The 57671-nt window shown below is 51.0% G+C and carries 41 protein-coding genes, 1 tRNA gene and 1 rRNA gene (1 of these 43 running past the window's edge); 34 read left to right on the top strand and 9 right to left on the bottom strand.

What is annotated here, in order from left to right:
* The 4 genes from HW115_RS17145 to HW115_RS17130 all read left to right on the top strand — a co-directional run.
* A protein-coding gene (locus HW115_RS17145; RefSeq protein WP_178934257.1) for a hypothetical protein crosses the window boundary here: on the top strand, nucleotides 1–1005 show its 3' portion. The gene continues 3 nt to the left of window position 1, outside the view; the window shows 1005 of its 1008 coding nt (coding positions 4–1008); the start codon falls outside the window, past its left edge; its stop codon occupies nucleotides 1003–1005.
* A gap of 29 nt (nucleotides 1006–1034) precedes the next feature.
* Nucleotides 1035–1694: a PEP-CTERM sorting domain-containing protein gene (locus HW115_RS17140; protein WP_178934255.1), complete on the top strand. Its 660-nt coding sequence runs from the start codon at nucleotides 1035–1037 to the stop codon at nucleotides 1692–1694.
* Between the two features lie 136 nt (nucleotides 1695–1830).
* Nucleotides 1831–1922: transfer RNA gene (locus tag HW115_RS17135), tRNA-Ser, on the top strand.
* Nucleotides 1923–2134: 212 nt separating this feature from the next.
* Nucleotides 2135–3088 carry an aldo/keto reductase gene (locus HW115_RS17130; RefSeq protein ID WP_178934252.1) on the top strand — a complete coding sequence of 318 codons (954 nt, stop codon included), beginning with the start codon at nucleotides 2135–2137 and terminating at the stop codon, nucleotides 3086–3088.
* Between the two features lie 389 nt (nucleotides 3089–3477).
* Here the strand turns inward: HW115_RS17130 and HW115_RS17125 are convergent, their stop codons facing one another.
* From HW115_RS17125 to HW115_RS17115, 3 genes are all read right to left on the bottom strand, one after another.
* Nucleotides 3478–5352 carry an esterase/lipase family protein gene (locus HW115_RS17125; RefSeq protein WP_178934247.1) on the bottom strand — a complete coding sequence of 625 codons (1875 nt, stop codon included), beginning with the start codon at nucleotides 5350–5352 and terminating at the stop codon, nucleotides 3478–3480.
* Nucleotides 5353–5946: 594 nt separating this feature from the next.
* On the bottom strand, nucleotides 5947–8016 hold the full coding sequence (locus HW115_RS17120) for a right-handed parallel beta-helix repeat-containing protein (protein WP_178934241.1): 2070 nt from the start codon (nucleotides 8014–8016) through the stop codon (nucleotides 5947–5949).
* A 41-nt stretch (nucleotides 8017–8057) separates the two neighbouring features.
* Nucleotides 8058–11063 (bottom strand): right-handed parallel beta-helix repeat-containing protein, encoded by a 3006-nt coding sequence (locus tag HW115_RS17115; protein ID WP_178934237.1) that lies wholly within the window; start codon nucleotides 11061–11063, stop codon nucleotides 8058–8060.
* A gap of 368 nt (nucleotides 11064–11431) precedes the next feature.
* On the opposite strand from HW115_RS17115, the gene HW115_RS17110 reads away from it, so the two are divergent.
* From HW115_RS17110 to HW115_RS17095, 4 genes are all read left to right on the top strand, one after another.
* On the top strand, nucleotides 11432–13699 hold the full coding sequence (locus HW115_RS17110; protein WP_178934227.1) for a discoidin domain-containing protein: 2268 nt from the start codon (nucleotides 11432–11434) through the stop codon (nucleotides 13697–13699).
* A 41-nt stretch (nucleotides 13700–13740) separates the two neighbouring features.
* On the top strand, nucleotides 13741–15615 hold the full coding sequence (locus HW115_RS17105) for a hypothetical protein (RefSeq protein ID WP_178934221.1): 1875 nt from the start codon (nucleotides 13741–13743) through the stop codon (nucleotides 15613–15615).
* Nucleotides 15616–15739: 124 nt separating this feature from the next.
* A complete protein-coding gene (locus HW115_RS17100) occupies nucleotides 15740–16279 on the top strand; it encodes a sigma-70 family RNA polymerase sigma factor (protein ID WP_343219713.1) in 540 nt (179 codons plus the stop codon).
* Between the two features lie 29 nt (nucleotides 16280–16308).
* The gene (locus HW115_RS17095) at nucleotides 16309–17754 is read left to right on the top strand and encodes a FecR domain-containing protein (protein WP_178934210.1); all 1446 of its coding nucleotides are present in this window, start codon (nucleotides 16309–16311) and stop codon (nucleotides 17752–17754) included.
* A gap of 17 nt (nucleotides 17755–17771) precedes the next feature.
* Here HW115_RS17095 and HW115_RS17090 read toward each other — a convergent pair whose 3' ends face one another.
* From HW115_RS17090 to HW115_RS17080, 3 genes are all read right to left on the bottom strand, one after another.
* The gene (locus tag HW115_RS17090) at nucleotides 17772–20891 is read right to left on the bottom strand and encodes a carbohydrate-binding protein (RefSeq protein ID WP_227021620.1); all 3120 of its coding nucleotides are present in this window, start codon (nucleotides 20889–20891) and stop codon (nucleotides 17772–17774) included.
* Between the two features lie 526 nt (nucleotides 20892–21417).
* Entirely contained in the window at nucleotides 21418–22095 is a 678-nt protein-coding gene (locus HW115_RS17085) for a PEP-CTERM sorting domain-containing protein (RefSeq protein WP_227021619.1), read from the bottom strand.
* Nucleotides 22096–22175: 80 nt separating this feature from the next.
* A complete protein-coding gene (locus HW115_RS17080; RefSeq protein WP_178934180.1) occupies nucleotides 22176–22877 on the bottom strand; it encodes a PEP-CTERM sorting domain-containing protein in 702 nt (233 codons plus the stop codon).
* A 251-nt stretch (nucleotides 22878–23128) separates the two neighbouring features.
* Between HW115_RS17080 and HW115_RS17075 the strand changes: the two genes are divergently transcribed.
* The 12 genes from HW115_RS17075 (at nucleotide 23129) to HW115_RS17020 (ending at nucleotide 37549) form a co-directional block, all read left to right on the top strand.
* The gene (locus tag HW115_RS17075) at nucleotides 23129–24613 is read left to right on the top strand and encodes an NAD(P)H-hydrate dehydratase (protein ID WP_178934171.1); all 1485 of its coding nucleotides are present in this window, start codon (nucleotides 23129–23131) and stop codon (nucleotides 24611–24613) included.
* A 135-nt stretch (nucleotides 24614–24748) separates the two neighbouring features.
* A complete protein-coding gene (locus tag HW115_RS17070) occupies nucleotides 24749–25270 on the top strand; it encodes a sigma-70 family RNA polymerase sigma factor (RefSeq protein WP_227021618.1) in 522 nt (173 codons plus the stop codon).
* A complete protein-coding gene (locus tag HW115_RS17065) occupies nucleotides 25267–26823 on the top strand; it encodes a LamG-like jellyroll fold domain-containing protein (RefSeq protein WP_178934168.1) in 1557 nt (518 codons plus the stop codon). Before HW115_RS17070 ends, HW115_RS17065 begins: the two co-directional genes overlap by 4 nt.
* A gap of 2 nt (nucleotides 26824–26825) precedes the next feature.
* On the top strand, nucleotides 26826–27632 hold the full coding sequence (locus HW115_RS17060) for a PEP-CTERM sorting domain-containing protein (protein WP_178934167.1): 807 nt from the start codon (nucleotides 26826–26828) through the stop codon (nucleotides 27630–27632).
* 131 nt (nucleotides 27633–27763) lie between these two features.
* On the top strand, nucleotides 27764–30202 hold the full coding sequence (locus HW115_RS17055) for a glycoside hydrolase family 95 protein (RefSeq protein WP_178934166.1): 2439 nt from the start codon (nucleotides 27764–27766) through the stop codon (nucleotides 30200–30202).
* 21 nt (nucleotides 30203–30223) lie between these two features.
* Nucleotides 30224–31648, top strand: a complete 1425-nt coding sequence (locus HW115_RS17050) for a sulfatase family protein (RefSeq protein ID WP_178934165.1) — start codon at nucleotides 30224–30226, stop codon at nucleotides 31646–31648.
* An 8-nt stretch (nucleotides 31649–31656) separates the two neighbouring features.
* Nucleotides 31657–33216 carry a sialate O-acetylesterase gene (locus tag HW115_RS17045; RefSeq protein ID WP_227021617.1) on the top strand — a complete coding sequence of 520 codons (1560 nt, stop codon included), beginning with the start codon at nucleotides 31657–31659 and terminating at the stop codon, nucleotides 33214–33216.
* 380 nt (nucleotides 33217–33596) lie between these two features.
* A complete protein-coding gene (locus HW115_RS17040; protein ID WP_178934164.1) occupies nucleotides 33597–35087 on the top strand; it encodes a sulfatase family protein in 1491 nt (496 codons plus the stop codon).
* A gap of 39 nt (nucleotides 35088–35126) precedes the next feature.
* A complete protein-coding gene (locus tag HW115_RS17035) occupies nucleotides 35127–36104 on the top strand; it encodes an alpha/beta hydrolase (RefSeq protein ID WP_178934163.1) in 978 nt (325 codons plus the stop codon).
* 112 nt (nucleotides 36105–36216) lie between these two features.
* A complete protein-coding gene (gene clpS, locus HW115_RS17030; protein ID WP_178934162.1) occupies nucleotides 36217–36498 on the top strand; it encodes an ATP-dependent Clp protease adapter ClpS in 282 nt (93 codons plus the stop codon).
* Entirely contained in the window at nucleotides 36495–36974 is a 480-nt protein-coding gene (locus tag HW115_RS17025; RefSeq protein WP_178934161.1) for a DUF2017 family protein, read from the top strand. Before clpS ends, HW115_RS17025 begins: the two co-directional genes overlap by 4 nt.
* 65 nt (nucleotides 36975–37039) lie before the next feature.
* A complete protein-coding gene (locus HW115_RS17020; RefSeq protein ID WP_178934160.1) occupies nucleotides 37040–37549 on the top strand; it encodes a YbjN domain-containing protein in 510 nt (169 codons plus the stop codon).
* Nucleotides 37550–37587: 38 nt separating this feature from the next.
* On the opposite strand, the gene HW115_RS17015 is transcribed toward HW115_RS17020, so the two are convergent.
* A complete protein-coding gene (locus HW115_RS17015) occupies nucleotides 37588–38826 on the bottom strand; it encodes a tetratricopeptide repeat protein (RefSeq protein ID WP_178934159.1) in 1239 nt (412 codons plus the stop codon).
* A 21-nt stretch (nucleotides 38827–38847) separates the two neighbouring features.
* Nucleotides 38848–41109 carry a ribonuclease R gene (gene rnr, locus HW115_RS17010; RefSeq protein ID WP_178934158.1) on the bottom strand — a complete coding sequence of 754 codons (2262 nt, stop codon included), beginning with the start codon at nucleotides 41107–41109 and terminating at the stop codon, nucleotides 38848–38850.
* 237 nt (nucleotides 41110–41346) lie between these two features.
* Between rnr and HW115_RS17005 the strand changes: the two genes are divergently transcribed.
* Nucleotides 41347–41979 (top strand): prepilin-type N-terminal cleavage/methylation domain-containing protein, encoded by a 633-nt coding sequence (locus HW115_RS17005; RefSeq protein WP_178934157.1) that lies wholly within the window; start codon nucleotides 41347–41349, stop codon nucleotides 41977–41979.
* A 128-nt stretch (nucleotides 41980–42107) separates the two neighbouring features.
* Here the strand turns inward: HW115_RS17005 and trmB are convergent, their stop codons facing one another.
* Nucleotides 42108–42767, bottom strand: coding sequence for a tRNA (guanosine(46)-N7)-methyltransferase TrmB (gene trmB, locus HW115_RS17000; protein WP_227021616.1), 660 nt, complete (start codon nucleotides 42765–42767; stop codon nucleotides 42108–42110).
* A 36-nt stretch (nucleotides 42768–42803) separates the two neighbouring features.
* Here trmB and HW115_RS16995 point away from each other — a divergent pair, with 36 nt between their 5' ends.
* The 13 genes from HW115_RS16995 (at nucleotide 42804) to HW115_RS16935 (ending at nucleotide 57502) form a co-directional block, all read left to right on the top strand.
* Nucleotides 42804–43934, top strand: coding sequence for a serine hydrolase domain-containing protein (locus HW115_RS16995; RefSeq protein WP_178934156.1), 1131 nt, complete (start codon nucleotides 42804–42806; stop codon nucleotides 43932–43934).
* 80 nt (nucleotides 43935–44014) lie between these two features.
* Complete coding sequence (lysA, locus tag HW115_RS16990) at nucleotides 44015–45310, top strand: diaminopimelate decarboxylase (RefSeq protein ID WP_178934155.1); 1296 nt, start codon at nucleotides 44015–44017, stop codon at nucleotides 45308–45310.
* A gap of 249 nt (nucleotides 45311–45559) precedes the next feature.
* Nucleotides 45560–45928, top strand: a complete 369-nt coding sequence (gene rpsM, locus HW115_RS16985; RefSeq protein ID WP_178934154.1) for a 30S ribosomal protein S13 — start codon at nucleotides 45560–45562, stop codon at nucleotides 45926–45928.
* A 41-nt stretch (nucleotides 45929–45969) separates the two neighbouring features.
* Nucleotides 45970–46542 carry a 30S ribosomal protein S11 gene (gene rpsK / locus HW115_RS16980; RefSeq protein ID WP_343219712.1) on the top strand — a complete coding sequence of 191 codons (573 nt, stop codon included), beginning with the start codon at nucleotides 45970–45972 and terminating at the stop codon, nucleotides 46540–46542.
* Nucleotides 46543–46583: 41 nt separating this feature from the next.
* A complete protein-coding gene (rpsD, locus tag HW115_RS16975; protein WP_178934153.1) occupies nucleotides 46584–47195 on the top strand; it encodes a 30S ribosomal protein S4 in 612 nt (203 codons plus the stop codon).
* Nucleotides 47196–47459: 264 nt separating this feature from the next.
* On the top strand, nucleotides 47460–47987 hold the full coding sequence (locus HW115_RS16970) for an STAS domain-containing protein (protein ID WP_343219711.1): 528 nt from the start codon (nucleotides 47460–47462) through the stop codon (nucleotides 47985–47987).
* 40 nt (nucleotides 47988–48027) lie between these two features.
* The gene (locus tag HW115_RS16965) at nucleotides 48028–49512 is read left to right on the top strand and encodes a GAF domain-containing SpoIIE family protein phosphatase (RefSeq protein WP_227021615.1); all 1485 of its coding nucleotides are present in this window, start codon (nucleotides 48028–48030) and stop codon (nucleotides 49510–49512) included.
* 547 nt (nucleotides 49513–50059) lie between these two features.
* Nucleotides 50060–50215, top strand: a complete 156-nt coding sequence (locus tag HW115_RS16960; RefSeq protein ID WP_178934150.1) for a hypothetical protein — start codon at nucleotides 50060–50062, stop codon at nucleotides 50213–50215.
* A 261-nt stretch (nucleotides 50216–50476) separates the two neighbouring features.
* Nucleotides 50477–50692, top strand: coding sequence for a hypothetical protein (locus tag HW115_RS16955; protein WP_178934149.1), 216 nt, complete (start codon nucleotides 50477–50479; stop codon nucleotides 50690–50692).
* Between the two features lie 306 nt (nucleotides 50693–50998).
* Nucleotides 50999–52933 carry a molecular chaperone DnaK gene (gene dnaK / locus HW115_RS16950; protein ID WP_178934148.1) on the top strand — a complete coding sequence of 645 codons (1935 nt, stop codon included), beginning with the start codon at nucleotides 50999–51001 and terminating at the stop codon, nucleotides 52931–52933.
* A gap of 132 nt (nucleotides 52934–53065) precedes the next feature.
* Nucleotides 53066–53356, top strand: a complete 291-nt coding sequence (locus tag HW115_RS16945; RefSeq protein ID WP_178934147.1) for a co-chaperone GroES — start codon at nucleotides 53066–53068, stop codon at nucleotides 53354–53356.
* Between the two features lie 70 nt (nucleotides 53357–53426).
* A complete protein-coding gene (groL, locus tag HW115_RS16940) occupies nucleotides 53427–55073 on the top strand; it encodes a chaperonin GroEL (protein ID WP_178934263.1) in 1647 nt (548 codons plus the stop codon).
* Nucleotides 55074–55962: 889 nt separating this feature from the next.
* Nucleotides 55963–57502 (top strand): 16S ribosomal RNA (locus HW115_RS16935).
* Nucleotides 57503–57671 lie beyond the last annotated feature (169 nt).

Below are 57671 nucleotides of genomic sequence, written 5' to 3'. Positions count from 1 at the left end.
AAAAACACCACGATTATTACCATGGCAGCGATGCTGCTTGGAACATCCGGGCTTTTCGCCCAAACCACGGCTTACACCAAGCCTTCCGGTTTCGTCACCCACACCCTGAAAGCGGGCCAGTTTAACCTGATCGGATTGACTCTGCATGAGTCGATTTCAGTCGCAGGAAGCTTTACAGGAGTATCGGGAGCTACGCTGACTGATACCAATGTAGATTTTGGAACAGCATTGACCGCAGGAAAAACCTATATTCTGGAAATTACAGATGCTGCAGATGCTGAGCTCAATGGAGCCATTGAAGAAGTAACAGTTTGGAGCGGAAATGCTCTCACTACGTCCGGAAATTTAGCAGCAGACGGTCTCGCTGTTGGGGACAAATATCAAATGAGAGCTGCAATGACTCTCTCAGATGTTTTCGGAGCAGATAATTCTGCTGGCTTGCATGGAGCGTCTTCATTTGCTAATGCGGATAAGATATATTTGAGAAAACCGGGCGGTTTTGACACCTACTACTACTGCACAGGTGGACTTTTTGGATTAGGTTGGCGTAAGGTTGGGGCTGGAAACGAAGATTTTGCGAATGAACCTCTTATTTTAACGGATAGTTTTTACATTTACCGAGAGGGGGATGTAGATCTGAGTTTGGTTTTAACAGGGACAGTAAGGACGGTTCAGACGTCTGCTGCGATCACGGAAAAGTTCAACTTCATCAGTGGAGTATACCCTGTTGGGAGCACTTTTGAATCTAGTGGAATGAGTCAAGTTTTGACTGGGGCCACATCGTTTGCTAAGGCTGATCAGGTCATGTTGCGTAAGCCCGACGGTGGATTTGAAACTTATTTTTATTCAACGGGAGGCATTTTTGGTGTCGGTTGGAGAAAAGTTGGAGCCGGCAATACAGACCAGTCATCGGTGGAGCTTCCTAGTGCATTTATCATTAACCGTTATGGAACAAGAGAGTTTAACCTCAAGCTTTTGCCTCCATCAGGCTACGAAAATCTCTAATTCTGTTTATGTTAAAAACACAGATCAATATGAAAAGTATTAATTATACGCTGGCTCTGTCCTCGTTTCTAGTAGCTTCGACAGTAGTTGGAAATGCTGCGATTTCGATTAATGGAACGAATTATGTAGATTATGATGCTACTACAAGCGCTATTGTCGATAATGCAGGCAATGTTATTGCAGATGGCTCTGGTTTTGTTGCTATCGGTTCGTTTGGTTCTATGTCAATAGCTGATATTCAAGCTTTGACTGATGGCACTGCTATGGCTTCGGCATTTGATGAGTTATCATCAGGAACTATGGGGGCTGCAGGATTTGATGGTGTATGGTCGGCTTCATTCGAAGATGCTGGTGATACATCTTCTTTGGCAGGCCAACCTATATATACAGTTATTGGTAATGGTAGTGATTTAAGTCTATCAGACCAATTTTTTGTCTACTACCATGGAGATGTTAACGGAACAGGTCTATTTCTTGAAGATCCGGGTAATAACACAGATGCTGTTGTTGCCGAGGGGGCTGCTTCTACTGGGTCTGTAGTAATTGGTGAGCATGGTAATTTTAATTATGATTTTGGAGCGGGTAATAATGCTGCATATAACTTGGTTACTATTCCAGTTCCAGAACCGACATCCACAGCCTTGCTTGGTTTAGGTGCGTTTGCCTTTGTGCTGCGTCGCCGTCGCTAAGGGGCTCGTTTATTGTTGATTGAATTTTTCGGGGTTGGCCGTTTTGGCCAATCCCGATTTTTTTATGTTTCGGGCTTTGACATTTCGAGGCTCTGGACATAGCTATGGCGCGTCGCCGCACAGCGGAGGCCATTCTGGAGGGATGGCTGAGTTCGGTTTAAGGCGCTCGACTCGAAATCGAGTGTGGTAGTGATATCACCGTGGGTTCGAATCCCACTCCCTCCGCCATGACCCTCGTCCAGTTTTTCTGGACGGGGGTCATGGCTTTTAAGGAGTGGGTGAGAACGAAGTTTGCGTGCCTCCGGCGCGTGAGGCACGCGCCTGTTTTTTTGATTGCTCGTCCGGAGGATGACAGCAGATCTTTACCGCAGTAGGTTTGACAGATGGGGCTGTACTTGATCGTATCTATCAGTAGTCATTGGACCGAAGAGAACATCATCATGAAGTATCATAATTTTGAAAATGGAGACCGCATGCCGGTCTTAGGTTTGGGCACGTGGAAATCGGCACCTGGCGAAGTGGGTCAGGCGGTTCAAGATGCGGTGTCTCTGGGCTACCGTCATATTGATTGCGCGTCGGCATACGAAAACGAGGAGGAGATCGGTGCGGCATTCAATGGGATGATTTCCACTGGATCGATTCCCCGGGAAGAGCTTTGGGTAACTTCCAAGTTGTGGAACAATGCGCATGCTGAGGGGCAGGTGAGAGTAGCCTTGGAAAAAACCTTGGCGGATCTGCAGCTTGATTATCTGGACCTCTATCTGATGCATTGGCCGGTGAGTTTCGCCTCCGATATCTTTTTCCCCGAGTCCGGGAGTGAAGTGCAAGCACCGGATCCGGCGAGTTTGGCCGCGACCTGGAAGGGTATGGAGGACTTGGTTGATGCTGGATTGGTTCGACACATCGGCGTCTGCAATTTCAGCCAGAAGAAATTGGCGGCATTGTATGCTTCCGCCAGAATCAAACCGGAGATGAATCAGATCGAGCTGCACCCGTACATGCAGCAACCCGAAATGCTTTCGTTTTGCCAACAACACGGGATTGCCCTGACCGCATATTCTCCGCTGGGCTCACCAGACCGTCCTGAGTTTCTCAAGGCTGAAAATGAGCCTGTTTTACTTCAGGATACAACGATTCAAAAGATTGCTGAAGTCCATGGTGTTTCTTCCGCGCAAATCATGCTGGCTTGGGCTGTAAACCGTGGGACATCGGTGATTCCCAAATCGACAAATCCAGAGAGGCAAGCTCAGAACCTTGCGGCTGCAGATATTCAACTAACTGATGAGGAGATGAATCAAATCGCCGGGCTCGACCGCAAGAGGCGTTATGTCGACGGGGCTTTTTGGTGTTTGGAGGGAAGTCCGTTTACGCTGCAAAGCCTGTGGGATGAATAATACCACTCCGCAAAACAGACGAGACGATTGATCGTTGTTGAGGTATGTGGAAAAGCACGCGTGACCCATGAGCGTTCCGGAGGAATGACTCCTTTGGTTTTGTTTCTCCTTATACATTTTGATCAGTTAAATTGGCTGAATGGCACTGAAGGTTTTCGATTTTAACTAGGCGCAAGGAAGGCGCATAGCGGGCTATGCAACCGACGCGCAACAACGGTAAAATCTAAAAGATTCAGTGCCCCCTTGCCATTCAGCTTGCTGACTGACTCATCATCCTAAACGCAAACCATTCTGCCAATTTAACTGGGAGGATGGTTTGAGTCATGGTGCCCGCACCATTCCTTCGTCGCGCCTTACCAAAGAACTCATTCATCTCGGCTGTCGTCCCGTCAATTTTTTTCTGCCGCTGCATGCAGGTGGAGGATGCGTGCCAGTTCACGATGAGCCTCGGGATGGAGGTGGGTTTCGTGGTTGGCTGGAATGATTTTTTCGGAGCTGGCTCCCTCGATATGTGAACTCCAGTAGGCAACCACACCATCCGAACTTTGTTTCGGGTCGCCGCGGCGGCCACGGTCACCGATGATGGAGTGATACTGGACACGCTTGTTGAACGGTTGTTGGTTGAGGATCTGTAACGACGGGGTGTTTGCCTTGAGTTGGGTGATGGAGTTGGGGCTTCCTTTGCTGGGGAAAATGGAGCGACCCAGATGGGTCATGTTGTCAGTGATGGTGTGGATTTGGAGGCTATTGACACTTTGGGGGAGCTTGACGAATGCAGCACCGAGCCTTCCGACCCAGTTGTTTGCCAGCGAACTGCCGCGGTGTGGGGTTGCGATAAAGACGGTTCGTTCGATTTGATGAAGTGTGGGGTGCTCAAAGAGGATGGAAACATGCGGATAGATGGAGTTGGGGCCACGTTCTTGAGGGGCGTTGACGAAGAGCTGTCCCCACAGCTTCTGATTGAAAGTTCGGCTTTGAATTGAGCTCAGTAGCCCCCCCATGCTATGTCCTACCAGAACCGTGCGCTGCATATTGGGATTGTCCGGGTGATCCTGATAGAACTTGATCAGCGTTTGGCGGAGTTGAGCTCCCGAAATGATCGGGGTCTGCCCAGTGGGATAGTAGTAATAGTAGAATTGATAGGTTTGTCGAAGGATGGGATCTCCCATGAGAAAGTTGCTTGCCCGTGTCCAGGTGACAGGTTGTGAGATCAGTCCGTGGACAAAGATGAGTGGTATTTTATCTGGGTCGTAGGGAGAGAGGCTGTATAGCCCGGCTTCCTTGCCATGTTTGTCCGGAGAAAGGGCAAAGGCGATCCCGGCTGTGATCGATTGGGTGGCTGCGGTGGCTGCGATCGGAGCTGAAAAGTCAGTTTCAAGCTGCCGAGGACTGCCAGTGATCCGGGTGTGTATGGTCTTGAGTAAATTGGTGATGGTAAGTCGCGGCTTCCCGTCTTGAGGATAGTCAATGATGATGTTAATCGGAAGAGACATGCCGTCGAGTGAGGGCGTCAGTGCAGTGGGGTGGTTTGTCGGTGCTTGTTGCCGGTAGCCGACAGCGGCCGCTCCCAGGCCCTTTGTCCTGTAATGTGTTCCCCCGAGGTTTCCATATCGGTAAGTATCTGACGGATCAATGCGGTCGAAAAAGGATGGGTGGATACTCTGTTTGTTTTCGCAATGGATGTGAATTGTTTGGCCTTCAATGGTCAGACTTTGTTGCTTGTCGTGGATCGGGTAGTGGTTGATGACCCTTGCTGTGGCATGCGCTGCAGCGTGGGCATAGAGTTGATGCGCCAGGGTGAGTTGACCTTGATGATTAACGGGGCTTTTAACGGGAGTATTGGCGGGATGTGGGTGATCGCGAACCACAGGCCAGAGTGTTTCCGTTGCCTGCAGGTAGTAAGGGATGGCGGAGGGTTTCCCCTTGTGTTTTCGGGATTTGGTTTGGGCGATGGCTTGTTCTGCAAGGGCAATACGTTGGCCGATGCTGCTTGGCGAACTGATCTTGTTCCGCTCCATCTGCCGCAGCAATTTTTTTGATTCCCGGGAGATCCAAGCATGTTTGAGGATGCTTGCGGGGGCATCTTGATAGGAGAGGTGCACGGCCTGAGGCTTGAAGTAGGGCGCTGGGATGCAGGAACTCAGGCAGAGCGAGATGAGGGCAAGGCTCCAGAGAGCAAACCCACACGCATTGGTGTTTCTCTTATTGGAATGTCTCTTATTGGAGAGTCTTGGCTTGAGACCTGGAGTGAGATGTGTCGTCATAGGGCGAGGCTGCCGGATCCTTTGAGCCGCAACATTAACACCACGGACAGGTCCTTACAAGTTGCATAAATTGCAAGGGGGGGGACAGGGCTCCTTCGACAGGGAGATTATCCCGGTGATGCCCGCGGCGCTGACAGGATGGTCAGGATTTTTAATTTTCAAAGATCAAGGTGTGGCCAAAACCTATCGCTACCTTCTAAAAAAATCCTGTAAATCCTCTTCAATCATGTGAACCCTGTCAGTGTCTCAGGGTCTCAGGCTGTTAGGGTTTGGTGTGTTCGTCCTGCCGATAACACGCCATGTTATACCACTCCGCAAAACAGACGAGACGATTGATCGTTGTTGAGGTATTTGGAAAAGCACTGCGTGATCCATGAGAGTTCCGGATGAATGACTCCTTTGGCTTTGTTTCTCCTTAGTCATGGTGCCCGCACCATTCCTTCGTCGAGCCTTACCAAAGAACTCATTCATCTCGGCTATCGTCCCGTCTGTTTTACTACTTGGTATTAGGCCGAATACCAACTCAAAATACTACCAGTTACTTTCCTCATTGGTATAGGGCTCATCTTTTTATTCAGAGCCGTGATCTCGAGATTATTCTTCGATGGTGACATGCGAGCCTTTCGGCTGTGTGATTTCCTCGCCGTATTTGGTGATGGTCTCGCCTTCGGATGGGATGCCAATTTCGGGTAGCGTCGGCCACCCTCCCTTTGAGCTTACCTCGGTGCGGATTTCATTTAGAAGCTTGTCCAAGGGGGCCCGGTCACTCACATTGACCCACCATTTGTTCAGGTTTCCTCTGCGTCTCGCCTGATGGTCTTTGCGGAAGTTGACCCGGATGTTTCCGGAGGCCGTATTTCCTCGTTCGGTGCCTCGAGCCCCAACTCCGTCGAGAATTTTGCCGTTGATCCAGAATACATTGTCTTCGATGGTGAAATACTCAGCAATGTCATCCAAGGCGAGAATCGATGAGCCGGGCATCGAGCGTGATTTAAAAATGACATTCTTACGCCACACGTTGTCCTTACCCGTGCACCAGGCGTAGAGAGCGCCACCTTCGTTGAGCTTTGAGTGAGGCTCGGAAATCACGTTCTTCTCAATGAGGTTATTGCGGCTGTGCATGTAGGGTTTCATGGTCTCCCGGTTGAAACGGTACGTTCCATTTTTGACCCCTTCTTGGATTTCTTTCGGGAAGTCCTGCGGGCGGGCGCAGAAATAATTCCATGCGTGCCATTGACCATCACGGGTGCCTGGGAAGAACAGTTTTTTGTCGGACATGTATTTGTAATGCATGCCCACCATGGAGATGGAGCTATAGGCAGAGCGTTGTAGCAAGTTGTGATGAATCGTATTATGTCCGCTTTGATAGATCTGGATGCTGGGGGAGTGCCAGTAGTTGCCTAGGCCATGGTCGTGAATGTAGTTATAGGCAATGTGATTGTGTTTGTTTACATCCAGATTACCCGGGCCATAGCCCTCGAGAAAAATGCCACCGCTGCCGGTGTATCCGATTTCAGAATGCTCGATGGCGTTACCTTGTCCGTGATGGTTGATGGTGATCCCATAACTTCCGCTATGGAGGATCCTGCAATGTCGGACCGAGCAGTCTTCGGTGCCACTGAAGTAGAGAGAGGCATCGACATTTTCCCACTGTCTGCATAGCCAATGGTCGGGCCATTGGTTTTCGGGAAGTCGGTCGGTGTAGGCAAAGGTGATTCCCTTGAAGTTTACCTTATGAACCAGTGATTGTTGGTCTTCTTGCCCCTGAATGTGGACGAGGCGGTTGAGGCGGGGGGCGATGACCTGAGCGCTGTTGAGGTCTTCACCCTTGTTCGGCCAGTAGTAAACGACCCCCTGTTCGGAGTCGACCGCCCATTCGCCGGGTTGGTCAATCAGGCAGAGCGCATTTTCAAAGCGGTATCCCCGCTCACCACCATGTCGGGAGTTTCTCAGGTTGAGTAGTTTGCTGTTCCAGCGAATTGTTCCTTTCTCTGGATTGACATCCGTCACCACCCCGTTGCCCATGACTCCATACTGTGCGATGATGCATACAAATTCGGCATCACCGTTGGATGGTAGGTGACTGAGTTGATTTTTATTTTTAAACGTCACCAATTGTCCTTTGGTATCCGGCTTGCCAATGGTGTGGTCTTTGGGCCACTTCCGCCAGAATGCATCAGTCGACATGGATCTCTGAGCACGCTGACCATCGACAAACAAGTAGTGAAATCGCCAACCTGGTTGGATCCGGGCTTTCCAGATCCTGCCTTTGGCTTGCTCTGAAATTTCCGGGAGATCCTGGTTCATTTTTGTCCAGCCTTTGATGATCGCCCCTCCTGAGATGACAGGGGTTTCATCGTTATGTGCACGCCAGGTGGTATTCGAATCCTGAGGTTCCAGCCGCAGCGTTTCATTCAAGCTGTAGGAACCGCCACGTAGAATAATTGTTGCTGGAGCACTCGATGGATCGTTGTTCCGTTTTTTACGCACCAGGTCTCTGGCTTTGCCGAGCGATGCCAGTGGTTGTTCGATGCTGCCTTCTGCAAGGTCGTTTCCCTGAGGCGAAACATACACTTTGGTTTCTGCATGGCTTTGGCCTCCGATGATGCATGGGATGGTCAGATAATGAAGTGCTCGTCTTCGGAGCTGTTGTGAGATTGTCATGAGTTGTTAGTTAATCTGGAAGATTTTGTTAGTGTGCGGGGCTATTTATCCATACGAATCCAGCTCAGTGGCACTTTTTCTTTGAAGACGACAAACAGGTCATGGGTGCCTTTCAGTTTTTTGAGTAGGGGAGCGCTGGTTTGGTCGTTCGTGGCGACCGCAAGAATGGGGCCGGATGGTGATCCCGCACGAATCTCGAGGGAGGATTTTTTATTGGATAGGTGAGTCTGTTCAGATGTTGATTTGTTGGGGTATGGTTCACCGGTTTCGAGGTCGAGGATTTCGGCGCAGGCCATCCAGTTTTGAGTGGCTTGAATAATCTTCATCAGAATGGTGTTTTGTCCTTTCTGCAAATCGAGGACCACTGATTCATCACCCAGGCGCATCCCACGTTTACACATATGAGAGATGACGAGTTTTCCATTCACCCAGACTTTGACGCCGTCGTCGGATCCGAGGTTCAGTCTGACCTTGCGGGCTTTGTCTGATGGTATTTCGGTTTTTACATACGCAACGGCATGCTCGTATTTCCCTTCAAATAGCTGAAGGAAATCAAGCCATCCGGGAGGACGGGATTCTCCACCTCTGTTGATTTCACCTCCGGTGATCGAATTCCATTTCGGCTGTTTGTTCTGTTCGGGCGCAAAGGCAATATCAAAGAGTTGTTCTGCCGTTTTTCCTTTTTCGGTGAACGGCCCCGCAAGCTCCCATCGACGGATACATGTTGAAAAATCGTCCTGCGGTTTGTCTTTTGTGTTTTTATCCTTCACCCAGCCAATCGAACACTTGGTGATGCTGCCATCTTTGAAGTCAACGTTGGCAAACTTGATCCATGCGTCTGGTTGAGTTGGGGTGACGTAGTGACTGGCAACAGGGCGGACCTTGAAGATGCGTGTCGCATTTTCAGCCTGCATTTTTGTGTTGGGTTCGATGCGTTCCATCTGTGTGCGGTCAAAGGAGAAATCGGAACGTAGTCCGATTTGATCGACGGGGATGGGCTTAAACCCGGCTTTTACGGCCGCTGAATTTGAATCGAGAGCAAAACTCGAGTGACTCAAAGCTGAGAATGCAGGGCGCGTTTGAAACCCCGGATCTGCTACGATGATGTTTTTTTCCCAGCCCACAGCCTGTAGCTCTTTGAGGTTCTTGGGGGCGGGCCAAACGATTTGTCTGTCTACTTCCTTATAGACGGGCTGGTTTTTGAGATACGCATCCATCGAGCCTGTAGGGTCTTTGACCGTGTGCATTTGCTTGAAGCTCGCGGGTCGATAATCGTGCAGGCTACGGGTGGGGCCATCGACAATGTTGTTTCTGACCACCATGTTGACAGCGGGTTCAAGGTAGGGGGTCAGTGAGAAGGCCCTGCCTATGTCGGAGGCGGCGATGATATTGTTTTCGACGGTTTGATAGCATGACTTCACCATAACGGCTCCAGTCAGCTTTCCTCCATGCAGGGCGTAGATGATGTTGCCTCTGAGGGTGTGGTAGTGGCAGGCATCATCCGTGAATAGACCATGTGCCCAGCCGTCCCACTTGACGGCCTGCGCGATGTCATGGATGGCATTGTATTCCCACACATTGTCGCGTCCAGGCCCCCAAGCCTCGATACCCCCGAAATCGAAACTGTCCAGGCAGACATTGGAGATGTCGTTGTAGGCGATGCGATTGTTTCGTGAGTGCACAAAATCCCAGTGATTCTCGAAGGTCTTTTTCTCTCCGTAGACTTGCTCCGGGATGACACCAAAGCGGTTGCCTTTATAGGAGATTCCGTACCGAGGCATATAGGAAATCCGGTTGTGCAGAACCTGATTGTCCCCACTTTGGTAAAACTGGATGCCACATCCTGAACCAATGAATTTTCCGCAGTCATAAATGAAGTTGTTTTCAATGCGATGACCTTTGTTGATGTAGGACTCCTTCGCTGATTTGAAAGGCCCTCGCCCGATGCTGTAACCGTTCATATAGACCCCTGCAAATCCGGCATCCTGGATCCAACATCCATAGACATGGCAGTTTTGAGCCCATTTGTTCAAATAGATGGCACTATGACCTGCTCCGGTTATTTTACAGTGTTTGACGGATAGCCCCCGGATGTTTTCACCGTAGATCAAGCCTTCTTGCAGAGCTTCGGGCATGGCTCCGTTGGGGACTTTTTTTCGGTCAAAGATCCACCATTCGTCTGAAAAATTCGATCCGGCAAAATGAAGGTTCTCGAGCGCAAAATCATGGATGGTTTTTTTAGGTGAACTTCCCCGAATATCCAGAATTCGCTCTCTGGTGGTTGCTACCACGATTTTTGTGTTCGGGTCTTCTTTGTCAGTAGGCCAATAATAGATATATCCATCTTTGGGGCTATGGCACCATTCTCCTGGCTCATCCAGTAATTCCGGGACGCCTTGAATATAAATGCGGTGATTGATTCCGCGGTACATTTTTGAACCCGACGAGATTTTTAGCTGCAGGCGGGTTTTGTCGAATGCTTGGGCAGATCGAACTTCAGAAAACCAGTTGGGCCCGAGCCAGCCAAAGACCTGGGCTCGCGAATAATCATATTCCTTCCAAGCCGCGGGAACGGCAATGGTCGTATTGTTCACCCGCTTGAGGCCTCCCCCAAATCCGTCGCCAACGTTGGGATGCCGCGCTTGGACTGCTCCTATGCCATTGACAATCAGCCGGCGAAACCCGTCGGTGACTGGTGATTTGGCTCGGAAGATGTCGCCTTTCCACCGAGTCCATCCCGTGACTTTTACTCCGCCGTGAAGCGTCGCGGTCTGATGCTGTTTGTTGGCTGGTTTGATGGTGAGCATCGAGTCCCTTTCATCGAAGCGCAGGGTTTCGTGGAGGTAGTAATCCCCAGGGAGAAGGTAGATCGTTGCAGGATTTGGTGTTTTCTTTCCACTGCTCGTTTTACGTGATTTTCGGACATGGTCACGTGCCGCGTGTAGTGTCTTCAATGGCTCGGTATGGGTCCCCGTGTTGAGGTCGTCGCCCGTCGGCGAAACATACACTTCCTTGGCTGCAGCGGAGAGACATAAGCTGAGAACCAAAGCTGAGCTAGCGAGTGTGCGAGGGGACGGTCTTAGGATCGAGAATACATTCTGTGTTAGGGGCGCGGGCGAGATAACTCGGAAGCTTTTACGCATAGTGCCTCTATATACGCCATGGCATGGCCCTTATTCTTGTCTTATCGTCTCGTAATTGTGTCTTTTTGTTGTGGCTATTTGCTGCCTTGTTCATATATGAATTGGGTTTGGATTGTGTTGTCTCTTTCGGCAAGATCGTGAAACGAAGAGTCCACGATTGGCGTATGATGATGCATCCTGTCTGGGGAGCTACTCGACGAGTATCTTTGCCGGTCAGGGATAAGACATTGGGCCTTCTGTGATGGCTCTTAATAATTGATTGTATGTTTGCGATGAAACCACTTCCTAAGCTTTTCTTTTTTCTCTTGGCCAGAGGGGTATTGCCTGTGTTGTTGCTCACTTCGGTATGTGGCCCGATCCATGCTGATGATTCGCGGAAGGAGGGGGATGATAAGCGCAGGATGAGCCCGGTTCCTGGAGCGTTATCCCGAGGACAAATGGATCCGGTAAGCCTTGGTTTGATGCGTGCTGGAAAGTATCACACTTTGAGGCAGCGATTGCATCATGAAATTAAGCTGAAGCTTGCCGAAGGGGAGTTGGACGATCTCTCGGATGAGTTGCTTGTTTTATGTGCACAGCATGAATTGTTGAGAGTCAGCGATGACGCTGCTGTGATCCGGGATAAAGACAAAGGGGATCTCTTTATGACCGAACTGTTAGCCAATCCAGAATGGATTCAGGATTTGTTATGTTCAGGGCCTGTTGCCGATCCGGGAAAAACCCTTGGATATTTACACACGGTGTGGCGTTATGAACGCAAGTCGATTGATACACCCTTGTATCGGAAGTTGGCGGCAGCTTGTGCCTTGATTGGTCGATCGGATTATGATGTGGTGCACGCGTTTCGGAACTACCGAAAGGCTCATCAGGATGAGTTGCTACAGTGGGGGTTCGACGAGTTGGAGCCTTGGGAGTTAAGGCACGTCATTGCGCAGATTCCACAACAAGACTGGGATTACATCATCAACGAACGTAACAATAAGGCGAACACTTACTTCGGGGCTTGCTGGGCTGTTGCTTACCGAAAGTATAATGACTTCGGGACCTCGATTCATGCCAGAGGCTACTATACCCCTTGGGACTGGGCCACCCAGCGGTTGGAAGGGAGAGCCTTGGTTGGTGGCGTGTGTGGGTCTTGTTCCACTTATGGCTCCCATTCGACCAAGGTGCATGGGTATCCTTCATACACGGCTGGCGAACCTGGCCACTGTGCGTATGTGATTCGAACCAAAAGAGATAACTGGAGGACGGCCTATAGTGTCACTGGACACACCAGGCCGCACGGTTGTTTTTGGCGTCCTTTTGTTTATTCCGATCTACATCTGATGGAGGCGGCCTATGCCTCCAAGGTTCCTCTGAGAAAGGGATACCACTACCTGTGGTTGAGCCGGGTTGTGACCAACCCCTCGTATGCGAAACGTTGTTATGAACAATCACTTCGAGCTAATCCACTGAATCTGGGCGTTTGGATCGACTACGCTGCATGGTTAGAAAAGCAGGGGCTGGATGATGACGAAGTATGGAAGACCTATGCCAAGGGTGTGATGAAGGCATTTGTTCGCTTTCCAGATGTGATTGTTTACCTGAATGGACGCTTTTGCTTTAAACATTTTAAAAAGGAAACTCCCGTGAAGCAACGTGTGCAGATGGTAAAGTATATCCAGAATAGCATTTACCAGCTTAAGGAAACCAGGACACATCAGAATTTTGCAACGGATGTGAAGGTGTATGAGAAGTTTGTGGACGGAGAAAATGAAAGTGTGTTCCTTTTGTATCAAATGCTTTTGAAACTTTCGATGGAGCAAAAGAAGAATAGGGATTTTTTGACTGTCTTTGATAGTATGCGAAAGCGTTTTTCTTCGAGTAAGGGTTTTGCATCACGCTATCAAAAGACATTGGAGCACTATGCGAGCTCGGACGGCGATCAAGGCAATGAGTTGCTTAAGGTTGTGGTTTCCAGCATTGAGGACAGCCTGAAGCGTAGGGATTATGAGGGCTATAAAAACAATATGAAGGTGGTTGGCAATATGTTGGATCTCAAGGACCCCAAGCACCGGGGGCTTGGCCGTTGGCTCAATAAGTGCCCAAAACATGACCCGTTCCCAGGAAAGATTATTTCCTCAGACGCGATGCTTTGGCCTTCCACCGTGGGTAAGAGCAACCGCGTGATCTCGTATGCCAGCATTCTCAACGGGACCCATGGAGGTGGGACGTGTCAGACGGGATCGACGAGTAATCCCACGATCGACCTTGCCTTGCCAGGTGCCTGTCGAATCTCCGGTCTTGTGATCACTTCTGGATATGAATCCAAGACATGGATCGAGCGAATGAACCCGGTTGTGGTTTCGGTGTCGGACGATCGTAAGAAGTGGAAAATGGTTTATCGCTCTGACAAGGCGATGGCTTCTCACCGGGTGGATCTAACTGGGAAAGATATTCAGGCAAAGTATGTGCGCATTGAATCTCCCAGTCCTGATAAATCCACCAAAAAGCAATTGGTGCTCAGGCAGCTGATTGTCTACGGAGCAAGTAATTATTAATTCCCCATCGATGACTCATTTGATTTGAACTGTTTATTTTTATGAAAACTTTTTTTGATAAAGTGTTGATACTGCCGCTCCTTTTTGTGAGTGCCTTGTCTGTTGAAGCTCAGACAATCGCTTCCAGTTACAAGCATGCGCAAGCCCTTGCGAGTAAAGGTAATCAGGATATTTGTTGTTATCTGTATGGTAGTAACTGGAACCGTCTTGGTTTAAGTATGAAGAAACAATGGTGGGATTCCGGGGATTTGGCTGAGGCTGTCGGGCCGGGAGTGGTGATGACGGCCATTGACCATGTAGATGGGATGCATCCTGATCATGACGCCAACATGCTCGAGGAGTGTTTTCAAGACCTTCCGGAAATGTCACCCCTGACTTCGGTAACGATGCCTGGAACGAGCTATTCCAAGTTGGATGATGATAGCTGGGGGATTAATTTGGCGAAAAAGCCAAGACGAGCAACGGCCACGATCCAGTGGACCACTGGGAATGCTCCAAGCTCTGGCATTTACCTCAGCCTTTTGAAAGATGCGCGACAGCCGGATGCGAAATACGCACTTTCAGGTTTGCGAATCAAACAAGGTGAGAAGGAGCTTCCGATACAAGCTGCAAGCTCGAATTTGGCAATGGACCGACTTTTGTTAGCTTTCGATGGTTCCGGGGGGTATCACCATTTTATCTCCCAGCAGGGGAAGGATATGCATGTATTCATGATGACTGAAAATCCCATTCCCCCTAAGACAACACTGACGGTGGAGGTCGATTTTAAAGGGAAACCTTGGTGCCAGATCGGAACCCGCCTTGCGCTGCGAGAGTTGTCAGCGAGTTCTCGGAGAGCGCAAAAACTGATGGCCGAGACGAAACGGATTTATGGAGTTTATAAGATTCTATCTGAAAACAAGGGGCTGGCGGCATCGACAAAAAATTATCCTGCCTTACTTGTTATGGATGCTCAGGGGCGTTTTATTGCAATGAAAGACGGGTTGCGTAAGGGGGATTCTGTAGATGAGCTTGCTGCCTTTGTGAGGACTGCAAGAGAAAAGCGGATCGCCCGGGATCGGGTGTGGGAGCTTGCTCGTCAAAAGACGGGAGGGGAGCGAGCGCAGCTGTTGGTGCAAGGTTTGGAAGCTATCGGTTGTCAGGCCTATGCGACCAAGGGAAATTGGAGAAGCTACGCGCCGGTATTTGAGGAAATCAAGAAGATGGAACTTCCGGCGAACCATGCGGTTTCGACGAAGTATTTTTACGATTTGAAGTTGGTGGATTCCGAGATCAAAGCCTTGTTGTCCAAGGGGAACGAGGCTCGGGCATTGGCCGTGATCGATTTTGAATTGACCAAGTCGCTGTCGGCATCCATGCGAGAAACCTTGCTTGTTCGGAAATATGGCATTTGTCAAAAATCCAAGAATGAGAATGTCAGCCGTTTGCAATGGGATGTTCTCAATCAACTAGTGAAGGAGTTTCCTCAAACCCGCAGGGGGATAGGAGCTCGTGGTTTGCTGGCTTGGAAAGCGGGAGTCGGCCCTGTCAGTTTTACCTATGGGTGGCAGGGACGGCATTTGCAGGATGGTGAAACCATTTGGAAAATCGATTTGGATACGGCGAAGGCCTTTTATACGGCAGAGCCGTATGACATCGAATTTAAACTCGGCAAGGGGGCTAAACACGGTCTGCTAATCTCGTCCGTGAAGATCTATGATCAAGAGCATCTGGTTGCCTCATTGGAACCGAATCAATCATTAGACAAAGATTCTCCATCCTATACGGGAAGGGTCGACCTGACATCCTGGAAGACAAAACATCCCGACGCCCAACTGGTGGTTGTGTGTAAGGTTTCACCTGTGGGTGGGACGGAAAGTTCCGGCACCATTAAAGCCATTCCCTGCCTCCCTCCTCCTCCGGTTGACAATTGGTAGGATGTGTTTGTTGCAGAAGCTGTTTTGATATAGGATCGAAGGCTGGATTCACTTGAGTTGCCGCTTTTAAAAGCATGTTTTTTAGTTTGATGGGTGATTTCGTGTGATATAGCCTCCATCTGATGTGAGCGTTGGAGGGAGAGATCATTTAAATCAGACTGGGTTTGTTGAGCTGCTTGAAGGCTCGCAAAGCGTCATAAGGGGGCGAGTGATCGCGTTGCTTCCCGGTGTGAGAGATGCTGATGATGTGATTCAGGAAGTGAATCTAGTGGCATGGAAGAAGCGTAAATCATACTCCCCGGGAACCAATTTTCAGGCATGGATTCATACGATTATTCGTTATGAGGTGCTTCGTTATTGGAGGGATGTTCGCCGTTCCAAAGAGTTTGCTTATCCTGAGGATTTTTTGATTATGCTCTTGGAAGAATCCACCGTTGAAATTACGAATGAAGGCTTGGATCAAAGGTATGCTCATTTGAAACCGTGCCTTAGCGCACTCAAGGATGAAGATCGGCTACTCATTTTGCAGCGCTACGCTCGTTCGATGAGTGTGGGGAAACTGTCGGAAAAGATTAAGCGTAACCCCAACAGCCTGCGGGTGTCATTGCACCGTATACGTTCGGTATTGCGACGGTGTATGGGTAAACGTAGGGCGCAGAATTAAGCATAGAACAACAGTAAGCTCAAGGAACGATGGAGTCGAATAAGTATACAGATCAAGATATTCACAGGTTGATTGAGGACGTTCACGAGTGCATAGCGACGGATAAGCAAAGGGATGCATTTTATGTGTTGATGCGGGAATCACCGGAGGTGCGGCAAGCTTATTGGCAACATGTCAATTTGACTCTGGCACTTGAGCAGGAAGCTGGTGGGGGCGTGAAACAGAGTCATCTTACGACTGTGATGGGTAGCGCTCAGAAGCGTAACAAGAGAACAGTTATCAGCCTGATCTGTGCGGCTGCGGCTCTCGTTGTCTTTTCCTTGTTTGCTCGTTTTATCTTCTTTGTCGATGAGGCGCGTTATGCGGTGTATACCTTGTCAGAGGGGGGCGTGTGTACGATTGAGCAAGGAAAAGAGCATGCCAATCAGAGAATGATAACAGAAAATTCGAAGGTGTTGTTGGAAACGGGTGAATTCGTTGTGACCTTGCCGAATCAGACAAAGCTGTATGTCTATTCCCCTGCGTCTTTGCAAATTTCTTCTTTTGATCACATTGATGTGGACTACGGCGAAGTCTGGGCCAAATCATCGTCTGGGGGAGAGGAGAGTATTCGGATTTCTTGCCGTGGGTTTGATATCGATGATGTGGGGACCCAATTCGGAGTGCTTGCCCAACCCTCGCAACCCATTGAAGTTCACCTTGTCGAGGGTGAGGTGAATATCCGTCATGAACACAAGAAGGTATTGGCTCTGGCTGAGCCTGAAGGTGTCGCTTTTTCAGATGACGGGAGTTATCGAAAAATTCCGCTGAATGCTGGTCCCTTTACAACAGCTAGTGAGGTGGTCAACATCGACTTTGCTTCGCCTACTCGGAATCACCGGACGAGAAGGGGAGAGGTGTATTGGAATCAACTTGTAACGGCCGAAAAATGGCCCAGAAAAGAATGGGGAAGGACGCCTTTCAGTAAAAAGCAATGGCCGCTTGTCGAGCTGAAGAACTCTCGGGGTGAATTATCATCTGTGGGGGTGATTCTCATCCCCAGTAAAAAAGCGAGCAACTACAGCAGCTTTTCCCAGCATCAGCCATCTTTGAGGTTAGGTGACCCTTTGCTGGATGACTATATCCATATGAAAAAAGTTGGAGAAGGGCATGAAAACATTTATTCGCAGATCGTTTTGACAGGACTGAAGCCAGATGTGAAATATAAGCTCAAAGTTTTTTCAACCACGACCTCCCTTCCAGATGATCGCAAAGATGCAGGTTACCATGATACGGATATACGTATGACGAGTAGGGCACGGACGGAGGTTCAAAATTCGAAAGGTAAAAAATATGTCCTGTTTGAAGGGATACAGCCCTTGGATCATCCTCGTTACGGCCCGGTTCTGATGCTCGATTGGGGGTGGTTGCATCGACCGACAGATCAGAAGATCGACTGGACGCTTATCAACGGGTTGACATTGGAAGAACAATGAGACCCTTGATGTTGTCCTTACAATTCAGTGAGGACTTCTTCGACCCGATAAAAAAACGGATAGCTTGCAGGAGGTGAGAGATCGTTAATCGACGTGTAAGGTTGGTCTGGAGTGAACGGAGGGCCGATGGTGACAGGAAACCCATCTTGAAGATCGCTTGAACGCGTTAGGATATAGGTTTTGTCCGTGTCAAGTCCGTCAAGGTCCAGTTGTATGGATGAACCGTTATGCGAGATTCCTGATATTTTGAAAGGGAGTTTGAATTGTGTGACGGTGATGTTGTCAAAGATAAGGCCGTTGCCTCCTCCCAGAATCAATTGGGTATGGCTGTCATTGAATCCGTCGTCTTCAAAGTTGAGAGTAAAGGACTCATCGATCGAGCCGTCATGGAGAAGGTCGATTTCAAAGGTGGCGTCATGGCTGTTTTTGTCCCAGATCATTCTTAGTCGGTGAGTGTTGCCTGCTAGGTTACCGACTGAGTTAATTTGATTGGCAGATGTGCTGTTTTTACGGCTTTCAATTCTGTTGGCGTCATTGCGCAAGACCAGGAGAGCATGGCTTCCTGTTATTGGTTCACCATAATAGCTGCTTAGGGCTTGGGGGGTTCCCATGCCGAAAAACGTTGCAGACCACGGGCTTGTCGTGTTGGGAATGCTCACAGAAGCTTCAAAAACAAAGCTTTGTTCGTGAAAATTGGTTTTGTAGCTGCCAAGGTAGATTCGACTACTTTCTTGGGAGGTGATCGTAAAAGAGTCTGTGAACGAAGTGGAGGGGGAACCGTAGCCATCACCCTCATAGAAATGGGGTTCGGGACTCCCATCATCGAAGTCCTCGTGAAATAGAGTCTGAGGGTGTCCCGGGGGGAGGGTTGGAGGTTTGGGGGCATCTTCAGGAGCAAGCAGGGAGGATACTTTGATTTTTACTTTCCCACTTTCTGAAATGGCAAAAGCTCCAGGAGAAGGATTGGCTGTGTCTCTCGGTTTGCCTGGGAAATCGGTGTCGAGTCGGTAATTCGATCCATCGAATTGGTCGAAGCGTTGTTTGGTCAAGGCTCCTTGTCCAAGCAACTCTGAAGTGATGAGTGCTCGGTTTCGCTGGGTAACCCACGCTAAGTCCACTGCCATTGTAATGTAGTAGCCATCGTCTTGGGCCGTGATTTGAACATTCGGGTTTACATCGGCTTGGATGAGAGGATTGTCTTCTATGGATGAGGCAACGGCTCCATTGAGGAAGACATTGCCACCCATGGATACGGGTTTTGCCGTCACATTATATGGGCTAAGGCTTGCCGATGGCCCAATGAAAATATTATTGTAGAAACGGTCATCTCCACCTGGAATGTTGACGTAGGCTTCAAGCGATGTGGAATGCGGCAAGAAGTAAGGGGTTTGTCTATTCGTATCCGGTTGGAAACGAAACGTCCCCGCGATCACGTTATGGGTGTAGGCCATCGCTTCGGATCGATCGTAGACTGATTTGGGTGATAAAAAGAAGTTGTGGTCAATGAGTGCTGGCCCGTGATTGACCTCTAAAAACAAGTCGGTGTCATTTTGACGGAGGATGTTTTTCGTGACGCGAGTCCCTTGCGTCATCCAATCCAGCCACAGCCCGAAGTTGCCGCCGAAGATGTGATTATTGGCAATGACGCTGTCGATGGATCCGTGTAGTTTGATGCAGGCCATCTCCGCTCCGGCAAACAATCTACGCTGGTAGATGTCATGGATGAGGTTTCCCCGGATGGTACAGAATACCCCGCCCATGCAACCGACAATCCCAACTTGTTCACAGTGGTAGATGTGGTTGTTTTCAATGAGGTGACCTCCGATGGTGTCTTTGCTCCAACCGGAGTCAATGCAGCGGGATATATAGCCGACAAAATTTTGTGCGTAGTTCCCTGACTGGGTGCAGCGGTTGTCCCATCGGTCGCCGTATTTGCCGATGGAGAGTCCGGCACAGGTTGAATAGCGGATGGTGTTGTCTTTGATGATCCAGCCTTTGCTCCAGTTCGGGCCAATCAGAGCTATTTGCTCGGCGGACGGTGGTGCCCATGGGGTAGCGGCTTGTTCAAGAATGAAGCCCTGCACGGTGATGTAGTTGATGCCGGTTTCTTTAGGATAAAAGACGGTTTGGCGGCTGTTGACCTCCACGGTTTCTTTATTGGGGTTAACTCCCGGGAACTGGGCCCAGATAGTGGTTGTAGCGGTCTCCCAGTTTTCGGAACGGAAGACCAAACATACTTTCTGCAACCCACTCGTAGGAGTAATTGCAGCGGTCAGTGTCTGCCACTTGGTGAACCCGCCGGTGGCGGGAACCTGGCAAGTTCCAAGAACCTGACCATCACGGGAATCAAGGCGGATCTCAATGCAACCGGCTTGCGCCGATGATATACGAAACCGGATGCTGTCGGCGTTGACACCGAAATCAATTTGCTCATAACGCGCCCAATCACCGTCTTCAACAAAACCAAGGCAGTCACCGCCTTCGGAGGCAGGAGCTCCTACAATACCGAGGTCATGGTCAAAGGAAAACGCATCAACCTCCACACCGGGTTGTTCGCCGGCATAGGGCTGAAACCAGTTGAGGTTCATCAAATATCCGCCACCCTCAACTTCGGCAAACCAGAGCGGACTGCTGCCAGCTGGCTGCAAGACATTTTGTCTGCTTGTCGTTTCAGTGAGCCAGTGTCCGTTGAGATAAACTGCACCCGTATGATGAGTCCGGTTTTTATTCGTGAACCAATCACCAATGATTACGTTATTGAACGGGTTCAATTCGCCGAAAAAATGGTTAGGTAAGGTCACGCTCCAGGTATCATCGGAAACATGCGTCCAGCCGCTCACGGGCTCCGATCCCTTGATCACCACTTCTTCCCCGGGGGCCGCCCGATAAACAATCCGCTCATCTGCGCTGGTTCCGCCCCGTGGCGGTGCAATCCTCTCCCGGTATACCCCGCCATGCACCGTGATAACATCTCCGGGTTGCGCTCGCTGCGACGCCTCGCTGATCGTCCGGAGCATCGCTTCAGCTCCACCCTGGTTGCTGTCATCTCCAGTTGGAGAAACATGGATCTCAGAAGCCATTGCCCATGGTGCAACCACGAACATACTCAGCAACAGTGTGCTTGCAATCGTTGTCATTATTTCAGTTTCTTTGTAGGTTGATTGTTAGGGTTCTCATTAGAGACCCTCCGTTTGTAAATAGTCTGGCAAACTCATGATATGCTGATGTCCATCACCCCCCTCAGTCGCTGAACCAGATATGTTGTTGCGTTCCATAAGCTCAAGTAGTTGACCCTTCCGCTGCCGCATTAAATTGGAGGGCCGACTCAACAGCCGCGTGCATGCCAGCAGCAAATGAAGTAGGCCAGCCACTTGCCACTTGCCTCTTGCCACTTGCCACTTGGTATGCCGGCATGATCCTTAAACGAAGCGTTCACCATCCCTTCCAGACTGACGAGACCAAGCTGAGGCAAAACGAACGGTCAAAAGAGACATGGCGGCCACTGTGATCGATAGCTTCATAAATTATGTGTAATCATAGCCCACACAGGTGGGCGGTAGCGGTCAGCCTAAAGGCAGGTACTTGCAGAACAAAGGCCTGGCTGAAATGGTAAGATCTCTCGACGTAAGAAATATGTCGAGCGATCGTTCAGGATCATTCCAATTACATGCGGCGGCGCAGGATCAAGCTCAGACCTCCCAGTCCAAGCAAAGCAGCGGAAGTAGGCTCAGGGATGGCAACAATGCTGATGTTATCAATCGCTACATGCCGGCTGTTAGCTCCGTCTTTCTGCACAAAGAAGTTCGCAACACCACTAGATGTGGTAAGACGGTCAACCGTGATGTCGTAGGAATAACGAACCCAGGAATCCCTGGTCTGGCTGGCCGAGCCTTGAACCACCGTGAAATTACGCCAGGCACCATCGTTATATTGCAAGCCAACGGTCAAGGAACCATCCGTGAGATTAGGCTCAACCCGTCCTATGTCAAAACTGACCCTGAACGTCTGCCCGGAGATGTCGGCAGCCGTAAGATCAACCACCGCACCACCACTAGTGTCGGTAACTCCCCGCAGTCGCTGGGCTACATACTCATTGGCATTCCAGAACCGCAGGTAGTTGCTGCCGTCTGAGGCTGTCGTAAGGACAGAATTAACGCCAGGGGTCTCCACAAGCGCTCCCCTCCCATCAGAAAATGAATTGTCCCAATCATTCGGAACACCGGTATTGGACTCAAACGATGCGTTACTCAAATCATCCAGACTCAGCAAAGCCGCTGATGCCAAGGGTGATGTTAAAACGGGCATGGCCGCTGTTATTGCTATAATTGTATACTTTTTCATTTTATTTTATTATGTCAGGTTGTGCTAAAATTTACTGATCTGAGGCAAAGATCAAAGCGTTGATTCATTCTTCCGTGAAACTACTTGCGGCGGTGCAGAATCAAGCTCAGGCCTCCCAGCCCAAGCAGAGCTGCAGAAGTTGGCTCAGGCACCGCGGTAATCGACATTGATGTAAATCCAGCCCATGTGTTTGCGGTTGCAGGTGCATCGATGTGTCCCCAATCCATGGCGATTGCACCGGATTCGTTTGCGGTTACGCCATGAAAGGTGTAGGCCGTGGAGTCGTTGACCGCTGAGCTATTTGTCGATCCGATTACATTGACGGTGGAGCCTCCGTTGACCCGGAAGTCGGTTCCGCCAGGATTGTTTGCCCATACGGTGAGGTTATATTTGGCGTTTTCCTCCAGCCCTTTGAGGGTAAACGTGTTGAATACGCCGCCGCTGTCTCCCCTGATGGCGACGTAGTCACCGTCGCGATCTGCTGGGTGGAGGTCCCAGAAACGGGAAAAGTCAAGGCCGGTGGCATTGGTCCACGCCATGTCCAATGTTACGATTGTTGCTGCTCCTGTTGAATCAACGAGGGGGCCGGATAAGGTTGTGGTCCCTGCAGGAGTATTGGCACCGTTTACCCCTTCGACAGCATTCCACACCTGGCCAAATTCACTGGTTGTTCCGCTGGTGGGGTTGGGGGCTACCTGCCCCGTTGCTCCGAAGTCAATATTTACGGTGACGGCCTGGGCTTGTGCGGTAATGGCCAGCGCTGTCAGGGATGCGTATGTCATTCTTTTTATCGGTATATTGCTCATAGATAGTTGTATCAGATGCTGCCTAAGAGGAGGCGTAAAGAAGCGTTCCTACTGATACACACCCGAAATCCGGAAATCATTAATGGTTTTTTTGAAAAAAACAAAAAATTCGGCTCTGAGCATAGAGCTGCAAAGATTACCCCGCGCTTTGTTGGATGTCCCTAGGTGTTGGATGATTGATTTTTGTCGTGTGACAGGGACTTGATTATGATAGATCATTCTTTCATATGGGTAGTCTTACTTGTCAGGGGATGCGAGATCTTGAAGAACAGGCGTTTCGTCGGGGGATTTGTGCGGAATCGTTGATGGACTTGGCCGGAAGGGGGATCGCGGAAGCCTTGATAAGGCGTTACCCCAAGGTGGGCTACGCGGTCGCCTGTATTGGATCGGGCAACAACGGGGGAGATGCCTTGGTTGCTCTGAAATATCTCGCCCGGGCTGGTTGGCAGGTTGGGGTTCGTTGTTTGCACGAACCATCTCAAGTGGGAGCCCTGCCTCGGAAGAAGTGGAGGGAGTTGGGTGCGTTGGGTGCGTTGGCTGAGGGGGAGGGCGGTTGCCAATCTGGCCAGCCGTTCTTGATTTTGGATGGTCTGCTCGGTCTCGGGGCCAAAGGTCCCTTAAGGACTCCCTTGGATGAATTGGCGGCCTGGATGAATCACATGCGCCGTTGTCGAGGCGCGGTGGTGGTGGCCATGGATTTGCCGTCAGGAGTTGATGGCGATACCGGAGAAGCCCAGGAAGGTGCGGTGGTGGCAGATGTGACCTTGACCGTAGGCGTAGCCAAACGGGGGCTGCTCTCTGAAGCTGCGGAGAACCATGTTGGTGTGATGGAGTCTGTGCCTCTCGATGATTTGCCTGTGCCCGAAGATCTGTCTCCATGTTTGATTGATCGAAGTGCGTTGAGTGATTGTTTACCGCGTCGCCCACATCGGTTTCACAAAGGTGACGCGGGTAGGGTCGGGATCGTTGCCGGATCCGTTGGCATGCTCGGAGCTGCAGTGTTATGTGCCCGTGGAGCATTGCGGTCGGGTGCCGGACTGGTGACAGTTTTTGTGTATGAGGAGGTGTATCCGCTACTGGCCCCGATGATGCCTCCGGAAGTGATGGTTCAGCCGGTCAAGAGTTTGCAAGCGATACGGGGCTGTGATCTGGATGCCATGGTGATGGGGCCTGGGATGGGGTCGTCCAACCAGCAGGAAAACCGGCGCTGGTTGGCCTTGTTGCGTCAGCTGGAAATGCCGATGGTGTTGGATGCGGATGCCCTGAATCGTTTGGCCCAGGTGTCCTTGGTGAAGTACCTCAGAGCTTGTCATGTCCTGACACCCCACCCAGGGGAAATGGCCCGTCTGTTTCCCGAGGGTGCGCATTGGGATCGGGAAAAGAAGGTGAAGGCATTTGTCGAGCGTTATCCGGGAACCACCTTGTTGCTTAAAGGGGCTCATTCCGTGATTGCGCGGGACGATCAGGCATTGCATATCAATGGGAGTGGACACGCCGGAATGGCGTCTGGGGGTCAGGGGGATGTGCTGGCCGGTGTGATCGGTGGGTTGATGGCTCAGAATGTGCCTCCTTTTGAGGCTGCCCGATTGGGGGCCTGGCTGTGTGGTCGAGCCGCAGAATTGGCGCTGAGCCATGGACATCAATCCGTTCATTCTGTGCTGCCGAGTGATGTTCTCGATTGCCTGGGCTTGGCATTTCGCGACTTGCCTTGAGTTTTTTCAGGTCGAAACGGCAGGCCGATACCTGCAGGATTTAAAAAAAGAATCATTATTTTGTAACGTTCTGATCCTTGATGGCTTCTTTGGATAACGAGCGTAGTTTTACCTGTGTCCAAACCTGCCGAAAATATGACGGAATTTGTGCACCTCCTGACGAGTCATCAGGAGGTGATTCGCGGGTACATTACCTCCTTGCTGCCGAACTACCAGGATGTGAACGATGTGCTGCAGGATGTGAATGTCAAGTTGTGGGAACGGCAACATACGTTTGAGTTGGGGACCAATTTTGGTGCCTGGTCCTGCACCATGGCGAAATACATCGTCCTGAGTCACCGGGCAAAGTTAAAGCGGCAGAACTGGCTATTATTCAGTGATGAGCTGATTGAAAAATTGGCCGATCCAGTATCCGCGACAGCAGAGCCGGTGGGCTTGGCCTCGAAACGGGTGGCGCTCCATCAGTGTTTGAAAAAGCTGGACTCGGGAGAGCTGGAGTTATTGAGGGTCCGTTATGACGAGGATGTGAGTGTGATTGATCATGCTGGGAAGATAGGAAAATCGGCAGAATCTTTGAGAATGATGTTGTACCGGATTCGGCTTGGATTGAAAGACTGTGTTCAACGTCGTCTGCGGATGGAAGGAGATATGGTGTGACGGATGAGCATTTTTACCATGCCCTGTCCCGTCTTGCGGACAATGATATTGATCCTGAGCTGTTCGGGGAGTTGGAGGCTTATTTGTTATCTTCTGACCAGGCCCGTGCACAGTATCAGGAATTTATGCAATTGCAGAGTTTGGTGGGCCTGGAGCTTGATGTGCATCATCGTTCGGAGCCACACCTGCCTGTGCAGCGGATCCTTTTTCGCCAAAAACGTCGGGCCGTTTTTGTGGCTTGGCTTTCAGCGGCGGCGGTTTTGATTCTCGGGGCGGTGCTGATGCGCTTGTATTTGATGCCGGAGCCTGTTGCTGGAGATCTGGTATTCAAATCTTCGCCTGGCACTGAAATTTCGGTGACCCATTCCGGAGAGGGGTCACCGACGGGACAGACGATGCAGCCGGGGTCGAGAATGGTGGTTGAGCAAGGTGTGGTGGAGTTGCAATTTGCATCCGGCGTGAGGTCGGTGGTGATGGCCCCTGCAGATCTGACGATGCGGTCTGAAGGTGAGTTGTTTTTGAGGGAGGGCAGAGCCTGGTTTCATGTGCCGGAGCAGGCCATTGGTTTTAAAGTGAGAACGGACGATTTGTCGGTGCTCGATTTGGGCACGGAGTTCGGTGTGCTGGCCCGACCCGGCGAGCATGATGAAGTTCATGTGTTCAAGGGACGGGTGGAAGTGGAGTCCCTCAGGGTAAGGAAGCAAAAAGGTGAACTCACGGCAGGGCAGGCCCGCCGCATCGACCCGGTTGGCCGTTTGGTAGAAATATCCACAAACTCTGGTGGTTTTCTTGCGGAGCTTCCTGATTCGCTGCCGTATTTGCATTGGTCATTTGATGACGGTGTGACTTCTCCGGTAGCGGGAACCTACCCATACATTGAACGGATCAACACGGTGGGTGAAGGGGGAACCAAGCTTGTCGACGGACCGTTTGGTAAGGCTCTATCATTAAATGGGCAAGGCCAGAAGGTGGCTACCGATTGGCCAGGGTTTGAGGGGACGCGTGCGAGGACAGTAGCTTTTTGGATTCGCTTTCCCGAGGGTAAGCAGCCTCAACAATTCGGAGGCATTGTGGGTTGGGGGGATAATTCCCATGAGGGGGGCAAGTGGTCGTTGATTGCCCACCAGGATAAAGAGAGCCGTGGTCGAATTTCCCTATTTTGGGGGAACCGATCGGTGAAGACTTCATCCGTGATTGGGGCCGGGCAGTGGACCCATGTCGTGGTGCGCGATATGCTGTCGGCCGGGGAGGATGGAGGAGTCTCCATTTACGTCAACGGTCAGTCCGAGCCATTGAAAGGACGTTTTTATGTCACCGGAGAGGAAGCCGAGACCTTGACCGTCACGAAAAATGCGATGCCTCTCACCTTTGGTGAAACCATTCGGGACCCTGAGATCGCCCATCGCCGCCGCCAACTTAAAGCGGACCTGGATGAAATTTATGTTTTTGACGGAGCACTGACGGATGAGCAAATCCGCCAGTTCACTGACTCACAACGCTCTCAATTCGAGAAATTCGGAGGGAACTCCGAAACCAAACCAACAATAAAATAAAAATGAAAAAGACAATAACGGGCACCGTGTTAGGTGCAATCATCACGATGGGGACTGCGCAGTCGGCGACGGTGTTTTCTGCTGATTTTTCCGGGTCGACAGCAACAACCTCAGGAACTGCGATTACCGGGCTTACCTCAGCGTCTAATTTGGATGCTGGTACATCGCCAGGTTCATGGAGTGGGTTAGCGACCTCAACGGGAGGCACGACTTCGGGAATTGATGTGACGAGTGCGGCTGCTACAGCGATGTCAGGGAATTGGATGCTGATTGGTAGAAGTACAAATGATACTAGTCATAGCACAACGGCGACAATCGATTTGAGTTCTGAAATTTTGTTGGATGGCGCCACGATTTCGATGGATCTTAACATTCGCAATTCAGGAGGAGAAAATGGAGGGCTTCTTGTGACAGGTTATACCAGTGGCGGGACTGCTTTGTTTACGTTTACCGGTGGTAATGGTGGAAGTCCCTATGGACAAAGGGAGTTAGCAACCTCTTCTGATATTTCCGGGACGCGGGATAATACTCACAATAATTTATGGTCTGAGAATGGTGATGGTAAGACAATCAACCTTAGCCTCGCTGCTGCCGGATATACATTGACCGGTGATGGGGGAACTACGAATCTCGCAGGTTCATATTTTGCTAGTGGAGATCTGGCATCAATCAAGATTGAGGCCAAAGGCAGCAAGGCATTATGGGGGATTGATAATATTAGTGTTGCTGGAACGGTAGTCCCTGAACCGTCCTCCACAGCCCTTCTTGGCCTCGGTGGCATAGCCCTGATCCTGCGCCGACGGAAGTAGGTAAATTCTATCACTCATGCCTGGTGTGGACGCTTTGTCCATGCCGGGCATTTTTTATCGTTTATTTTACCGCTGTATGTCAGTCCCGAAAAAAGGGCGGCTCTACAGCGTATGCACATTATTCAAAAATCATGAGAACCATCACACACATCAAACAATGGGGGACGACGGCGTTATGCGTTGTTGTTACAGGATCGGCTGTTGCCGCCGAATCGAAGGGACTAAGCATGTGGTTCGATAAGCCGGCCGAGGCCTATGGCAAGAAATCGCCGCTGCAAAGTTGGAAGGTCGAAAATCCGAAGCGAACCCACAAACCGAACCCGGATCAGGCGTGGGAAAAGTATGCTTTGCCGTTAGGGAACGGTTTTATTGGGGCCATGATCTATGGAGGCACTTCGTATGAGCGGGTGCAATTGAATGAGCACAGTGTGTGGAGTGGTGGTCCGGGTTCGCCGGACTTTATTCCGGATCAAAACAAACACGATGCCCACAAGGCGTTGCCCGAAATCAGGGCATTGCTTCTCAAGGGGGATAAGGAGAGCAAAAAGAAAGCCCAAGCGCTGAGTGATGAGCACTTGCGGGGTCTCGGTCACGAGGACCGGGATAAGGCGGATGAAACCTTTGGTCGCTACCAGACCTTCGGTGAATTGATCATCGAAACGGGTCACCCGGAGTTTGCTGAGGGAATGTATTATCGGCGGGAGTTGGATCTTTCCACGGGGTTACACAAGGTAAGTTACAAGCACAAGGGGGTAAATTACACGCGCGAAAGTTTTTGCTCGAATCCGGACCGTGCACTGGTGCTGCATTTTTCAGCTGATAAAAAAGCAAACCAGAACCTGACCCTCAAAGGCTTTTCTCCTCATGTGATGAAGCCGGACGTTGAGAAAGGTGTCTGGGTGTTTGGAGGTAAGCTGGAAAACAATGGCTTGCAGATTGAGTCACGAATCGGTGTGCTCCATCAGGGGGGGGAGGTTGTGGTGAGCTCCGGCGGCATTGAGGTGCAAGGTGCCGATGAGGTCACCTTCGTTTTGGTTGCCGGAACCGATTATGCATGCAAGCCTCCGGCATACCGTGGTGAGCATCCTGCAAAACAGAATGCGGCGACCTTGGCCGCAGCGAAGAAGCTGGGATTGGACCAGCTCCGCAAACGCCACCTTGCCGATCATCGAAGCCTTCATGGCCGGGTGTCGATCGACCTAGGTAAGACGCCTGCTGATGTTTTGAAGCTGCCGCTTGATGAACGTGTCGCCTTGAATAAAAAACAAGCGGACCACGATCTCGAAGAGCTGTATTTCCAATTTGGACGTTACCTTTTGATCGGAAGTTCGCGCCCAGGAGGTCTGCCTGCAAACTTGCAGGGGATTTGGTGCAACGAAACCATTCCCGCTTGGAACAGCGATTACCACCTGAACATCAACCTGCAGATGAACTATTGGCCGAGTGGTCCGTGTAACCTGCTGGAATGCCAGGAGCCATTGATCGATTACACCAATTCCCTGCGTGGCCCGGGGGCTGTGACGGCTAAAGCCTACAGCAATGCCCGCGGTTGGACCGCAAACCTCTCAGGGAATATCTGGGGGTATACGGTGCCTCAGCCCGGGGTGAAGCGCCCTCGCTATTGGTCGTATTTCCCCCTTTCCGGTGCGTGGTTGACGACTCACGCATTTGAACAGTTCGCCTTTGGTGGTGACCAAAAGTATTTGCGTGAAACCAGCTGGCCGATTCTTTCCGGCACAGCCGACTTCTTGGTGGATTTCCTTTATGAACTACCAAACGGGGAGCTGTCCAGCACGCCGAGTTGGTCACCGGAACACGGCCCTATGTCACTGGGGGCGACCGCTGACATTGCGATGGCTCGCGAGGCCCTGAAAAATGCGATTGATGCTGCTGCGGTGCTCGGGGAAAAGGGAGAACGTGTCGCCAGCTGGAAAAAAGCCATGGAGAAGCTGGTTCCCTACAAAGTCGGGCAGCACGGCCAACTGCAGGAATGGTATGAGGATATCGATAACCCGAAGGATAAACACCGCCACATCAACCATCTGTTTGGACTCTACCCAGGGAGCCAGATTTCACCGGTGCATACACCCGAACTGGCCAAAGCATCAATGACAACGCTGACACAGCGTGGCGACGGCGCCACCGGATGGTCGATGGGCTGGAAGATTAACTTCTGGGCACGTATTCACGACGGTGATCACGCCTATCTCATGGTGCGAAATCTGCTGAAGAACGGAACCAACCCGAACCTGTTGGATGTGCACCCACCGTTCCAGATCGACGGAAACTTTGGCGGTTGCGCCGGGATTGCCGAGATGTTGGTGCAGAGCCACTATCGTGCAGACGGAGGCGAAATTGATTTGTTGCCCTCATTGCCCAAGGCCTGGCCAAAGGGTGAGGTGAAAGGGATCGGTGCCCGTGGTGGTTTTACCGTCGATGTGCAGTGGGATGGCGGTATGGTTAAAGCGGCGCGTGTTACCGCCAGTCAAGATGCGCAATTGACCGTCCGCTACAATGGTAAGTCCGTGACGAAAAAAATGAAAAAAGGGGAGTCTGCGCTGCTTAAGTAAATCAGCAATAGAACAGAAATCATGAAAACGATTGCATACTCCGTGTTGACAGGGGTGATGGCCTTGAGTGCGGTTTGCGCCAAGCAGGACCGCCCAAATATTCTGTTCATCATGACCGATGATCAGGCGGCCTGGACAACCGGTTACTCGGGGAATAAGCAGGCGATGACGCCGGCGCTGGATAGTTTTCGTGAGGAAGCTGCTTCTCTACCCAATACTTTTGTCAACTCCCCGGTGTGTAGTCCGTCCAGGGCGACCTTGATGACGAGTCGTTACCCGTCCGAAGTCAAGATTATGGAATACAGCCATAACCCACTGTCACCGGAGTTTGAGACTTGGCCACGACTGCTCCAGAAAAATGGCTACCATACCGGCTTGATCGGGAAATGGCATTTGGGTGGCGGGGAGAGCCACCCGACAAAGCTAGGTTACGATTACTTTATGGGTTTGTTAGGTGGTGGTTGCTCACCTGTGAACCCGCCACTTGAAGTGGATGGTAAAAAGATAAAGGTCAAAGGGTTTATGTTGGATATTCTCACGGAGGATGCGATGAAGTTCATTGAAAATCGACCGAAGGACAAGCCCTTCATGTTGAGTTTACATTACCGGGCCCCTCATGGGGCTTATCTCCCAGTGCGCGATGAGATCTGGGACAAGGTGAAGGACAAGGCCTATGCCCTGCCTGATTTTCCCAAACTCAAACCCAACCTTGAAAAGATGATGCGGGGATACTTGGCATCGGTAAGTCACTACGATTGGAATTTTGGTCGTTTGATGAAAAAACTGGATGAGCTCGGGCTTCGTGAGAATACGGTAGTGATTGTCACTTCGGACCACGGTTACAACATCGGTCATCATGGCGCTACCCACAAAGGGAATGGTGATTGGGGGTCGGAGTTGCCGCGTTCATACCACCACAAAAACCTAGATAAACTTCCTGGCAAAAAGATGCCCAATATGTGGGATACTTCCTTGAGTCCGCCGCATCTGATTCGTTGGCCAGAAACGGTGAAGCCTAACTCAACCATTCGCCAGGAAATCAACTTTATCGATTTTTTTCCGACCCTTTGTGCAATGGCGGGAACCCAAATCCCCCAAGGTACCGTGGTGCGAGGGAAGTCGTTTTTACCTTTGCTGGATGGTTCCCAGGGGGACGAGGAGTGGAATAATCCATTGCTCATCCAGCACGATACGCATTTGACTTATGTGCTCCGAGGTTACCGGACGAAAAAGTGGAAGATCGTCACAAGCTATAGCCACAACTACGGATTTCTTTATGATCTGGAAAAAGATCCGGGAGAAACGAAGAACTTGTATGAAAACCCGGAATACAAGCAGGTGCGTGAGCGTTTGACGAAGGAGATGGAATCGAAGATGAAGGCGGTTGGTGACCCCTTGTTCTTGCCTGGTGAGTATCCGTTCACTAAAAAGCGCAAGAAAAAGTGATTCTCTCAATGATGAAAACAAAACTACTAACCATTATTCTGTCGTCTGTTTTATTTCTTCCTTTGTATGGGGAAACAAAGGACAAGGAGGCATTATCAATTACTTCTGTATTTTCCGACCACATGGTGTTGCAGCGGCAGATGCCGGTGCCTGTTTGGGGAAAAGGAAAAGCAGGCTCTACGGTCTCCGTCACAGTGGCGGGCAAGTCCGCCAAGGCAGTCGTTGATGCTTCCGGTGACTGGAAGGCTCAGTTGCCGGAGCTTCCCGCAGGTGGACCGCATGTTTTTGCGGTGAGTTCGGGGGGGAGTCGCATTGAGCTTCAGGATGTGTTGGTGGGCGAAGTTTGGATTGCTTCCGGTCAGTCGAACATGCAGATGGGTTATCAAAGCCTCAAAGATGGCAAAAAGAGATATGCTGAGGCCTCAGCTTTGCCGATCCGCTCGTTGAGCGTTCCGCGGACGGTTCATGATGCTCCCCAGAAAAACATGAAGGGTAAGTGGGCTACGAAACCTTGCCAGAGTGCTGTGGCGCTAACCTTCGCGCTCGATTTGCAAAAAGCCTCGGGCGTTCCTGTCGGGATCATTGAGGCATCATGGGGAAGTTCCTCATTGGAAGGTTGGATGCCCCTTTCCATGACAACTGAATTCCCTCACTTCAAGAAGATGATGGAGAATTACCATCAGTATGATCAGGCTGAAGTGAACAGGCTGCTAGAGAAGGAGAAAAATGGAGGGAAACGTGTGCGACTGGATGATATCTTTTTTAGAACTCGTCCGAATATTCTCTACAATGCGATGATGGCGCCGCTGATCCCTTACGCATGCCGTGGGATGATCTGGTACCAGGGTGAAGCCAATACCAGCTCGTTGGGAAGCATGCGCCAGTATGGCGAGACGCTGCCGGCCTGGGTGCAGTGTCTGAGGCAGCAGTGGGGTCGGGATGATTTTTATTTTTTAGCCGTCATGCTTCCCGGTCATGGAAAAATGGTGAAGGAGAGCCCGGTCAAATCAAGCCGGTCACCCGAGGCGTATTCATGGGCATGGTTCCGTGAAGCCCAACAAAAGGTGCTGAGCTTGCCGAATACGGGCATCGCCAACACGATCGATCTTGGCAGTGAAAAGAATATTCATCCCAGAGACAAGGGCCCGATTGGGAGAAGATTGAGTTTGTTCGCTCAAAAGCTCACTTTGGGAAAACTGGTCCAAGCTGATGGGCCGACCTTGAAACAGTGCAAGAAGACTGGAAAGAAGACCATGGTTGTGACTTATACCCATGCGGAAGGATTAAAGACGAAGGACGGCAAAGCCCCGAGAGGGTTCTGGCTTGGAGACAACAAAGGGAATTGGGTGGAAGCCAAAGCCTCGATCGATGGGGAGACGGTTGTTCTCACGTGGGATGATGAGGCTTTTGTCTCGGAACATGTTCGCTATGCGTTTGCAGGGTTCCCTGATGTTAATCTTGTGAATGAGGCCGGATTGCCGGCCATGCCATTCCGGACGGATGATATGGAACCGAAAGGATACCATGATACCCCCTTGGAACCCGGGGTTAAATGGAGAAGAAAGTAAATGAACTGAAAGGTTCAATCGTCGACAGCCAAGGGGCATACCCATAGGATATGGAACACAGGTGATGGGGAATGATTCTCCAGGCGATGGATGATGATCCCAGCGTTCGGCAATCTCATTTTTAAGCCCTGGGGGCCGCTCAACAAGGAACTCTCGGAATAAGGAAACTACTTTTAAATGTCTGAAATACTGCAAAAGGGCTTCGACGGAATACGTATGGAAGAGTCTACGATGAGATAAAGATCGTCATCTATTTAGACATCCGATGGCAGTCCATCATGGCAGATTGTAAAATCATCGTTTTCCTTTTTTGCTGAGTCTGCACAGCAAGAAACAAAGCTGATCCGGGTGACCGGGATACAGTGAACAGATACATTCATATGATAAAATACACATTGATCGGGCTTTCTGTAGTCGCTTTGGGCTCGTTGTCCGTTTGGGCTCAAGAAAAACCTAACATTATCCTGATGATGGCCGACGATCTTGGCTGGGGCGATACGGGATACAATGGAAACAAAGTGATCAAAACCCCGCACCTCGACCGCATGGCGGCAGAAGGGCTGCGCATGGATCGTTTTTATTCTGCCTCCGCGGTTTGTTCTCCGACTCGGGCAAGTTGTTTGACTGGGCGGAACCCTTACCGGACGGGTGTTTTTTATGCCAATACCGGGATTCTGAGGCCTGAGGAAATTACGCTTCCGGAGATCCTTCAGGAGTATGGCTATGCGACCGGGCATTTTGGCAAATGGCATCTAGGGACGCTGACGACCAAGGAGAAAGATGCGAACCGCGGCAAGCCCGGCGAAACCAAGCTCTTCAATCCGCCAAGCGAACATGGCTACGGAATGTGTTTTGTTACCGAATCGAAGGTTCCCACCTATGACCCGATGAAAAAGCCGAAGGATTTTGGGCAAGGGAATTTGAGGTTAGGCTGGGCTCCTTTGAGTGAGGGACAGCCATTTACTCACTACGGAACCCACTACTGGGATATCGAAGGGAAAAAAGTGAATGACAACCTGGATGGAGATGACAGTCGTGTGATCATGGATCGGGTCCTACCCTTCATCGATCAATCGGTGGAGTCGAAGAAGCCGTTTATCGCGGTTGTTTGGTTCCACACTCCGCATCTCCCTTGTGTAGCGGGGCCCCGGCATCAGGAGATGTATAAGGATTACCCCTTGGAACAGAGGAATTACGCCGGCTGTGTGACGGCGATGGATGAACAAATTGGCCGACTTCGAGCCCATCTCGCGGAGAGAGGGGTCGCAGACAACACAATGATTTGGTTTTGCAGCGATAACGGCCCTGAAGGAAAGGCGAACGGAAAGAATGGATCAGCCGCAGACTTTACCGGACGTAAGCGAAGCCTCCATGAAGGGGGTGTCCGAGTGCCCGGCTTGTTGGTTTGGCCCAAGGCGATTCCGCAGGGGCGTGTTACCAGCATGCCTTGTGTGACCAGTGATTACCTACCCACGGTCTTGGATGCAGCTGGGATTACTTATCCTGAGCCCAAACGTGACCTCGACGGAGAGAGTTTGCTTCCGATGATTCAAGGGAAGAAGGAAACGAGGAACAAACCAATCAGCCTGATGATTGGTAAGTCCGTGGCGATGCACGATGGAAAGTTTAAGCTGCTGAGTCAGAACGGAGGCAAGTCGTATGCTCTGTATAATCTCGAGACCGACCAGAAAGAGAAAAGCAATCTCGCGGAGCAGAGTGCCGAGCGGATTGAGACGATGAAGCGGGTGCTTCAACAATGGCACGAGTCCGTTCGCCAAAGTTTTGAAGGTGAGGAATACGGAAAGAAATCCTACGATCGCCTGAAACAGAAATGGCAGAGCCCCTTATCGAGTCGCAAAAAGAAAAAGTAGAACATGACGGCTCGGTCGCTGAGAGGAATCGCATTACCCATGATGAAAAAAAGAGACTTCTGCAATCTGAAGCTAGCCGTCATCCTTTATGCCTGCTGGGTCGCAATGCCTCTGCATGCGGTGGAACGGTATAATTGGACGCTGGGATATAAGCCGGATAAGTCGATTGTATTTTCCAAGCCGGATCAGGGAAAACCATTGAAGCTGGACATCTTTTTACCGGATGGTCACAGCAAGACCGACAAGCGAGCCTGTATCATCTTTTTCTTTGGTGGGGGATGGAAATCAGGAGGCACTTCGCAATTCTATGGTTTCAGTAAGTATCTGGCATCGCGGGGTATGGTGGCGATTTCGGCGCAGTATAGGACCAGTCGCAGCCACCGTGCGTCGCCCAGGCAATGTGTTGAAGATGGGAAAGAGGCAATTCGCTATGTCCGCGAGCATGCCAAGGAATTCGGGATCTCTCCGGATAAAGTCATCGCTGCCGGAGGCTCTGCCGGTGGGCATGTGGCCGCCGCCTGCGCGATGTGCCCGAAAATCGATGGCGCTCCAGAGTCGAAGGTGTCCTGCGAGCCCAACGGCTTGGTCTTGTTTAACCCGGTCTACGACAACGGCCCCGAGGGCTACGGGCATGAACGTGTGGCTGCCTATTGGAAGGAGATCTCGCCATTGCATAACATTGTCAACGGGCTCCCTCCTACGATTGTCTTTTTTGGTTCCAAAGATGTGCATGTCCCGGTTCCTACCATCGATGCGTTTCAGAAGAGGATGGTCGATGCCGGCAACGTCTGTGAGACACATGTGTTCGATGGGCAGACCCATGGTTTTTTCCACATTAGCAAAGGGGGAAGGCGAATGTTTGAAGCGGTGCTGGTCAAAACGGATCTGTTTTTGGTTCAACAAGGCTGCTTATCTGGGGAGAACAAGGTGGCTGAATGGACAGGTGAGGCGATTAAAAACATCGAAGCCGAGCAGAAGGCGCGGCGGCAGGCCAAACCACCTCAAAAGAATCAATGAACCGATGACCGAAAAAACGGAGTCGCTTGTTTTTTCGGATCATGCTTTTCAGAGTTCCGGTCCGGTGGTATAGCAGCGGAGTTGATTGATTCACCTCCGCAGATTGTTTTCCATGCCCACTCCCACAACCAAAGATCGGATTAAAGCCAAGCAGGAAAAAGCGCAGCCATGGAATGTGGTGGTGCTTGATGATCCGGTGAATCTGATGGGCTATGTGACGATGGTGTTCAAACGGGTTTTTGGCTATTCTCAGGAAAAGGCGACAACCTTGATGATGCAGGTCCACCGCGAAGGTCGCTCGATTGTGTGGTCGGGTGAGCGTGAGAAGGCTGAATTTTACGTCCAGCAGCTTCATTCCTGGCAGTTGAAGGCAACCCTGGAGAAACCCGAATGAAGATCATACCGACATTGGAAGGAGGCTTGGCCATTGAACCGGAAACGGATATCGATTGGGAAGTGCTCGGCATGATTGCTTCGGACATTGGTCGGCCGGGGCAGTTGGCTGAGCATCTGGCATCATTGATGGATGACGAGAGCGAATGGGATGAATGGGTGGTTCCGGAATTAGTCAGGAGCTATGATGACCAGATGTCATTGGTAAGCGCCGCCGTCCACCAGGGGAGGTTGCATGAGGGGAAAGTCCTGATTAGCCCCGGACATGCGGATCCATGGTATGGGGCATTGAACCAAGCACGCCTGGCACTCCAGTCACGATACAGGCTGGACAGCTTGGAGAAGCTGGATACGCTCGAATCCACTCCTGACGAAGTCGTGCAGGCCCATTTCCGTGATCGGTTTTACGCCTCTCTGCAAAGCTTGATTTTGGAGTTTGTTCTCGACCCCGGAGGAGACCCGGATCCAGAGGACTGAGCACTCTGTATTCTCCCCGGAAGTCCTTTTCTTTTGTTGTCACTCATAACCCACTGATTTTACTTATGCGCCCCGTATCCATTCAAATCCAGTCCGTGATGGACGCCTTTGGCCAGCAAGGTTGGCAGTATGAGCACCTCGAAGACCGCGATGTCATACGGACCGCTTTCGAAGCCTATCACACTCAGGTTCACCTCCATGCCCAGGCATTTCCCCAGCTCAATGCCTTGTCCGTGGTCGGGGAAACGCTGATGGACCTCGAGGTGGAACAGGAGCCGGTTGTGTTGGAGCTCCTCGCCCGAGCCAATAAACGCATCACCCTCGGGAGTCTGGAGTATGACTTGGATCGGAGCCAATTGATGTTTCGAATCACCAATCTGTTTGAGCGCGACAAGTTCGACCCCGATATCATCTCATCGATGGTGCACGCGGCAATCGCCGAGGTTGACCGCATCACACCTTACGCAGCCGTGATCCAACAGACATCGGAAGATTTGCTCGATGATCTGTCGGTCGAGCGCCTCTTGCTCAGGGATGATTTGATCCCACCGGTGCCCGAGTATGAGGACGAGTAGGTGACGTGAACCCCCGAATAGAGGGCGCATGGCTTCACCTAAAAGATACTCATGATCTTGTCATCGTCAGGTGCGATGGTACTGAGGACTATTTTACGGATTTGATCTGTGGTTGTCGTTGAGCTCGCCAGCTCTTGGTTTGCGATTTTTGCAATTTCCACTTGGTCGAGCATTTTATCGAGTTCAGCCACATGATGGTAATGCTCTTGGAGGTCTTTGGCTAAAAGCTCTCTGTGAAGGGGACCAAAGCAGCTTTCCTGAAGCCATAGGTTGGCTAGAGGGTCGAGAGCCCACAATATCCCGGTGGTTTGAGCCACCATGAAGGCTTCATCAGCGCCGCCTACTTGACAGGAGTCAGCGGACGAAAAATAAGAACAGCGCATGTCACAAAGGAAGAGCGGGACCATGCCATTGGACTCCATTGCCTGCTTGAGCAGCGCATTGGCTTCATGAAATGCTTTTGGAAGTTGTGGCAGTAGAATCATGTCGTTGACGTTTTCGAGGTCTTCGGGTTCTTCGAATTGCCAGCTTCCACCTTCGGTTTGTTCGGTGTATGTTTTCTGGAAGGTGTAGAGTGCTTTGCTAAACAACCATTGAGGCGAACATTCATTCGGGTAGCTTGATAACAGGCTCTCGATTTTTTCTTCCGTCTCATGGATGAAATACATCGGCAGAAGGATATATCGAACCCCTTGGTTATCGTTTCCGTTCAGGCGGAGTATATGTTCATACATGTCGATTGCTTCATCGTAGAAATCTTGAGATTCGTAGATATCGGCGAGTCCCTGAAGTGCCATAAGAAATGGGCGTGCCGCATGATGGCCCCAGAGCCAACTTTTTTCCTCGGGGTCATTTTTATCAGAGATGCTCAGGCTCTCTTTGATGAAGCTCTCAAATTCTAGTTCCCCCAGCTCGATGGCTTTTCGGTAGGCCGCTTCGGCCTTGATTTCCGATTGATAGGTATCGGCCAGACTAACCCATGCCTCAATACAGGTTGGATCGAGCTTGGTTGCTGCGATGGCATGGCGACGGTTGCTTGCCTCAGCATTGTATGGGTCAATGAGGTCGAGTTTGGCTTCAGCCTTGCCTCGGGGTGAGTTGTCTGGTTCCTGCTCGTCTAAGATTTCAGAGATCTGACGTCCTGTGAAATGTTCTTCGAGATAAGCATTGAGTTCTTCTTCAGAAGCGAACTCTTTGGAATCGAGCGTTTCTTGGAGAAGTTTGTGAAATTTATTTTTTTCACGCTCGCTGGCGGATGGGTCTGTGTTCTTGGGCATGGCAGTGTTTGAGACAGATGATTAACTGTCAACAATCCTAAAGTCAACCCGCTGGAGTTCCATATCGACGTGGGCGACTTGCACTTGGTGTTGTTGACCGATGCCCAGTTCCTGGCCGCGGGGTCCGGAGTATTTCAGCAGGGTGGGATCGTAGAGCCACTCCGAGCGGTCGGCATCGGGGAAATCTTCGGTTTTGATCATGCCCTTGGTCATGATGTCGGTGGCCTCGATAAAGAGACCGAAATGGCGGACTTCGGTGACCACCGCTGTAAAGGTCGGTGGGTTTTCCTCACGGGAACAAATGTGCAGATACTGTAGCATTTTGAGTCGGCGTGATTCATTTTCTGCTTCCGCACTGTTGCGTTCGGTATCGGATATATGCACAGCGATTTGGGCGGCTTCTCCCGGGGGCGGTGTTTTGTCGATGGTTTCCGGCGGGTTGCCGAGGTGACGTTGCAGGGCCCGGTGCACAATGAGGTCGGCATAGCGGCGGATCGGGGAGGTGAAGTGGCAGTAGTCCGCTTTGGACAGTCCGTAGTGGCCGAGCGGGTCATGGTGGTAGGCCGCCCGTTTGAGGGATTTCAGCAAGCCGATTTTGATCGCAGGCTCCTCGATTGTGCCCTTGGCTTTGTCGAGTAGTTCCTGAATGTGTTTTTTGTTCGTGAGGTCGCCTGGTTGGTAGCCATGCAGGCGGGCGAGTTCGGCATACTCATTGAGCCTGTCGGGGTCGGGGTCTTCGTGGACCCGGTAGATCGTGGTTTGCGATCGGTTTTTGAGTAGTTTTGCGGCGGCTTCATTGGCGACCAGCATGAACTCTTCGATCAGTTGGTGGGATTCGTTGTAGTCACTACGTTCAATACCCGTCGGCTTTCCTGTGTCATCGAGGGTGACCCGAACTTCGGGCATGTCGAGATCGAGCGCTCCCTGATCGAAGCGGCGCTTGCGCAGGATGGAGGCCAGTTTCCAGGCTTGCCGCATCATGTGCACAATCTCTTTTTCTTCGTCGGGGAAGCGTTGGGCGAGAACTTTGTCCGACTCCATCAGGATGTCCTGGGCTTCTTCGTAGGTGAACCTCCGACCAGAGTTGATGACGGCCCGGGTAAATTTGGCGGATTTGATTTTTCCGTCCTGAGCCACGCGCATTAGGCAGCACTGGGTGAGGCGGTCGACATCAGGCATCAATGAGCAGAGGTGGTTGGAAAGCTCGCGCGGGATCATGGGCAGGACTCGGTCGGCCATGTAGGTGGAGTTGCCGCGGGCCCGGGCTTCTTTATCGAGCGGGGTCCCCGGTTTGACGTAGTGAGACACATCGGCGATGTGTACGGCGAGTTGCCAGTCGCCGCTTTTGAGTTGCTGCACGCTGATGGCATCGTCGAAGTCCTTGGCATCGTGAGGGTCAATGGTGATGACCGGAAGCTCACGCCAGTCGTCCCGTCCACGGATGTCTTTTTCGCTCACCCGATCACCAAACCCTTTGGCCTGGGCCAGAACATCGTCGGGGAACTCGGAGCGCAGTCCGAGTTTGTGAACGATGGCGAGCATGTCGATTCCCGGGGTGTCGGGCCAGCCAAGGACCTCCGTGACCCGCCCCATGGGGGTGGAGTTCGGATTGTCCCAGCGAGTGAGTTCTACGGCGACGATCTGGCCAGGTTTCGGTTTGGGATCCGGAAGTTGGGCCTGACGGTCGATGTTGACATCGGGGATTTTTACATCGTTGGGTTGGACATGGGAGAATTTGCCGTGGTGGAAGTAGGTGCCGACGATGCGGGCCATACCACGTTTGATCACCTTGGTGACGTACCCGGCGGCTTCGTCATCCGGTTTTTTTCCTCCGGCTTGGCGGTTTTTCCGATGTTTGGTCCAATCCGGCGGACCAATGCGATCGATGCGCACGGTAACCTGATCGCCATTCATGGCAGTGGATGTTTTGGTCGAGGGGATAAAAACACGGGAGTATTTCTGCAAGTCCATGCCGGCCGCCTCATTGGTGGCATCGTTGGCATCAGGGTAGAACCAGGCATGTCCGCTCTGTTGGAAGCGAAGGGTCCCCACCAGAAGAGAGCCGGTGCCAGATGATCCTTTCTTCGATTTGGCCCTCAGGCTAAACCGTCCCTTTTTTCCCCGCACGATATCACCTTTGTTTTCGAGTTTAATCAGCTCGGCTCGCAGGGCAGCCCGGTGGTTTGAAGAAATTCCAAGTGTTCTGGCAAACTCGGATTTGTTCAAGGGCTTGAAATCGGAGGAACTCATCAGCGTGAGAATACGCTTTTTTAAGTCTTTCATAAGGACATGCTGTTGTGAATTGGTGGAGATTGACAGATTATTTCGGTATTATTTTGGTCTTACGAACTGTTTCACTTGATATGCTGATGATCAGGGTTAAGTATGTATGTCCATTGTAATGTCTTACTTGAATCTATAGTTGCACAGATTATCAAATTCTGTCTAAGTGAACCGCAGGATGAGTAAGTTTGCTGAATGGCTCTTACGACCTGCTAAATATTATCTTAATTATACACGATGAAAAGAACCGGAAAACAAGTCAAAGGCTTCACTCTTGTCGAACTCTTGGTGGTGATTGCCATTATTGCAGCCCTCGCGGTGTTGGCCGCTCCCCAGATTGTCAAAGCTCTGGTAAAAGCCAAGGTGGTGACGGCTACCAATGTATGCACATCGCTCGAAATGGCGGTGGACCGTTTTGAGAATGAATATTCTTACCTGCCATACGCAGGAGCGGATGCTCCGAACGGTGACATGGAAATCGAAGGTGGGGATAACGACAAGGTGACCAACGATGAATTTATGGCGGTTCTGGCAGGCTTGGACGAAGATTTGAACCCAAAGCAAATGGAGTTTTTCAATTTGGGTGAGCCGAAAGGTTCCAATGAGGATAATTACCGGGACGGTATGAATATCGATAAAACCAACGGTGTTGCCCAATTATTTGATGCCTGGGGAGAGCGCTATTATTTTTCCTTGGACTATGATCTCGATGGTGAAATCGAGCATCCCTTCAAAACGGGTGATGAATATGTGCGGGGTAAGAAGGTGTTGATCTTCAGCACAGGTCCTGACGGTCCCGAGCAGGGGGTTCCGGCGAAGGGGGCCAGCCCGAAGGTCTTGAAGTTGATTCCTTCGAATTTCCTCAAGTAATCGGACCAAGTCAGTAAGCAATTTTCAACGGCGCAGGGTTTAGTCTCTGCGCCGTTTTTCGCATGATAGCTAGGGAGGATTGGCCTCAATCCTCCGCCGATGCCAAGCGGGAGACTTCCTTGTTTTCTCTAATTGGCAGTCTTGCCGTTCACTCTGTAGCGCAAGCGGTGGATCTTTTTCCCTTGGGACTCCCAATGAAGTTGGAAATCGGTCTTGGGGTAGAACAGGGCATGGTCAGAAGGTGGTTCCGGCCAATCGAGCGGGAGGTAGCGGGTGGTGTTCTGATTGAATTGATCCATTTCCTCACACACCCATTCGTAGTAATCAGGGTGGTCGGTTTTAAATAAAAACTCCCCATCGGAGGCCAGGGCTTGGTGCAGGGCGGTGAGGAATGGTTCTTGAACCAGCCTGCGTTTGTGGTGACGGGCTTTTGGCCAAGGGTCCGGGCAGAGCAGGTGAAGGCGGGATACTGAACCTGGTTCGAGTAGCCATTCCAGTGTGTACTGGCTTTCGAGTCTGAGGACTTTGGCATTGCTCAGCTTGCGTTCTTCGATTTGGCGGCAGACTCCGCGCACCCTGCCAAGCAGACGCTCCACACCGATGAAGTTGCGCTCGGGGTAGTGTTCGGCCATTTCCAAGAGGAATTTGCCATCGCCACAGCCGAGATCGATTTCCAATGGGTGCGCATTTCCAAAAATATCTGCTGGGGAATAGCGGCGGAAATAATCGTCCGGCATGAACTCGTTGGGTTCCGGTGACCGGGCGCAGTTTGAAGTTTGGGTTTTCAAATGAGTGCTTTCTGGTTATGGGTGCGTGCATCTTGTATGTGGACGAAGGAAGGATTAAAAGAGCGATTTGAGAGAAATTTCAGAGAACGCGGTGAACTAGGGGCCTCGGTCAGTGTCTGGCAGAAGGGGCAGGAACTGGTTTCGATGGCTGACGGATGGTGTGAACGGCAGCAGGAAAGGCCGTGGACAAAAGAGACGCTGGTGCCTTTTTATTCGATGACCAAGGGCTTGGCTTCAGCTACGATGTTGATGCTGATGGATGAGTTGGGGGTGGAGCCCGAGGATGAGGTGGGTAGTATTTGGCCGGAGTTTCCCGTTCCTCAGGGGACGATCGCACAGATGATGTCGCATCAACTCGGGGTGGCGGCATTGGATGTGGTGGCTGAGGTGTGGGATCATGAAGCGGTGATTGCATCGATTGAAAAGCAGACTCCGAACTGGAGTCTTGAAGAAGGTGGGCATGGCTACCATCCGAGAACCTTTGGTTTTTTGCTTGAAGAAATGGTGCGTCGGATGTCCGGATGCTCCTTGGGTGAAGTCTGGCGGACTGAGATTGCCGACCCACTGGGGCTCGATGCTTGGATTGGCTTGCCGCTCAGTGAGTTTGGCAGGGTTGCGGTTCTCTACCCTGGCAAAATGGACAAGGGGGATTTGGAGAGTGGTTTTTACCGTGAACTGCATCGGAAGCAGTCGCTGGTGAGCCGGTCGTTTTTTTCTCCGCGTGGGCTGAATTCCGTTCGTGAGATGAATGAAATGCGGGCGAGGCAGGCCGCGCTACCCGCGATGGGCGGCATTGGAACGGCCGCAGCGGTTGCGCAATTTTATCAGGCGGCATGCGGGGCGATTTCTTTTTTCTCTCCTCAGGTATTAGGCTGGATCCGAGGGATGCAGGCCTGTGGTTTTGACCGCATACTGCAGACGAGAACGGCTTTTTCCTGTGGTTTTCAGATGGACCCTATGAATGAGGAGGGGAGTAAGGAACGGATGCATTACGGACGTTCCCCTCAGGGCTTTGGTCACCCCGGTGCGGGGGGGAGTCATGCCTATGCCGATCCGGAATCGGGTCTGTCGTTTGCCTATGTCATGAACCAGATGGAGTTGAGTCCGTTGCCCGGGCCAAAGAGTCTCGACATGGTGGCATACCTCTGTGGGGACGAGAGTATCTGAGAATGTGCATGACATGGCTACAGGGAAATCCCCGGCTGTGAGGCTTGCAATTTCGAGGGGAATGGGCCATAGGGTGCGGCATGCACTCATTTCATTACCAGAATGGTTCACTGCATTGCGAGGAGGTCGATTTGAATCAAGTCGCCGATGTTCATGGAACGCCAGCTTATGTTTATAGCGCGAATACAATCCGGGATCACTACCGCCGCCTCGATCAGGCGATGGCGGGCGTGAACCACGGCATTGAGTATGCCGTCAAAGCCAATTCGAACCTTTCCGTGCTGAAACTATTGGTGGAGGAGGGGAGCGGGTTTGATATCGTCTCGGGTGGAGAATTGCGCCGGGTGATCGAAGCGGGGGGGGATGCCGGGAAGTGCACTTTTGCTGGTGTGGGCAAGACCCGTGAGGAAATTGAATATGCGTTGCAGCAGGGGATCTATTGCTTTAATGCTGAGAGTGAGGAAGAAGTGGCATTTATTAATCAGGTGGCTGGAGAGATGGGGGTGAAGGCCCCGGTCGCCTTCCGGGTGAATCCGAATGTAGATGCCAAAACCCATAAGTATATTTCCACCGGCAAGTCTGAGAATAAGTTCGGGGTGGATTTTGTTGGTATTGAAGCGGCCTATGATCGTGCTGCATCCTTGCCTCATGTGACCCTGAAAGGATTGCAGATGCATATTGGCTCCCAGTTGACTTCCTTGCAGCCATTTGTTGAGGCTGTTGAGAAGGTGACTCCTCTGGCACTTTCTCTGAAGAGCGCCTATGGCATTGAATTTTTCTCGATCGGTGGCGGTGTCGGAATCGTTTATGATCCAGCCCTCGAATCTGGCAAACCCGAGTGGTGGGCTGCCCAGGAGGAGGAACACAAACCCTTGACCATTGAGCAATACGTCGCTGGTGTGCTGCCGACCCTTGAAAAGACCGGGTTGAAGATTCTGGTCGAACCTGGCCGTTATATCGTGGGTAATGCCGGCGTGATGCTGACCCGCTGTCTCTACGAGAAAAAGGGAAGCGCCAAGACCTTCCGGATCGTGGATGCTGGTATGAACGACTTGATCCGCCCGGCCCTCTACCAAGGGCATCATGATATTGTCCCCTTGAACGAGCCGCGCGATGCCGCGATGACCCAAGTGGATGTGGTTGGCCCGATTTGTGAAACAGGTGACTTCTTCTGCCAGAATGCCGATTTGCCGGACTTCTCGCCGGGTGAGGCGATTGCCTTGATGAGTGCCGGAGCCTACGGGTTTGTGATGGCGTCGAATTATAACTCACGGGGGCTGCCGGTGGAAATCCTCGTCGATGGATCGGATGCCAAGGTGGTTCGTCCCCGCCAAAGCCTCGATGATATTCTCGCCAGCGAAAAAGCAGTGCTGTGATGCTCTGCTAAGGCGGCCACTTCACTTATCCCGACAATCAGGAATGTTTGACTTGTTCGGGCCGAGAGTAAAAAAAAAAGACAGAATTCGGGTGGAAACGTTCAATTCTGCTTGCCAGTCGCTGGAATTCTGCTAACTACCCCCTCCCGCGCGGCGCGCAGGAATGCCCGGATGGGCCTATCATACATGAGGAAATCTTCCGGTATGAGCGCGCCAACCAACCAGTAAAACAATCCAACCAATTAGGATATGGCACGTATATTCGGTATCGAAATTCCAAATGAGAAGCGCATTGAAGCTTCTCTTCCCTACATTTATGGCGTTGGTCGTCAGACCTCCAAGCGCATCCTCGAGCAGGCAGGAGTGGATCCTGACATCCGCACCGGTCAGCTCTCTGAAGAGCAACTTGTGAAAATTGCCCAGGTGATTACCTCTGAAGGTATTCTCATCGAAGGTGATCTTCGTCGTGAAAAGCAGGCGGCAATGAAACGCCTCTCTGCTATTAACTGTTACCGTGGCATCCGTCACCGTGTCGGTCTGCCGGTTCGCGGTCAACGCACCAGCACCAACGCCCGGACCCGCAAGGGTAAGAAGCGCACTGTCGGAGCGAAGAAGTAATTTGCTAAACCGCAGAATCATTAACCTAATTATTTTTCATTATGTCTGAAGAAGAAATCAAAGACGTGGCTGCTGAAGAAGTTGAGACTCCGGTTGAAACTCCAGCTGCCGAAACTCCTGCCGCTGAAGCTCCAGAAACTGCCGAGGCAACGGAAACAGCTGAAGAAGAAGCTCCCAAGGCCCCCGAGAAAAAGCGCGATATTTTCGCCGAACTCATGGGTGAAGACGAAGAGAGTGTTCGGATTCACAAAGCCAAGAAGAGCAAGAACGTCCACACAGGTGTGGTGCATGTCACCGCCACCTTCAATAACACCTTGGTCAGCGTGACTGATGTCAATGGTAATGCCATCGGCTGGTCCAGCGCTGGTAAAATGGGCTTCAAGGGATCTCGTAAGAGCACAGCCTATGCTGCGCAGGTCGTTTCCCAGGATGCATGCCGTCAGGCCATGAGTCATGGATTGAAAGAAGCGGAAGTCCGCGTCAAGGGACCGGGGTCCGGTCGTGAGTCCGCTGTGCGTGCCGTGCAGGGACTTGGTATCCAGATCTCCGCGATCAAGGACGTTACTCCTATCCCGCACAACGGTTGCCGCCCGAAGAAGGCTCGCCGTGTGTAATTTATCCATTCTTTTTCAACCTTTAACTTTTTAATACTACTATGGCTCGTTATACTGGCCCCAAAGATAAAATCAGCCGCCGTTTCGGTGTTGCATTATTCGGACCTTCCAAGGCGCTTGAACGTCGTAGCTTCCCTCCCGGGCAGCACGGTGTGCGTGCAGGACGCCGTAAGAAATCTGACTACGCCGTTGCGCTTGGTGAGAAGCAGAAGCTTCGTTTCCAATACGGTGTGCTCGAGAAGCAGTTCCGTTCCTACTACGCGGAAGCCTCCCGTCGTCGCGGCATTACCGGTGACCTGTTGCTTCAGATTCTTGAGCTTCGTCTCGACAACGTTTGCTACCGTCTCGGATTGGGCAACACTCGCTCCGCATCTCGTCAAATGGTGAACCACGGTCACATTCAAGTGAACGGTACGCGGGTGGACATCGCCAGCTACCAGTGCAAACCCGGTGACGTCATCAGCGTGCAGGACAAACCAAGCTCACAGCAGCTTGGACTGCGTTACATGGACCTTACCCAGGCTGTGCCGCTGAAGGAATGGTTGACACTCGACCGTGCTACCATGACCGGACGTATCGCCCGGACACCTGAAAACGACGATATGGACGCTCAAGTCAACGTCCAGCTCGTGGTCGAACTTTACTCACGTTAATTTCGCTTGAGTTCAATACTTTAAACAATTGGCGGGTTGCTTCGGTGGCCCGCCAATTTTTTGTCTTCATCCTGGAGAGAGGTTCACTTGAGAGCGAAAAAGCTTCAGGAAATCACTTTCGGATATGCCTCTAATGATTGCTTTAATTTGGAGTGGTGAAATCTGGATAAATGAAGTGAAAATAACTCTTCTGTGGGATTGACCTGAACGCAAAGAAAGTCTACTCTCGGGCGCATCGACCCTTTTTAAACCTCGTTACTCGGAGTGAGCGCTGAAAACCCAATTTTAACCTATCGCGAGATCGAATTCTCATGGATCCGTTGCGAGGGTAAAGGATCATTCTTGAATAGCCCTTTGCTAAAAAAGTGGTGTGATACAGAGATTGATAACGGGGTGCTTTGTGTAGTGGTCGATCTTTCAGCCTGCACAGGGATGGACTCCACATTTATGGGGACCTTGGCCGGCTTGGCAATGCGTTTGATGAAGCGTCCCCGGGGCACCCTCCAGATCGCTGAACCCGGAGAAAAAAATCGAAAATCTCTGGAGGATCTGGGCTTGGATGTCTTGATGTCGATTGAACCAGAGGATGCTGCTTGGCGTCACCGCTTGGAACACGTAAGGAGTCATTTGAAGCCTTATGCCGAAGAAGAGCGAAAGCCGGCTAACGCACCTGAGGTTTTGGAGGCCCATAGAAAGCTGGTTGAGGCTGATGAGCGTAACAACGAAAAGTTTGGCACCGTTCTGGATTTTTTAGAGGCCGAGGTGAAAGCCAAAAGTGAGCAAGGGAAGTGAGTGCACTTCCCTATTTTTAGATTTAGAAAAGGGAGATGAAATGGTGTGGATAGCTGATGATTTTCCCTTACTATTGTTAGTAGGTCCAGACTTGCTGGCAGTGATGATCGCGATTGCCGCATTGTTGTTCGTGATTTGTTTGTTGGCTTTGCGGAAGACCGCCCTGCGTTTGGAGGCGATCAAGAAAGAAAAAGAGGAGATCCTTGGTGAAGAGATGAGGATGTTTGACTTTCTTCATCACCTTGGCTTAGCCATCGAGAGGGATATTACCCGCAATCAGTTGCACAAGGAGATTGTGGACGGGTTTAGCAAGGTATTAAACGCCGATGGTGGAGGCTTGTATCTCTTGAGTGATGACCGCAAGAGTCTCCTTCCCAAATACATTTCGAAGGATTGCCCCCCATTGGTAGGGGTTCCAGTCGAGATTCGGCACCGAGCCCAGAAGGATCCGCGCGCCATGGACAGTTACGTCAGGCTGACCAAGGTGTCGGTTGATGAGGGAGTATTGGGGGCGGCTCTGGCGACAGGCGAGTGTATGCATGTGAGCAACGTGAAAAATCACGAGGCGTTTCGGGATGCTTTTGTTCGTTATGACGAAGACGTATCCGCCTTATTGTCACCGCTAAAACATGGGGGGCGCGATCTCGGTGTGGTTGCTGTTGTGCGGAGACTGGAGCATGGAGGGTTTTCGCAGAATGATTTTGAAGTGTTTCGTTCGGTTTCTGAGCAGTCGGCATTTGCGATGGGGAATGCCATGATTCATCAGGAGCTTGCAGAAAAGCGTAAGCTGGATGATGAGATTAGGACGGCTCGTGATGTTCAGCATGTTCTCTTACCCTCCAAGGAACCGAAAATTTCCGGCTATCGGGTTAGTGGTAGCAATACGCCAGCGCGTATGATCAGTGGTGACTACTTTGACTATATCGATCTGCCGAATGACAGGGCAGGCATCGTGATCGCCGATGTTACCGGAAAAGGAGTGCCCGCCGGATTGTTGATGGCGATGTGCCGCAGTGTGCTCCGAATGACATCCCAGAATACGAGCAGTCCGGCAGAGGCTTTGGCCCAGGTCAATCGTAACCTTTTCCCGGATGTGCGTGAAGACATGTTCGTTAGCCTGGCGTATGTCATTCTGGATAAAACCAGTGGCAATGTGTGTATGGCCCGTGCGGGGCATGATGCTCCTTTGATGTTCCGTAGCAATATTCGAAATATCGAGGTGATCAAACCTCCCGGTCTAGCGATTGGGATCGATGAAGGTGCTGTGTTCGAACGTGTGACCAAGGATCTCTCCCTGCAAATGGAATCCGGGGACTGCCTGTTGTTATATACTGATGGAGTCTGTGAGGCTGTCGATAAACATGAAAATGAATTTGGTGCCGATCGACTCGAAAGTGAGTTTATGAAGTCGGCTCCCATGGGAGCTGAAGCGGTTGTGGATTCTATCAAACAGGCTGTTTCTTCTTTTGCTGGGGCAGAACCTCAAATGGATGATATTACAGTGATCGCGATAGAAAAGCGATAATGATATTTTTCTTTTTCTAGCTTGCATTTATATGGGACGACTCATAGATTGGTTACTGTCGTTACGGTGAACTCGTTAGTTCCCGTTTAACCTATTCAAATTAGAAACAACAAATAGATAGTCCCATGAAAATGATTAAATTGCTCGCGATTGCCGCTGCAGCTTGTGGTGTGATGGTTAGTGCTTCCTGCTGTAACCAGAATGAGGAGCCTCCTGCAACTTACGTTGCTCCAGCTAAGTAATTAGAACTACCTTCTAACTAAAATTTGGGTAGTCTGTTATGTTCAGACTACCTGGACCAAACCAAACAACCAATTATATCAATATGAAAATTGCTATTATTCTTGCCGCTGCCCTTGGTGTTGCATTCAGTGCATCATGTGGTTCCCAGCCTGAGACCACGGTTCCTCCTGTTCAGGAAGTTCCTGCCAAGTAAGTGGATTAACTCAAATTTGAGTCAAGGACGGACCATCTTCGTGTGGTTCGTCCTTTTTTCTTGTCATTTGGTAGGAAATTGGCCAATACAAAGGCGTCTTAGAACACTATTATGAAAGCACTACGTATCCTTGTCATGTTGTCCGCTGTTGCCGGCGGTGTTGCTCTTTCCTCTTGCGGTTGCTGTACCGGTGAAGAAAAGCCACCCGAGTTGCGCCCAATGCCTCAGTTTAACGATGTTCCTGCTCCTGTTGAATACGCCAAGTAGACAGAGCTGAACATTTTATTGTTTATTTTATAGACGAGGGGTGTGGAGTGATTCCACGCCCCTCGTTGCGTCTGCCTATCATGCTAAATACTGATTTAAGCTGATGCCGGGTGACGGTTCTTTCTCGAGCTGTGGAAAATGATATTGCTTTTTGTTCTGGCTGCATTTACGGTTGTGACGCCTCCCTCTTGGTGGAATGAACGAGTTTTCGGACAAAATCATTTGTCGGGGGAGAGGTAATGAAACACACAGGGTAAGTATATGCTAGAGAAGAGAGAAAGAGGACGGTCTCCGTTCAAAGCGAAGCTGCGCCATTATCATCGATCGGCGGCTCCAGATTTGTATGATGAAAAACAAAAGCGCTGGGTTGAAGTGTCCCCAACGGAGTTGAGCGATACGGAGATGCCCAAGGTTTCGGAAATCCCCAATGTATCCAAACGTCTGGATATGGCCAAGGATGCTGGTTCCGATATTTGATCAAGGAAGGTGCCATCGTGGGGTGCTTATTGGCGCACTGAGACATCTTGTCTCATGTTGATGCGCTGCTGTCCGTGTCAATCTGTCTCATTTTAGGTTTTCTGTAGGATCTTTAGATTCGCTTTGTTTTCTTAAGTTGTTGTTGTTCAGCGGGTTGTGTGTTTTTCTGGTCTGTTTTAGAGGGGCTGGCATGGCGTTTGCAATAGCTTAGGCGGAGCGCCTACGTGGCGATTGACCTATTTTAAAAATCAAGAGGCCGGAATAAATGGCCTCAAATGAACTCAAGCAACCAAACAACTTAAGATTATGGCAAAGATACTCGGAATTGACCTTGGAACCACAAACTCCTGCATGGCTGTGATGGAGGGGGGGGAACCCAATGTTCTTGAAAACTCGGAGGGTGCCCGCACCACTCCATCTGTTGTAGCATTTACAAAAAGCGGTGAGCGACTTGTTGGTCAGGCCGCTAAGCGTCAGGCTGTCACCAACCCCAAAAACACCATCTTCTCAGCTAAGCGTTTGATCGGGCGTAAGTTTTCCGAGCTTAGCGAGGATGATAAGCAGCTTCCTTACAAGGTGGTAGAGGCGGAAAGTGGTGATGCTCACATCGAAGTCGAGGTGGGAGGTGAAACCAAGGTGTATTCACCCCAGGAAATCTCGGCGATGATTCTGGGTAAATTAAAATCGGATGCGGAAGCCAAGCTCGGAGAAACCATTACCGAGGCTGTGATTACCGTTCCCGCTTATTTTAACGATTCCCAGCGTAACGCAACCAAGGCTGCGGGTGAAATCGCAGGACTCAAGGTGCGCCGGATCATCAACGAGCCGACGGCAGCCTCATTGGCCTATGGTTTGGATAAGAAGTCGGATGAAAAAATCGCCGTGTATGACCTCGGTGGTGGAACCTTCGATATCTCGGTGCTCGAGATTGGCGACGGTGTATTCGAAGTGCTTGCAACCGATGGTGACACCCAACTCGGAGGTGATGATTGGGATAAGGCCATCATTAACTGGATCGTCCAGGAGTTTAAAGCCGCAGAGGGAGTTGATCTCAGTGGTCAGCCGGATGCTTTGCAGCGGATTCGAGAAGAAGCTGAAAAGGCAAAAATCGCATTGAGCTCCTCACAGAGTTACGACATTAATCTGCCATTCATCACTGCGGACCAGACTGGTCCTAAGCATATCCAAAGCACGCTCACTCGTGCCAAGCTCGAGCAGGTCACCGATGGATTGTTCGATCGGACTAAAAAGCCGGTAATTGACTGCCTCAGTGAGGCTGGTGTTTCCGCCAGCGAGATTGATGAGTTGGTGCTTGTTGGGGGAATGACCCGGATGCCTAAGGTGCAGGAAGTGGCTGGAGAATTGGCCGGTAAAGCTCCTCACAAAGGGGTTAACCCGGACGAGGTGGTTGCTATTGGAGCCTCCATTCAGGGTGGTGTCTTGCAAGGGGATGTGACCGATGTCCTGTTGCTCGATGTCACGCCATTGAGTCTTTCCATTGAAACCATGGGTAGTGTTGCCACTCCCATGATTGAGCGCAATACCACCATCCCGGCGAAAAAGTCCCAAACGTTTTCAACGGCTGCTGATAATCAGCCAGCTGTGGATATTCGAATCTGCCAGGGCGAGCGTAAGATGTTTGATGATAACAAGTTGCTCGGAAACTTCCGTCTTGACGGAATTGAACCTGCACCTCGCGGTATGCCTCAGATCGAAGTGACCTTTGATATCGATGCAAACGGCATTCTTCATGTGTCTGCAAAGGATAAAAATAGCGGCAAAGAGCAGAAAATTTCCATTGAGGGGTCAAGTGGTCTCTCCGACGATGAAATTGAAAAGGCGAAACGTGACGCTGAAGAGCATGCTGAAGAAGACGCCAAGCGCGCCGAAGCTGTGGAAACCAAGAACAATGCCGAAAACCTGGTGAATCAGGTCGAGAAGCAAATAGGTGAGCTTGGTGAGCAATTGCCGGCAGAGATCAAGTCGGGTATCGAATCCAAGATTGAAGCCGTTAAGGCTGCTCTTAAGGCTGATGACCTCGATGGTATCAAATCCGCTACTGCGGACTTGGAGGCCTCCCTTCAGGAACTTGCTCAGGCGGCTCAAGCCGCAGGTGCCGCTGCTGGTGGTGCCGGAGCTGCGCCAGCCCCTGATGCGACTGCAGCAGATACTGGTGAAAAATCATCCGAGCCAAAACAGGCCAAAGGAAAGGTGGTCGACGCTGAAGTCGTCGAAGACTAAATCCCAAACAAGGCTCCCTGGCGAACTGCTGTTTCGTGAGGGGGCTTTTCTATGAATCCAATCTCGGCCCCTTTCATTGAAAACCATGGAAGGGGCCAATCAAACCAACGAAAAACAAACAGAATAAGAACTATGTCAACCATTACACCACTCGGACAGCGCGTTCTCGTAAAGCGCCTTCAAGCCGAAGAAATTAGTGCCGGAGGAATCGTCCTTCCGGATACCGCCCAGGAAAAACCACAAGAAGCCGAAGTCGTGTCCCTTGGACTCGGCGGCAAAGACGAAGATGGCAACACCATCGAGTTTTCTGTCAAGGTCGGTGACAAAGTGCTCATTTCCAAATACGGAGGAACCGAAGTCAAAATTGACGGTGAAGACCTTCTGATTCTTTCTGAGTCCGACATCCTCGGGATCGTAGCCTAAGTGCTGCGTTCAATGGATGTTTCGGATCTTTAGATAATCCAATAAACAAACAACGATTAACCAATAACTTATTATGCCCAAACAATTACAATTCGACGAGTCTGCTCGCCAATCGCTGATGCGCGGAGTGGAAAAACTTGCCGCTGCTGTCAAGGCTACGCTCGGACCTGCAGGACGTAACGTCATTCTTGACAAGAAGTTCGGCTCTCCAACCATCACCAAGGACGGCGTTTCTGTCGCCAAGGAAATTGAGCTGGAAGACCCCTATGAAAACATGGGAGCCCAGCTCATCCGTGAAGTGTCCAGCAAGACATCCGACATTGCCGGTGACGGAACAACCACAGCTACGGTACTTGCCGAAGCGATTTATAAAGAAGGTCTGCGTAACGTGACTGCCGGAGCGAATCCTATTTCCTTGCAGCGTGGTATTCTTAAGGCGACGCAAGCTCTTGTTGCCCAATTGGGTGAAATCTCCAAGGAGGTGTCCGACACCAACGAAATTGCTCAGGTGGCTACCGTTTCAGCTAACTGGGACAAGGAAATCGGCGGCATCATTGCCGAGGCCATGGACAAGGTAGGTAAAGACGGCACGATTACCGTTGAAGAAGCCAAGGGAATTGAAACAAACCTCGATGTGGTCGAGGGAATGCAGTTCGACAAAGGCTACCTCAGCCCTTATTTCGTCACTGATGCGGAAGCTATGGAAGCTTCTCTCGATGGAGCTCTTATTCTCATCAATGAGAAGAAGATCAGCAACCTCAAGGATCTGCTGCCACTTCTCGAAAAGGCTGCTAAGACAGGTAAGCCTCTCTTGATCATCGCTGAAGATGTGGAGGGTGAAGCTCTTGCCGCGCTTGTTGTGAACAAGCTTCGCGGAACGCTGAATATTGCTGCTGTGAAAGCTCCTGGCTTCGGTGACCGCCGTAAGGCGATGCTTGAAGATCTTGCTGTTCTCACCGGAGGTAAGGTTATCACAGAGGACCTTGGTATTAAGCTTGAAAATGTTGAACTCGAGGACCTCGGTTCAGCCAAGCGTGTCACAATCACCAAAGACTCCACCACCATCGTTGAAGGTGAGGGAACCAGCGAGGCGATCACAGGTCGCGTCAACCAAATCCGCCGCCAGATCGAGGACACCACGTCCGACTACGATCGCGAGAAGCTTCAAGAGCGTCTTGCCAAGCTTGCGGGTGGTGTTGCCGTCATCAACGTCGGTGCTGCTACCGAGACTGAGATGAAGGAGAAAAAAGCCCGTGTCGAGGACGCCCTTCACGCAACACGCGCCGCTGTTGAAGAAGGTATCGTTCCCGGAGGTGGAACCGCTCTTATCCGTGCCCAAGCCAACATCGGAGCTCTTGAGCTCGATGGTGACGAGGCAACGGGTGCTGAGATCGTGTCTCGCGCCGTCGAAGCTCCGCTTCGTCAGTTGGCTGCCAACGCTGGACTGGAAGGTGCTCTCATTGTTGAGCATGTTAAAAATGCTGGCGGTAACGAAGGATACAACGTGGCTTCCGGTGAATACACCGATCTGATCGTTGATGGTGTGGTTGACCCGACTAAGGTTACCCGCTCTGCACTTCAGAATGCAGCCTCTATCTCAGGTCTCCTATTGACCACGGAGTGTCTCATTACAGATCTTCCTGAGAAGGAGGAGCCTGCTGCCGGTGGTCACGACCACGGTATGGGTGGTATGGGCGGTATGGGCGGCATGATGTAATCATGCCCTGAAGAGGAGGCCTCCCTGGTCGCCATCTTCGCCATGCGGTCATTACCGTATCTTTTAAAGCCCCGGTTGCATTTTGCGGCCGGGGCTTTTTGACGTTTTTGCACCGATGTCCGTTTCTTTATGCCGAGTAGCAAAACAGATGGGCGATTGTCGAGATGGGCGAGGAGTCAGTCGGGTGCGATCATGCAGCTCACAGCCAAGGATCAAGGAATGAAAAAACTTCATTAAAAGTGGCTATGTTAGATCGTTCTTGTCGTTGCTTTTGGCGGTGCTTTAAATACCCGTTTCTGAATTTTGAATGATCGCTGGTTCAGATTGGCGCATTTTTGGCCGTGGATGATCAAAAAAATGATTTGGTCTTTCCCTTGTAAATCAGGGGGTTGTGAAGGGGGTGGTAAAAAAGTTGTAATTTGATGCAGAAAGATCTTGCGGAAAATGAAATTTTGAGTAGGTTCCGCCCGCCGCTCCGAAGGGAGGGCACGCGAGAGACAGCAAGTCGATCGGGAACACTACGAGAGTAGCAAGCTTGAGAGAGCAGATTCCGATCGGTTTTTTTATCTCCGCGTTACGAGTTCTTTTACAATGTTGGTCCTGCCTGAAAGGCGGTGAAAGCGATGAAGCAAGTATGGTGCCAAGCCTGCATGTGGAGTGATTGCCGGACGGTTCAGACAGGAAGGAAGAGGGAAGATTGAATTGTGCGCTGTGTGTCGGTTTTAACCGGTGCGCAGAATATGTAGAGGGAGTGGAGCTTCGGCTTCAATCTTTACTACTTGTCAATTTGGTAAACGTAATTACGTCCTGTGTTCTTCAGCGATGGAGATACAGGAATAGATACAAAGCCTATAACTGTTTAAAAGGATCCGATGAATAATCGGTCATTTATACGGAGAGTTTGATTCTGGCTCAGAATGAACGCTGGCGGCGTGGATAAGACATGCAAGTCGAACGAAAAATGCGAATAGCTTGCTAATTGCATTTTTAGTGGCGGACGGGTTAGTAACACGTGAGCAACCTGCCTCGAAGTGGGGGATAGCCTTCCGAAAGGAAGATTAATACCGCATGTGATCTTTGGATCAAAGGTGCCTTCGGGTGCCGCTTTGAGATGGGCTCGCGGCCTATCAGCTTGTTGGTGAGGTAACGGCTCACCAAGGCGACGACGGGTAGCTGGTCTGAGAGGACGATCAGCAACACTGGAACTGAGACACGGTCCAGACACCTACGGGTGGCAGCAGTCGAGAATCATTCACAATGGGGGAAACCCTGATGGTGCAACGCCGCGTGGAGGATGAAGGCCCTAGGGTCGTAAACTCCTGTCATATAAGAGTAAGGCATATGCGTTAATAGCGTGTATGTTTGATAGTATTATAAGAGGAAGGGACGGCTAACTTCGTGCCAGCAGCCGCGGTAATACGAAGGTCCCGAGCGTTATTCGGAATCACTGGGCGTAAAGAGTACGTAGGCGGTTTGGTAAGTCAGGTGTGAAATCCCGGAGCTCAACTCCGGAACTGCATCCGATACTGCCAGACTGGAGTAATGGAGAGGCAGGTGGAATTCTCGGTGTAGCAGTGAAATGCGTGGATATCGAGAGGAAGACCAATGGCGAAGGCAGCCTGCTGGACATTTACTGACGCTGAGGTACGAAGGCCAGGGTAGCGAAAGGGATTAGATACCCCTGTAGTCCTGGCAGTAAACGGTGCGCGCTTGGTGTAGGAGGACTCGACCCCTTCTGTGCCGGAGCTAACGCGTTAAGCGCGCCGCCTGGGGAGTACGGTCGCAAGACTAAAACTCAAAGAAATTGACGGGGACCCGCACAAGCGGTGGAGTATGTGGCTTAATTCGATGCAACGCGAAGAACCTTACCTAGGCTTGACATGTATTGCTAAGCACGTGAAAGCGTGTGACTCTTCGGAGACCTTACACAGGTGCTGCATGGCCGTCGTCAGCTCGTGTCGTGAGATGTTTGGTTAAGTCCAGCAACGAGCGCAACCCCTGTGAATAGTTGCCAGCAAGTAATGTTGGGGACTCTATTCAGACTGCCCGGGTCAACCGGGAGGAAGGTGGGGATGACGTCAGGTCAGTATGGCCCTTACGCCTAGGGCTGCACACGTACTACAATGCCCAGTACAATGAGAACCGAACCCGTGAGGAGGAGGAAATCTAAAAAACTGGGCCCAGTTCGGATTGGAGGCTGCAACTCGCCTCCATGAAGTTGGAATCGCTAGTAATGGCACATCAGCTACGGTGCCGTGAATACGTTCCCGGGTCTTGTACACACCGCCCGTCACATCATGGAAGCCGATCGCACCCGAAGTATCTGCGCTAACTATTTATAGAAGCAAGGTCCTAAGGTGTAGTTGGTAACTGGGATGAAGTCGTAACAAGGTAGCCGTAGGGGAACCTGCGGCTGGATCATCTCCTTTCTAAGGAGTAATTTGCAAACCGTTCTCACGGTCCCTGCAAAAGGTCGACACCTAAAGTGAGCAATCACGATGGTGTTTGAGTGGAATGGCGAAAGCTGTCCACGACTTATTTATTTAATGCGCGCCCGAAGGAGCGGCCGCAGTGCACAATTCAATCTTAACTTTTCCT

The sequence above is a fragment of the Oceaniferula marina genome, assembly GCF_013391475.1.
In the GTDB taxonomy this organism is placed as follows: Bacteria; Verrucomicrobiota; Verrucomicrobiia; order Verrucomicrobiales; family Akkermansiaceae; genus Oceaniferula; species Oceaniferula marina.
Note: the sequence above shows the minus strand (reverse complement) of the source record. Positions and strands in the feature narration are given on the sequence as shown.

What these genes read in the sequence shown, in the direction of transcription:
- rpsM (WP_178934154.1), top strand. Translation starts at nt 45,560, where the DNA reads ATGGCACGTATATTCGGTATCGAAATTCCAAATGAGAAGCGCATTGAA.
- HW115_RS16960 (WP_178934150.1), top strand. Translation starts at nt 50,060, where the DNA reads ATGAAAGCACTACGTATCCTTGTCATGTTGTCCGCTGTTGCCGGCGGT.
- rnr (WP_178934158.1), bottom strand. Translation starts at nt 41,109, where the DNA reads ATGAAAGACTTAAAAAAGCGTATTCTCACGCTGATGAGTTCCTCCGAT.
- HW115_RS17005 (WP_178934157.1), top strand. Translation starts at nt 41,347, where the DNA reads ATGAAAAGAACCGGAAAACAAGTCAAAGGCTTCACTCTTGTCGAACTC.
- dnaK (WP_178934148.1), top strand. Translation starts at nt 50,999, where the DNA reads ATGGCAAAGATACTCGGAATTGACCTTGGAACCACAAACTCCTGCATG.
- HW115_RS17080 (WP_178934180.1), bottom strand. Translation starts at nt 22,877, where the DNA reads ATGACATACGCATCCCTGACAGCGCTGGCCATTACCGCACAAGCCCAG.
- HW115_RS17045 (WP_227021617.1), top strand. Translation starts at nt 31,657, where the DNA reads ATGATGAAAACAAAACTACTAACCATTATTCTGTCGTCTGTTTTATTT.
- HW115_RS16955 (WP_178934149.1), top strand. Translation starts at nt 50,477, where the DNA reads ATGCTAGAGAAGAGAGAAAGAGGACGGTCTCCGTTCAAAGCGAAGCTG.
- HW115_RS17020 (WP_178934160.1), top strand. Translation starts at nt 37,040, where the DNA reads ATGCGCCCCGTATCCATTCAAATCCAGTCCGTGATGGACGCCTTTGGC.
- HW115_RS17110 (WP_178934227.1), top strand. Translation starts at nt 11,432, where the DNA reads ATGAAACCACTTCCTAAGCTTTTCTTTTTTCTCTTGGCCAGAGGGGTA.
- HW115_RS16965 (WP_227021615.1), top strand. Translation starts at nt 48,028, where the DNA reads ATGGTGTGGATAGCTGATGATTTTCCCTTACTATTGTTAGTAGGTCCA.
- HW115_RS17070 (WP_227021618.1), top strand. Translation starts at nt 24,749, where the DNA reads ATGACGGAATTTGTGCACCTCCTGACGAGTCATCAGGAGGTGATTCGC.
- HW115_RS17025 (WP_178934161.1), top strand. Translation starts at nt 36,495, where the DNA reads ATGAAGATCATACCGACATTGGAAGGAGGCTTGGCCATTGAACCGGAA.
- rpsD (WP_178934153.1), top strand. Translation starts at nt 46,584, where the DNA reads ATGGCTCGTTATACTGGCCCCAAAGATAAAATCAGCCGCCGTTTCGGT.
- HW115_RS17140 (WP_178934255.1), top strand. Translation starts at nt 1,035, where the DNA reads ATGAAAAGTATTAATTATACGCTGGCTCTGTCCTCGTTTCTAGTAGCT.
- clpS (WP_178934162.1), top strand. Translation starts at nt 36,217, where the DNA reads ATGCCCACTCCCACAACCAAAGATCGGATTAAAGCCAAGCAGGAAAAA.
- HW115_RS17075 (WP_178934171.1), top strand. Translation starts at nt 23,129, where the DNA reads ATGGGTAGTCTTACTTGTCAGGGGATGCGAGATCTTGAAGAACAGGCG.
- HW115_RS17095 (WP_178934210.1), top strand. Translation starts at nt 16,309, where the DNA reads ATGGAGTCGAATAAGTATACAGATCAAGATATTCACAGGTTGATTGAG.
- HW115_RS17050 (WP_178934165.1), top strand. Translation starts at nt 30,224, where the DNA reads ATGAAAACGATTGCATACTCCGTGTTGACAGGGGTGATGGCCTTGAGT.
- HW115_RS17015 (WP_178934159.1), bottom strand. Translation starts at nt 38,826, where the DNA reads ATGCCCAAGAACACAGACCCATCCGCCAGCGAGCGTGAAAAAAATAAA.
- rpsK (WP_343219712.1), top strand. Translation starts at nt 45,970, where the DNA reads ATGTCTGAAGAAGAAATCAAAGACGTGGCTGCTGAAGAAGTTGAGACT.
- HW115_RS16995 (WP_178934156.1), top strand. Translation starts at nt 42,804, where the DNA reads ATGTGGACGAAGGAAGGATTAAAAGAGCGATTTGAGAGAAATTTCAGA.
- HW115_RS17040 (WP_178934164.1), top strand. Translation starts at nt 33,597, where the DNA reads ATGATAAAATACACATTGATCGGGCTTTCTGTAGTCGCTTTGGGCTCG.
- HW115_RS17090 (WP_227021620.1), bottom strand. Translation starts at nt 20,891, where the DNA reads ATGACAACGATTGCAAGCACACTGTTGCTGAGTATGTTCGTGGTTGCA.
- HW115_RS17125 (WP_178934247.1), bottom strand. Translation starts at nt 5,352, where the DNA reads ATGACGACACATCTCACTCCAGGTCTCAAGCCAAGACTCTCCAATAAG.
- HW115_RS17105 (WP_178934221.1), top strand. Translation starts at nt 13,741, where the DNA reads ATGAAAACTTTTTTTGATAAAGTGTTGATACTGCCGCTCCTTTTTGTG.
- HW115_RS17060 (WP_178934167.1), top strand. Translation starts at nt 26,826, where the DNA reads ATGAAAAAGACAATAACGGGCACCGTGTTAGGTGCAATCATCACGATG.
- lysA (WP_178934155.1), top strand. Translation starts at nt 44,015, where the DNA reads ATGCACTCATTTCATTACCAGAATGGTTCACTGCATTGCGAGGAGGTC.
- HW115_RS17035 (WP_178934163.1), top strand. Translation starts at nt 35,127, where the DNA reads ATGATGAAAAAAAGAGACTTCTGCAATCTGAAGCTAGCCGTCATCCTT.
- HW115_RS16945 (WP_178934147.1), top strand. Translation starts at nt 53,066, where the DNA reads ATGTCAACCATTACACCACTCGGACAGCGCGTTCTCGTAAAGCGCCTT.
- HW115_RS17085 (WP_227021619.1), bottom strand. Translation starts at nt 22,095, where the DNA reads ATGAAAAAGTATACAATTATAGCAATAACAGCGGCCATGCCCGTTTTA.
- HW115_RS17130 (WP_178934252.1), top strand. Translation starts at nt 2,135, where the DNA reads ATGAAGTATCATAATTTTGAAAATGGAGACCGCATGCCGGTCTTAGGT.
- HW115_RS17055 (WP_178934166.1), top strand. Translation starts at nt 27,764, where the DNA reads ATGAGAACCATCACACACATCAAACAATGGGGGACGACGGCGTTATGC.
- HW115_RS17120 (WP_178934241.1), bottom strand. Translation starts at nt 8,016, where the DNA reads ATGACAATCTCACAACAGCTCCGAAGACGAGCACTTCATTATCTGACC.